This is a genomic window from Chryseobacterium sp. BLS98, assembly GCF_001045445.1.
Lineage (GTDB): Bacteria > Bacteroidota > Bacteroidia > Flavobacteriales > Weeksellaceae > Chryseobacterium.
In genome coordinates, this window is the sequence record NZ_LFNF01000002.1 from 1,153,433 (window position 1) to 1,211,103 (window position 57,671).

A 57,671-nucleotide genomic window follows, 5' to 3' on the forward strand; every position below is an offset into this window, starting at 1 on the left:
CACTTCAGGAAAGTACAGTGAAATAAAATGAGGTCTCTTATCCATCGGTAATTTCAGCCAATCGATGACTTTATCAACCTTTTCGGAAGGTGTGAATTTTTCATGATAAGGATAATAATAGGTCGGTCTTTTCCCCCCCGCATCACTGGCAGAGCCTACCCACATCATAGAAGCCGAGATCATTCCCTGTTTTTCAGCCAGTCCCCATAAAGGTGTTCCGCCATACCAGCTTCCGTCTTCAGCATTTTTTTTGTCGCTCATGGCATAAAACTCTTTTCTTTTGTAATCGTAGAAAAAATTATCGATCAGGCCATGATGTGAAGGATATAAACCGGTAGCCAGGCTCCAGTGGTTAGGAAATGTTATACTTGGATAGCTGGGAATCATTGCTTTTGCCTGAACTCCTTCATTGGAAAGCTTTAAGAGGTTTTCTGCGTTGTATTTTTTAGCATAATCATAGCGGAAGCCATCCGTTGAGATCATGATCACATAGGGTTTCGTCTGGGCATCAACACTGTTGTACCGGTTAGGAATAACGATCTGGGCGGTATCCACCGGTGCTTTCTGGGCAAAAAGTGTTAAAGAAAAAATAAGCAGTAAAAAATGCAGTCCTCGCTTCATTATAAAAATTTTAGCAAAGTTACGGTCTAAATTTCTCCCGGAAAAGCTTATAAGATTAAAAGTATATTAAAACAGATGAAAAGTTTAAAATCAGGTTCTTTTAATTCTTTTTTAACAAAAAAACACCTCCGGTTATCGGAGGTATTAATAAGCAATATTTTACATTTGATTATTCTTTAATCAGCTTTTCATAAGTCAGGTTTCCATCTTTCAGGGTGATCTCAAAATAATAAATTCCCGGTTTCAGGTCTCCTACATTGATGGTTTCTCCGTCAGGTTTTACAGATTTTATTTTTCTTCCTGCAGATTCATAAATGTCAACAGATTTTATTTTATCTGCATTTTTAATGGTTACGGTTTCTCTGGCCGGATTTGGATAAAGAACGACTTTATTGTTTACCGCTTCCACATCATTGGTTCCCAACACGGCAAAAGATCCGCTGGTAACTGATGTATTAGCAGCTCCTCCATGCGGGGTTATTGTTAAACCTGCCGTTCCTGTAATTACACATTTGGCACTGATACTGGTTGCAGTAGCGTAATTAAACTGATTGTCGTCTGCACCGTCTGCTGTTGTCATATTCCGTTCATAAGCCATTGAAACTGTGGATCCTGATATTGTTGGCGCATTGATTACCGTCCAATCCTGAGTATCAGCATCATAGACTCCGATTCCTCCCAGATGTCTGTCGACAAAGCCTTCACTACTGTACGTCAAAGCATCCGTGGGAGCTCCGGACATCCCGGAATTGGCAGCGCTTCTGAATGTAAACCCAAACCATCGGTCGGAAGGTCCCGTAAGATCCAGTCGAACTTTATTTGTTGTATTATTCAGGGTAATTTTGCCCGTTACTGTTCTTGTACCCACCGTACATGTCATAACTCCTGTGGACTTTTGCTGTGAAAAGGCTAAAAATCCTACGATTAATAGTAAAGAAGATAGTACTTTTTTCATGCCTAATTTTTTAATAAGTTAATGATTTCGTGATTTTTAGAAAATATAGCATATTCAAATGCCGTTTTGCCTTTTTTATCGGCTAATTCTTTATTAGCTTTACTTTTCAAAAGGCTTTCTACCAGATCTTTATCTTGAAGCTGAACGGCATATATCAACGGGGTAGTTCCGTTCGCATCTGCAAGGTTGGGATCGGCTCCACTCGCCAGGAGTTTTTGGGTGAGAACCTTATTTCCTTTAAAAACAGCAGCGGTAAGTGCGGAGCCCTGAGCACTGCCATAATTAATATCTTTTACTTTATCCATTAAAAAATCGGCCACCTGGTCGTTGCCTCTGTAACACGCAAGAATAAGCGGGGAAAAACCATTTTCATTCGGTTTGTTGATGATATCCGGATCTTTTTTCATGAGTTCTTTCACCTCAGCTACTGTTCCGCTTCTGGCAATATCAAATATTGATTTCACTTTTTCCTGGGCAGACGTAAGAGAAAAGCCCAGGAGAAGACTTATGATGAAGATGATGTTTCTCATTGTTTTATCATTACATAATTGTATTCTACATTAACGCTTTCAGCAATCTTTTTGGTCACCATTTTCGGGATCGTCACCTTGTAATCGACCGGTCTTGCCACAAAGCTTCCCTGCATATATATTTTCCCGTCTTTAGCGTAAATGGAGGCTGAAGAAGAAACTGCCTTATCTACTCCATGAAAATTCAGGGTTCCCTGAACGGTATATTTCTGTGGTGAAGCGGTAAGTTTTGTTTTATCAAAATTCACCACTTTGCCTTTGAAGGTCGCTTTAGGGTATTTTGCTGTTTCTGCATAGCTTTCGTTGAAGTGCTCTTCCATTAATTTGGTTTTAAAATGGAAGTTTTTCACTGCAGAAACTGATGCCATTTCACCGTTATCCGCATTGAGAACAACAACGTTATTGTCATCTTTAGCGTAAACATCTTCGAACAGGGGCACGGATGCCTCAAAGGTTACACTGCCTGTTTTGGAGCTGTATTTCTGGGCTGAAACAAAGCCTGTAAAGAACAGCATACCGCTTATTAATACTAATGTTTTCATATCAAATATTTTTAATTTTCAGCAAGCCCGTCGGCTTTCCATTTTATGAAGGTGTTAATCTGGGTCTGGGATAAAGATCCGCCCTGGGGCATTTTTCCCGGATCTCCGTTAGGTCTCTGTATCCTGTCGAGAATACCGTCAATATTGTTTTTTACATCGGTATAGGTTGTAAGGGGTTTAAAGCTTCCCGCGGAATGGCACCCGATACAGTTGTTGTCAACAATTGATTTTACCTCGGAATTGTATTTAACAGTCACGGTGATCGGTGTCTGATCCGAAATTTCCTCATAGGTTCTGCTGTCACAAGCAGTAAACAGGGCAGCTGATGATAGTAGGTATAGTATCTTTTTCATCTTAAAAAACTCTGTAAAGGTTAAACCCAAAGAAAATCTGTCCTTTTCCCCATTTTCCTACCGCATTGGTAAGGTATCCGATATCCGAATTGATCTGGGAATTGGTGAATAAAAGCTGGAAAACATGTCCTCCGGTTTCTATGTCCATACCCAGTGAGAGTGGATTTTTATAGAAACTATGGTTATCAAAATTCACAAAATATTCTGCATTAATAGAGATTCTTTTTGAAATTTTATAGCGCCCGCCCAAACCGGTCAGGAACTGATTTTTGTCTTCAATAGCCGGATCGTAAAGGTTTTTATGAACGTATGAAGGGGACAGCTGCAATGAGAACTTATCATTGAATCTTCTTGAGATTAAGGCCTGCGTAAGATAGGAAAGCCTGTCACTGAACCTGAGATGGGGATAGTTATCTTTATCCAGGTCTGTATTCAGGGCCATCACATTATAACCTACAATATCTGCCGGAAAATTTTCAGTCTGCTTTGCAAGTTTATATTTTACGGTACCTTCAAATGTTTTCATATTGGTTTCCCTGGAAAGACTGACTGAAACATTGTCCGTAATGCCATAAATGACCCCTAATTTGGTGGAAGCATCATCCAGACCGAAAAAGTTTTTAAATCCGGTGCTGATGTCTCCGAAGCGGTGGGCTACAACGATGTACCATTCATTTTTGGCAGAGAGTTTTGTGGACTGACCTGTAACAATCTGTAAAGCTTTAAAGGCCGGCTGGGAAGTTTCTGAAGTTGTTTTAAGGGTGTCAATATCTTTTAACAGGTCTTCTTGTGCTGAGACAAAACCTGAAGCCAATACCGACAAAAATAAGAGAGTTTTTGTCATATACAATTTGAATTAAATTATGATATGACAAACTTATCGAGTTATCCATTCAAAAGTAGGTGATAAAAGTCACCATAGAAATTGTTTTTATCAATGATAAAGACAAAATAATTAAAACATCATATATTAGACGGGTCTAACATTTTCATTTACAGTTATTTTGATTCCTTCTTTGGTCTGAATAATTTCACCATCGCTTTCAATCTTTTTTAAAACTCTGCTTACCACTTCCCTTGAAGTGCCAAGATTGTTGGCTATTTCACGGTGTGTAATCTTTAGTGGATGGTTTCCGGTAACCGCAATTTGTTGTTTGATATAATTCAGTACCCGTTTATCAAGTCTGTGAAATACGGCATCATTCACCATATTCATGACATCTGAAAAACGTTTATCGTATTCATGATAAAATATTCTGTTAATTTCCGGAAAGCGGATGAGCCAGCCATGGATGACAGAAACAGGAATCAGGATCACCTCAGATTCTTCTTCAGCAACGGCATATACCCTGCTGGTGTAATCTGTAAATATAGAAGAAAAAGTCATGAGACAGCTGTCATTAGGCCTTATATAATAATAGATAAGTTCCCGGCCGTCGTTGAGCGTGAAAACTTTTATAGAGCCTTTAACAAGAAAGGGAACATATTTGTTTTTCTGCCCTTCCCTGATTATCTCTGTTTTTGATTTTATTTCAGTAATAATTGCATTAGCATGCAATTCATTTAAAAAATCTTCCCCTAAAAAACCAAATTTTTCAAGAATGAATTGATTATTTACCATATCTGCTATTTTTCCCAAACAAATATATAAAATTGGGCTATTGATTTCTCTATTCTTTAAGTCTTTCTACAAAAACTTAACAATCCCTTCATTCTTAATCAAGTTGTTTACTTCTTCCTATTGAATTTCGGGCAATAAAAAATGCCCCAAATTGATTTGGGGCATTGTGATTTATTTTGAAAAAAATCTTAAGCTTGTACGTTGTTTCCTCCTAATACGAAAGGCTCAACTTCTTTGATTTCTCCAAATTGCTGCTCATAGTTAGTGATGTTCTGTTGAAGAGCAGAAAGTACTCTCTTAGCGTGAAGAGGAGCAAGAATAATTCTTGATCTTACTTTAGCCTGTTGTACACCTGGCATTAATTGGATGAAATCTACAACGAATTCAGATGGAGAGTGGTTTACTAAAGCTAAGTTAGCATATACTCCAGCAGCTACCATTTCGTTTAATTCGATGTTGATGTTTCCGTCTTGTGGATTTTGATTGTTGTCCATTGTTATAAATTATGTTTTTTAAATTCGAAATTTGAGATTGTGAAAATATAAAAATAAATTCAAACCTCAAATTTCAAATCATTAATTTTAGTTAAGGTCTTCAAATTCTTTTTTAGAACCTACAATTACATTCTGATATTCTTTAAGACCTGTACCTGCAGGGATTCTGTGTCCTACAATTACATTTTCTTTAAGACCACTCAAGAAGTCTATCTTACCAGCAACCGCTGCTTCGTTAAGAACTTTAGTGGTTTCCTGGAATGATGCTGCAGACATGAATGACTTCGTCTGAAGAGCTGCTCTTGTAATACCCTGAAGTACAGGCGTTGCTGTAGCAGGTAAAGCTTCTCTTACTTCAACTAAAGCCTGATCTTCACGCTTAAGCTTAGAATTTTCGTCTCTTAATTCTCTTGCAGTAATCATCTGACCTGGCTTGAACTCTTTCGAATCACCAGCGTCAACTACTACTTTAAGACCAAATACTCTATTGTTTTCTTCCAAGAAGTCAAATTTATGTTCTAATGCACCTTCAAGGAACTGAGTATCACCTCCATCCACGATAGATACTTTCGTCATCATCTGTCTAACGATGATTTCAAAGTGCTTATCGTCGATTTTTACCCCCTGAAGACGGTAAACTTCCTGAATTTCATTTACCAGATATTCCTGAACTGCAGTTGGACCTTTGATTCTTAAGATATCATCCGGTGTAATGGAACCATCAGAAAGTGGAGAACCAGCTCTTACGAAGTCATTCTCCTGAACAAGGATCTGGTTGGAAAGTTTTACAAGGTAAATCTTTCTTTCACCAGTTTTTGCTTCTACGATCAATTCTCGGTTACCTCTCTTGATTTTTCCGTAAGAAACTACCCCGTCGATTTCAGTAACAACCGCTGGGTTTGAAGGGTTTCTTGCTTCGAATAATTCGGTAACTCTCGGAAGACCTCCGGTGATATCCCCTGCTTTTGCAGATTTTCTCGGGATTTTGATCAGGACTTTACCAGCCTTGATTTTTTCACCATCGTTTACCATCAAGTGGGCTCCTACCGGTAAGTTGTATGCTTTTTGCTCAACTCCTTTAGAATCTACCACTTTCAATGTAGGTACGGCTTTCTTATTTCTGGATTCAGAGATTACTTTCTCTTCGAATCCTGTCTGTTCGTCAATTTCCAGTTGGAATGAAATACCCTGGATAATGTCTTCATACTCTACCTTACCGGCAGTTTCTGCAATAATTACCGCGTTATACGGATCCCATCTACAGATCACATCTCCTTTTTTCACTTTATCACCTGGTTTCACAGCTAATATAGATCCGTAAGGTACGTTGGCAATCATTAATGGAGTTCTGGTTTCGTTATCTGCCACCAATCTGAATTCCGTTGAACGGGAAACCACAACTTCAGCTGTGTTACCGTTTTCATCTTCAGAAGTAATGGTTCTTACATCATCCATTTCAACGATACCGTCTCTTCTTGCAACGATAGATGGGTTTTCGGAAACGTTACCTGCAGTACCCCCCTGGTGGAAGGTTCTCAACGTAAGCTGAGTACCTGGTTCCCCAATGGACTGTGCTGCAATTACTCCTACTGCCTCACCCATATGGATCATCTTACCTGTTGCTAGGTTTCTACCGTAACATTTTGCACAGATTCCTTTCTTGGTTTCACAAGTTAATGGTGAACGAACCTCCACAGCTTCTAATCCTGCTTCTTCGATTCTCTTCGCCAAAGATTCAATGATCACCTGATCTGCACTTGCAATAAGCTCGTCAGTTTCAGGATCGTAAATATTATGAAGAGATACTCTACCTAAGATTCTTTCAGAGATTCTTTCAACGATCTCATCATTTTTCTTAAGTGCAGTAACTTCTGTACCTCTTAATGTTCCACAGTCGTCTTCTGTAACGATAACGTCTTGTGCAACGTCTACCAATCTTCTCGTTAAGTAACCAGCATCGGCAGTTTTAAGAGCGGTATCCGCAAGACCTTTACGGGCACCGTGAGTAGAGATAAAGTACTCAAGGATGGAAAGACCTTCTTTAAAGTTGGCAAGGATCGGGTTTTCGATGATCTCCGCTCCGGTAGAACCAGCTTTTTGCGGTTTTGCCATCAAACCTCTCATCCCTGATAACTGACGGATCTGTTCTTTAGAACCCCTCGCCCCTGAATCAAGCATCATGTATACAGAGTTGAATCCACCTTGATCAGATTTCATTCTGCTCATGATCATTTCAGTTAATCCCGCATTGGTATTGGTCCAAACGTCAATTACCTGGTTATAACGTTCTGTATCTGTAATAAGACCCATGTTATAGTTGGCTCTAATTTCATCTACAGTTTCAATTGATTGTGCAATCATCTGTTTTTTCTCAACAGGAACCACAATATCTCCTAGTGAGAAGGAAAGACCTCCTTTGAATGCGTTTGAATATCCTAAATCTTTCATCGCATCAAGGAACTTCACCGTTGTAGGGAAGTCTGTATCGGCAAGGATCTTACCAATAACGTTTCTTAATGATTTCTTAGTAAGAAGTTCATTAATATATCCTACCTGCTTAGGTACAATCTGGTTGAACAGGATTCTACCTACAGAAGTTTCGATTAATCTTGTAACGATTTCTCCATCTTCTTTAACCGGAAGTCTACATCTTACTTTAGCATTTAAAGATACTCTGCCTTCAGCATAAGCGATTTCCGCTTCTTCAGGAGAATAGAATGCAAGACCTTCCCCTTTTACTTTCATATCTTCTGTAGAGCTCAGTTCTTTAGTCATGAAATAAAGACCAAGAACCATGTCCTGAGAAGGTACGGTAATAGGAGAACCGTTTGCAGGGTTCAAGATGTTCTGAGAACCTAGCATTAGTAACTGAGCTTCAAGGATCGCCTCAGGGCCTAACGGTAAGTGTACCGCCATCTGGTCACCATCGAAATCGGCGTTGAATGCTGTTGTTACCAACGGGTGAAGCTGGATTGCTTTACCTTCGATCATCTTAGGCTGGAATGCCTGGATACCCAGTCTGTGAAGGGTAGGTGCCCTGTTCAGTAGAACCGGGTGACCTTTCATCACGTTTTCAAGGATATCATATACTACAGGCTCTTTTCTGTCGATGATTCTCTTTGCAGATTTCACAGTTTTTACAATTCCTCTTTCAATCAGTTTTCTGATGATGAACGGTTTGTAAAGTTCTGCTGCCATATCTTTAGGAATACCACATTCGTGAAGCTGTAAGTTCGGACCTACAACAATTACGGAACGTGCAGAGTAATCTACCCTTTTCCCTAGTAAGTTCTGACGGAAACGACCCTGCTTACCTTTCAATGAATCTGAAAGTGATTTCAATGGTCTGTTTGATTCAGATTTTACAGCAGAAGATTTTCTTGTATTATCGAATAATGAATCTACTGATTCCTGAAGCATACGCTTCTCGTTTCTCAAGATTACTTCAGGAGCTTTGATCTCCAATAGTCTTTTCAGACGGTTGTTTCTGATAATAACTCTTCTGTAAAGGTCATTCAAATCGGAAGTTGCAAAACGTCCTCCATCCAATGGAACCAATGGTCTTAGTTCTGGTGGGATAACTGGAAGTACACGCATAATCATCCACTCCGGTCTGTTGATCATTCTTGTATTGGCACCTCTCAATGCTTCTACAACGTTCAATCTTTTCAGAGCTTCAGTTCTTCTTTGTTTTGAACCTTCATTGTGAGCTTTATGTCTTAAATCGAAAGACAATGCATCAAGATCGATTCTTTTTAAAAGATCTTCCACAGCTTCAGCACCCATTCTGGCGATGAATTTGTTCGGATCGGAATCATCAAGATACTGGTTTTCCACAGGAAGAGTCTCCATGATGTCCAGGTATTCTTCTTCTGTTAAGAATTCCATAGCATCAAAGTCGGAACCGTCTAATTTTTTAGCAATACCCTGCTGGATCACTACATATCTTTCGTAGTAGATGATCATGTCTAATTTCTTAGAAGGAATTCCTAAAAGGTAACCGATCTTATTTGGTAATGAACGGAAATACCAGATGTGCGCAATTGGAACGACAAGGTTAATGTGCCCGATTCTCTCTCTTCTTACTTTTTTCTCAGTAACTTCTACTCCACAACGGTCACACACAATTCCTTTGTAACGAATTCTCTTGTATTTACCACAAGCACATTCGTAATCCTTTACGGGACCAAAGATTTTTTCACAGAACAAACCGTCTCTTTCAGGCTTATGCGTTCTGTAGTTAATAGTTTCCGGTTTTAAAACTTCCCCTCTTGATTCCTGAAGAATCGATTCCGGTGAAGCTAAACCGATGGTTATTTTATTAAATCTACTTGATTTATTTTTATTTGACATTTGTTAGATTTTAAATTTTAGATTTTAGATTTTAGATTAATTTTTGAATGTTACCATTCAACATTTATAATTTAAAATTTAAAATTATTCCTCTAGTCTTACGTCTAATCCAAGACCCTGTAGCTCGTGAAGTAATACATTGAATGATTCCGGAATACCTGGTTCAGGCATAGATTCACCTTTTGCAATGGCTTCATAAGTTTTCGCTCTACCAATCACGTCATCCGACTTCACAGTCAAGATTTCTCTTAAGATGTTGGACGCTCCGAATGCTTCAAGAGCCCAAACCTCCATCTCTCCGAATCTCTGACCTCCGAACTGAGCTTTACCTCCTAACGGTTGCTGAGTAATCAATGAGTAAGGTCCGATAGAACGTGCGTGCATCTTATCATCAACCATGTGTCCCAGTTTCAGCATGTAGATTACCCCAACCGTAGCCGGCTGTGTAAATCTTTCCCCGGTACCTCCATCATAAAGGTGGGTGTTACCGAATTTAGGAAGACCTGCTTTTTCTGTGTACTCAGTGATCTGATCAAGAGTTGCTCCATCGAAGATTGGTGTAGCGAACTTCATCCCTAATTTCTGACCAGCCCATCCAAGAACTGTTTCATAAATCTGTCCGATGTTCATACGGGAAGGTACCCCAAGTGGATTCAATACGATATCTACCGGTGTTCCGTCTTCAAGGAATGGCATATCTTCTTCACGAACGATTCTTGAAACGATACCTTTGTTACCGTGACGTCCTGCCATTTTATCCCCTACATTCAGCTTACGTTTTTTAGCGATATAAACTTTAGCCAACTTCATGATACCCGCTGGAAGCTCATCTCCGATTGAAATAGCAAATTTCTCACGGTTTTTAACTCCCTGGATATCGTTGTACTTGATTTTATAGTTGTGAATCAATTGTTTAACCAATTCATTCTTATCGTGATCTACAGTCCAGTCTGCACCGCTTACGTTTACGTAATCTTCAACTGAAGTCAGTAATTTATGAGTGAATTTTACACCTTTTCCGATGATTTCCTCATCAAGGTCGTTGGTAACTCCCTGAGAAGTTTTACCACCTACCAGTGTATTTAATTTTTCAATTAAAGTGTTTCTCAACTCATCAAACTTAGCCTTGTAAGTGTTTTCAATTTCTTCAAGTTTAAGTTTTTCTTCAGTTCTCTTCTTTTTATCTTTAATGTTTCTTGAGAACAATTTTTTGTTGATCACAACACCTCTTAGTGAAGAGTCTGCTTTTAATGAAGCATCCTTGACATCACCGGCCTTGTCACCGAAGATAGCTCTAAGAAGTTTTTCTTCAGGAGTCGGGTCAGATTCACCTTTTGGAGTGATCTTACCGATCATAATATCTCCAGGCTTCACTTCAGCACCGATTCTGATCATACCGTTCTCGTCAAGATCTTTGGTAGCTTCTTCAGAAACGTTAGGAATATCTGCTGTAAGCTCTTCCATACCTAATTTGGTATCACGAACCTCAAGAGAATATTCATCTACGTGAATTGAAGTAAACCAGTCTTCACGAACCACTTTTTCGTTGATTACGATTGCATCCTCGAAGTTGTATCCTTTCCAAGGCATGAACGCAACCACTAAGTTTCTACCAAGAGCCAATTCTCCGTTTTCAGTTGCATAACCGTCGCAAAGTACTTGTCCTTTCTGTACCGTTTCACCGACTCTTACGTTTGGTCTCAGGGTAATAGTAGTACTCTGGTTGGTTTTTCTGAACTTGGTAAGGTTGTATGTTTTCGTAGCGGACTCAAACTGTACTAAGTCTTCGTCTTCGCTTCTTTCGTATTTAATAGTGATCTTATCAGCATCTACATATTCTACGACACCTGTCCCTTCAGCATTGATAAGGATTCTTGAATCTTTAGCCACCTGCTGTTCCAGACCTGTACCCACGATTGGAGCTTGTGGCTTCAATAGAGGAACGGCCTGACGCATCATGTTGGATCCCATCAATGCACGGTTCGCATCATCATGCTCCAGGAATGGAATCAATGAAGCTGAGATACCGGAAATCTGGTTTGGTGCCACGTCGATAAGGTTAACCTGAGAAGGTTCAACTACCGGATAGTCACCATCCAATCTTGCAATAATCCTGTCTGTTAAGAATTCTCCGTTATCGTTCAGTTCTACGTTAGCCTGAGCAATTACTTTGTCTTCTTCATCTTCTGCATTCAGATAGATAGGATCAGCAGAAAGGTCTATCTTACTGTTTTCTACTTTTCTGTATGGAGTTTCGATGAAACCAAGGTTATTGATTTTAGCATAAATACCTAAAGAGGAGATCAAACCGATGTTTGGTCCTTCCGGAGTTTCAATCGGACAGATTCTTCCGTAGTGGGTATGGTGAACGTCACGAACCTCGAAACCTGCTCTTTCTCTTGATAAACCTCCAGGCCCTAGTGCAGAAAGTCTACGCTTGTGCGTGATCTCTGAAAGCGGGTTGGTCTGGTCCATGAACTGAGAAAGCTGGTTGGTACCGAAGAACGAGTTGATTACTGATGTTAACGTTTTAGCATTAACAAGATCAAGAGGAGTAAAAATTTCGTTATCTCTAACGTTCATTCTTTCCTTGATGGTTCTTGCAATTCTTGAAAGACCTACTCCAAACTGTCCTGCTAACTGCTCTCCAACAGTTTTGATTCTTCTGTTAGATAAGTGGTCGATATCATCAACCTCTGCTTTAGAGTTTACAAGTTCAATAAGGTGTCTTACGATAGCAATGATATCTTCTTTTGTAAGAACTTCAGTAGTGGTAGGGATATTAAGACCTAACTTTTTGTTTAGTCTGTAACGTCCTACTTCACCTAATGAATATCTCTGCTCGGAGAAGAATAATTTTTCAATGATTCCTCTTGCAGTTTCCTCATCTGGCGGATCTGCATTTCTTAACTGACGGTAGATGTACTCTACTGCTTCTTTCTCAGAGTTTGTAGGGTCTTTCTGTAATGTATTCTGGATGATAGAGAATTCATTGCTGTTTTCTTTGTGAATCAGGATCGATTTCACACCCGCATCAAGAATAAGATCTAAATGTTCTTTTTCAAGAATTGTTTCTCTGTCCAGGATGATTTCGTTTCTTTCGATAGAAACTACTTCTCCTGTATCTTCGTCTACGAAATCCTCAAACCAAGTGTTCAATACTCTCGCAGCCAATGTTCTTCCTTCTACTTTTTTAAGGGCAGCTTTAGAAACTTTCACTTCTTCAGCAAGGTCGAAGATCTGAAGGATATCTTTATCAGATTCATAACCGATAGCTCTTAAAAGGGTAGTTAATGGTAACTTTTTCTTACGGTCGATATAAGCGTACATTACGCTGTTGATATCGGTTGTAAATTCCATCCAAGATCCTTTGAAAGGGATAATTCTTGAATAGTACAGTTTGGTTCCGTTTGCGTGGTAAGTCTGTCCGAAGAATACACCAGGTGAACGGTGAAGCTGCGTAACAATAACTCTCTCTGCACCATTGATGATGAAAGACCCACTAGGCGTCATATAAGGAACCGGACCTAAGTATACATCCTGAACCACAGTCTGGAAATCCTCGTGCTCAGGGTCTGTACAATACAATTTAAGTCTTGCTTTAAGAGGTACGGAATACGTCAGTCCTCTTTCCACACACTCGTCAATTGAATAACGTGGAGAATCTACCAGATAATCAAGAAATTCCAATACGAACTGATTTCTGGAATCGGTGATTGGGAAGTTTTCCTGGAAGGTTCTGTATAAACCTTCGTCTGTTCTGTCTTCTGGAAGGGTATCAAGCTGGAAAAAATCTCTGAATGACTCAAGCTGGATGTCCAGGAAGTCAGGAGTGATGATTTTTCCTTTAGCTGATGAGAAGTTAATTCTCTGATTCCCCCTTGTTGTTGCTGTTGTTTTACTCATAAAACTTTTAAGAAAGGGTTAAAAAATATTTTGATTTATTCAAAAATATCAGAAGAAGACGAAAAGAGAAAAGATGAAAGAGAAAAGAATATGTGGGAAAATTTTGGCGCAATTATCGGTCTTTATTCTTTGTTCTTTATTCTAAAAAGTCTTTGATCTAACTTCTAACTGCAACGCTGGTATATCTTTTCACAGCGTAATGCAAAATATTTTTATTTACTTTTGAGGCAGAATTCGCCGCAGTATCTATATACAAGAAACCTCTTTCATTACATTTCATGAAAGAGCTGATTTTCAATATTTTATAGATTTACAAACAATTATTCGCGCCAAAAGAGGGACAAAGATACAAAATTCCCATCATATAGACAAATAAAACTTATTCATTTTGAGACCGTTAAAAGTTTTTAAATAAAAAAGGCCGTCCCTAGGGACGGCCAGTAGTTATATAGAGTTTGAAATTATTTTACAATGATCTTATAAGATTTCATTGTTGATTTGGTTTCTATTTTCACAATATAAATACCTGCAGGCAGTGAAGCTGTGCTAATTTCGGCATTTCCTGAGAATTTACCTGACTTAACAAGCTGCCCCTGAGCAGAGAATAGCGCGTAAGTTCCCTCTTCTCTAGATTTAACATTTAAGTTTTCACCAGATTTTACCGGGTTAGGATATACATTGATATCGCTTGCAGTTGAAGTAACATCAGAACCGGTAATTCCTTTCGCAGCAGATGCCATTCCGTTTTTAGCGAATGCAGCATAAGGTGAAAGTGGAGAATCAGGAGCTCCTCTTTTTACAAGATCCGTATCTACTACAGCCTGGATACCGTCTTTATCAGCATCATTGATTCTGGAAATAAATCCTACTCCAAAGTCATCCAGGTTATCTTTACCGATAGCCCACAAGTCATAATCGGTTCCGTTTGAATTTAAGTCAACGAAGTCCGGCTTGTCGTCTCCATCTGTATTTTTAAGAGGATATTTTAATACTCCAGAATCCGGAGAAGTTTCCAAAATATCTGCAATACCATTAGTTCCTACAGCTACACCAGCATCAATAACACCATTGTGATCTGTATCTATCTGGTTGATTACTGATGTTGGGATACCGGATTCAAATAAATCTAAAATACCGTCGTTATCAGAATCCAAATCCAAATAGCTGGAAATTCCATCTCCTAATACCTGAACAGGACCAAATACTCCTTCCGAGTCATCATCTTCAAATTTACCATTGTTATCAAGATCTTCTAAGGCATCTGGAATACCATCGTTATCAGAGTCAAGGTCACATGCATCCACAATTCCATCACCATCTGTATCAATAGTAGGAGATTTGTCATTTACTGCTGTACATCCTTCTGCACAATCAGGAATACCGTTACCGTTATTATCAATACTGTCATTACCGTTAGGACACTGATCAAAGCAGTTTGGCACTCCATCGTTATCATCATCTCTGCTGGCAAATGCATTATAGATGTAGTAGTTTTGAGGAATACGTACCCCTGTACCACTATAGAAAGTCACTTTAATACGGTTGAAAGGCTTGGTTGCTTTACCCCCTACATAGAATTTATTGGAATCTGTAGTAAAAAAGTTTCCGCTGATCAAGCTTCCTGTACTGGTGAATGTATCTGTCTGTGTATTATTATTGTAAAGTGTTACTGTAATATTTTCAAGAACACTTACTCCAATTAAGTTTGCAGCTTTCTCTATTGTAAATCCGGCATATGTATTGGCAGGAAGCAGGCTGTTCGTGCTCACTGTAGCATAAGCTGAGAAAATACTTAGTATTGAAGCAGCAGGAATAGTGGCCGTAGCATAGTTGGAAGTATTGGTATCTACAATATTTCCAGGATCAACCATTTTCGCTAAAATAAGACCAAAAAGCCCAGGACCTGAAGTCCAGCTGGAGCCTGATACTATGTTTCCAGGAATTGCAGAACCGCTTGTCTGAATTTTATCATTACAGTCGCAAGATGCTGGCTCTTCAAATGCATAATACACTTTTAAAGATCCGATGTTAACTCCTAAAGTCTGAGTCACTTTTAAACGCACTTCGTTAAAAGGCTTCGTTGTAGTAACAGACACTTTTTGTTTTCCACTACCAAAACCTAAAACTTTAATATTAATTAAGCCACCGCCATCAGATAATGTCTTAGAATCCTGAAGCTGGCCATATAAATAAGTTTCTACAGTAATATTTTTTAAGAATTCTGCACTTAAAAGTTTTCCTTCATCATCAGGAGAGATCACAAAACCAGCTCTGTTTCCTGCAGGATACACCTGGTTTTTATCTAAAACTCCCACCGAATAAGACCCAAGAAGTCCAGCCGGCAATACAATTGATCCGTAAGAATTCTTATCTCCATCTCCAATTCTCTCTCTGTTTTGAACAAAAGAAAGTGGAGCAATGAAGCTGCTGCTTCCTGAAACGTTTCCATCCACACCGCTTCCTGCGATAATGTCATCACAGATTCCATTGTTATCTACAGGAACTTTAGTAGGGTCGAACGCAAAAGCATAATATACATTCATTGCACTGAAAATAGACAGTACATTGGTTTGGTATAATCTTACTTCGTTAAATTCCTTTGTTGTTTTAAAATGAAGGAAGATTCTGTTTTTGCTTCCCCCGAATGCAGGAACTGAAAGTAAAGTACTGCTTGTAGTAGATTCCTGAAGCACTCCGTTTTTGTAGGTGCTGATTCTTAATGAGCTTAATAGGTCTACCGTAATAAAGCTAGTCCCTAAATCCACGTTAAAACCTGTAATATAGCCAGCAGGATACGTTGTATTTGTGTTTTTCACAGAAATACCGTTTCCGCTTACCAATGAAGCAAAGTTACCCATGCTCACACTGTTATCCAGGTTCGCATCTATTACGGGATTCATACTTCCGTTGTAGCATGCCAGACAAATACCTGAATTGTTTACAGGCTTTGCTTCCACACCCATCCCTCGGATAGGCTCATAACCTTTTTGAGCAGATAATGCCGCTGACATCATAAATATCATCAGCATGACCGCCAATTTCTCGAATAATTTTTTTGCCATTTTTTTGTTTTGTTTTTGTTTTTATTTTCGTTAAAAGTTTGTGTTCTATTATAATGTCTGCCATCCAAACACAGCATTACCAGTCTGTTTGCAGCCAACAAAATTACCCGTCGTTACTCCCAGGTTGGTCGTTACTTCATATATTATTGTTCCTGCATTGGATGCATCACATGTCGGTCTCGGACCTGTAGCTTTTATCTGAACAGCCTTACTTACTTCTAAATCGGCAAAGTTTGTCAAATTAGGAGTTACATTAATTCCTACATCAGAAATAGCCGTACCTACAGCTCCCTGCCCAGAAAAAACATGGCTGGTATTGGCATAAGTGGACTGATTGGCCTGTGAAGTCCCACTAATTCCGATCGCAATAGACCCTGATGTTCCTCCAACTGTATTATTGCTTCCGAAAGCAAAGTTATTTAAGGTAACAACATTGTTAGCTCCAAAAGCAAATCCTCCATTGGTAGCATTGTTGGTATGTCCTACTGCTACAGCAATTGAATTACCTGTGGTGTTAAAGGCACCAAAAGCAAAATTGGCATTTGATAAAGTTGAATTATTATTACCAAAAACCTTACCTCCTCCTACTGCACTGTTATTGGAACCAATAGCTACCGCCGGGAAATTGACACCTGAAGTGGTTGCTGTATTTCCCTTACCAAGAGCTATATTATTTGAAGTATTGTTAACAACATTTGAACTTCCCCAGGAAAGGCTTGAAGCATTTTCTCCTCCTCCTGACATTCCTCCTGCGGCATCAAGAACGGCATGCACTTTATTAGCACTTATCATTACCAGATCAGCTGCTCCTTTAGGCCCCAGATAATTAGCTGAAGCCGGCGCAGCACCTAAAACCTCTGTTGTAGTAGAAATTTCCCCTACTGCATTACCTTTAATCTGCCATTCTGTGCCGGTTTGTTTCTGCCATAAAGCTCCATCGAAGTAATAATATCCCGGAGTCGTTACATTAATCGTAACAGAGGCAGGAGTAGCATTAATTGAGGTAACATATACTAAAGCACCTGTCTGGGCAGCAGCATACGTTTTAGCCGCTAGCTGGCTTAATGAAAGCCTTGGGGCAATAATTCCGTCAGCCTTACTGGTATTTGTCGGAAATCCTACTACGTCAAGAGTTGCCTGCCCCTGATTAGTATTTATTCCAACCTGTGCGTTTATACCAAAACATACTGACATAGCTGCAATCGTAAATAATCTGTTTTTCATTTTTAGTGATATTTGTCTTTTTTTTGTGTGTTTTATTTTTTGTGTGTGTTTCTAGAAAAGAGCCAGTGCTACTTTCAGGCAAAGGGGGAATTGTATGAAGATATTAATCTTCAAACATGTATTAATTCCTAATTGGGCGTTATGCTGAATTTTATATAGGTAATGCCATCATAAATAATCTGTTTTTCATCCTTATTAATATGTTTTTTTGTGTGTTTATTTTATGGAATCATTCTTCTAAGAATTGGAAAATATGTTTTCCGTCAGCGAATGAATAGCTGTTTATTCAATATATTTAAGATAGCTTATCCGGAAATTCGGTTATACTACTAAAACCTTCTACATTTTTCGAATCTTTACTGTAATGTGTGCCGGAAATATGTGGCTGTGCCGTTTCTGTAATGCCACAAAGTGATTTTTGCCATGTGACACCTACGTAAAGCCTGCTCATCTTTGTAATAGCCTTACTGAAAAGAGGAGTTCTATCTTTTTCTGAATATTTTCTGAAATTGTCAGCTTTGTAGTTAAAGCCTGAGGAATAAAAGCACCACGATGAACCAGTAGAGCTCTTTACTGCTAAATGCGTCTTGTCAGAATTTTCTATCTGCCATGCGAACAACATATTGATACAACATGCTATAGCATAACCATAGAAGAAAAAGTAACTTCTTTCCAAATTATGTATGTGTGTGTTTTTTTCGAGTACAAATATAGTAATTTTACAATCAAAACAAATTTTTTATATTAAATATTTATGAAAAATAAACAATCCTATGAATAATAAATATTTTAAAGAGTAAAAAATTAAATTATTAGCAATAATAATCAAATATTAAATTATTAAAAACAAATATATTCAAATACATTTATGAATTATTGACAATTTTTAATGCTGATAACAACAAAAAAAGCCCGGACATTACTGTCCGGGCTTCTTATTTTATGGGTAAATTGAATTATTTCAATTCTACTTCAGCACCAGCTTCTTCTAATTGCTTCTTAAGAGCTTCAGCCTCGTCTTTAGATACGCCTTGCTTGATTGGAGCAGGAGCACCGTCTACGATATCTTTAGCTTCTTTAAGACCAGCACCAGTTAAATCTTTTACTAATTTAACGATAGCCAATTTAGAAGCACCTGCAGACTTAAGAATTACGTCGAATTCAGTTTTTTCTTCAGCAGCTTCACCTGCACCACCTGCAGCAACTACTACAGCAGCAGCAGCTGGCTCAATTCCGTACTCATCCTTAAGGATAGTAGCTAATTCATTTACGTCTTTTACTGTTAAGTTTACTAGCGTTTCAGCTAAATTTTTTAAATCTGACATTGTTGTAATGTTTTTGTTGATTATTTATTTAATTTTTTGAGTGTAATTATTCAGCAGCTGGCGTTTCGTCAGTGCTTTCTGCAGCAGGAGCTTCAGGAGCCTCAGCAGCAGGAGTTTCTTCTACAGCAGGTGCAGCAGCTTCTTCAGCTTTAGCTTCTACTGTTTCAGGTTTGTTTTGAAGAGCGGAAACAACTCTTTGAATTGGAGACTGAAGTAATCCGATGATTTCACCGATCATTTCTTCTCTAGACTTAATGCTTACTAAAGCATCAAGGTTATTGTCACCAACATAGAAAGTTTCCTGTACAAAAGCAGACTTCAAAGCCGGCTTCTCATCTTTTTTTCTAAAGTCTTTGATTAATTTTGCAGGAGCGTTAGCTGTTTCAGCAACCATTAAAGCAGAGTTACCTTTGAAAGTATTAAACATTTCAGAGTAATCTACTCCTTCAATCTGCTCCATTGCTTTTTGTAAAAGTGTATTTTTTACTACTTTCACTTTGATATTTTGTTTGAAAGCTTGTCTTCTGAAATCAGATGATTTAGCAGCGTTCAAACCTTCTAGATCTGCTACATAAACTACTTTAGCATCCTGAAGCAAATCTTTGATCTCTTGTATTGCTACAACTTTTTGGTCTTTTGTCATTGTCTTAAGGATTATTATTAGTTAACAGATTTAGTATCAATTGCAATACCCGGGCTCATTGTAGAAGACAAGTAAATGCTTTTTACATAAGTCCCTTTAGCAGCAGTAGGCTTCATTTTGATCAAAGTCTGGATCAATTCCTGAGCATTTTCCTTGATTTTAGCAGCATCGAAAGATACTTTACCAATACCAGCGTGGATAATACCATATTTGTCAACTTTGAAATCAATTTTACCTGCTTTCACTTCAGTTACCGCTTTACCAATTTCCATAGTTACAGTACCTGATTTAGGGTTTGGCATAAGACCTCTTGGACCTAATACTCTACCTAATGGACCTAATTTACCCATAACAGCCGGCATAGTAACGATAACGTCAACATCTGTCCAGCCTTCTTTTATTTTTTGTAAATATTCGTCAAGACCTACATAATCAGCTCCAGCTTCTTTTGCTTCAGCTTCTTTATCTGGTGTAACCAATGCTAAAACTTTAACATCTTTACCAGTACCATGAGGAAGAGATACTACCCCTCTTACCATTTGGTTTGCTTTTCTTGGATCTACACCCAATCTTACAGCGATATCTACAGAAGCATCAAATTTTGTAGTGTTTACTTCCTTTACAAGAGCAGAACCTTCTTCAAGGTTATAGATTCTTCCTTTTTCTACTTTGCTTAAAGCTTCCTTTTGCTTTTTAGTCAATTTTGCCATTTCTAATAGTTTTAAGCGTTAAAAGTTGGTTTAGTTCCTGTTACTCTTAATCCCATAGATCTAGCAGTACCTGCAACCATAGAAACTGCAGAATCCATTGTAAAGCAGTTAAGGTCAGTCATTTTATCCTCAGCGATTTTCTTCACCTGATCCCAAGATACAGAACCTACTTTGTTTCTGTTTGGTTCTCCGGAACCCCCTTTGATTTTAGCTGCATCCATTAACTGAATTGCTGCAGGTGGAGTTTTGATAACGAATTCAAAAGATTTGTCTTCGTATACTGTAATTACTACAGGTAAAACTTGCCCTGGCTTATCTTGGGTTCTCCCGTTAAATTGCTTACAAAACTCCATGATGTTCACACCTGCAGAACCCAATGCTGGACCTACCGGTGGAGAAGGGTTAGCTGCGCCACCTTTCACCTGAAGCTTTACCATTTTAAAGACTTTCTTAGCCATTTTTAATTTTTTTAGTTTGAATAATTAATGAGTTTGGAAGCATTTATTATTCAGCAGATTACCGACTCACATACAGTAAATCTACTTTTCGGACTGCAAAATTATGAAATATTTTTGAAATAGCAAATGGAATGTGCTGATTTTTAGAAAGAATTCATAATATTTTTCAATAGCATTTATATTAATGCCAGAATTTGCTCCTACAATCTAATACTTCAAAAATTATATATAACCATCCTTGCTGCCATGTTGAAGTTGGTTAATAATAAAATTTGAGCATAAAAAAGACTGCTTTTCAGCAGTCTTTATATATTTCAAAAAGTAATAATTATACTTTTTCTACTTGCATATAGCTAAGTTCCATTGGGGTTTTTCTACCGAAGATCAGTACAGAAACTTCAATTTTCTTTTTGTCTTCAAGAATCTTCTCAACAGTTCCGTTGAATCCATTGAAAGGTCCGTCAATTACTTTAACGTTTTCACCTACAATGTATGGGATCTCAACATCTGTTGCAAATTCTGAAAGTTCATCCATTCTTCCCAACATTCTGTTTACTTCAGATTTTCTCATTGGAACAGGATCTCCTCCTTTGGTCAAACTTAAGAAAGATATTACTCCCGGAATATTTTTAATTACGTGAGGAATCTCACCCATCAGATCAGCTTCTATCATTAAGTATCCAGGATAGTAAGGCTTCTCTTTAGGAACTTTTTTTCCGTTTCTGATCTGAATAACCTTTTCCATAGGAATAACCACCTGAGTAACGTACTGCTCAAACCCTAAACGTTTGATTTCTGTCTCAATGTAGTTTTTCACTTTATTTTCCTGTCCGCTGATTGCTTTCAGCACATACCATTTCAATTCGCTCATTATGGGAAAACACTTTTATTAGTTGAACACGTTAATTAGCATTCCTATTATGTTGCTGATTGCTTTTGAAAACAATTCATCAACTCCAAAGGTAAATAATGCCAAAATCACTGTAGCAATAGTTACTACAATAGTAGAAGACTGAAGATCAGCCCACTTTGGCCATTCAACTTTATGTCTGAATTCGTTATAAGAACCTTTTAAAAAATCGACAAATGAACTCATAATTAATATTTGCACGGGCACAAGGATTCGAACCCTGATCAACGGTTTTGGAGACCGGTATCCTACCATTGGACGATGCCCGTAGATAAAAAGCTTCCGAGAGTTTCCTTCCGGAAGCTTTATTTATTTTAAGATGATTAGTCTAGGATTTCAGTAACCTGACCAGAACCTACTGTTCTACCTCCTTCTCTGATCGCGAATCTAAGACCCTCGTTAAGAGCGATTGGTTGTAGTAATTCTACAGTAATTTCTAAGTTATCACCAGGCATTACCATTTCTACACCTTCTGGTAAGAAGATCTCACCTGTAACGTCAGTAGTTCTTACGTAGAACTGAGGACGGTACTTGTTGTGGAATGGAGTGTGACGTCCACCTTCTTCTTTAGAAAGGATATAAACAGAAGCTTTGAATTTTTTGTGTGGCTTCACAGAGTCTTTCTTAGCGATAACCATACCTCTCTTGATGTCAGTTTTTTCAATACCTCTCAACAATAGACCTACGTTATCACCAGCTTCACCTCTGTCTAGGATTTTTCTGAACATCTCAACTCCTGTAATAGTAGAAGTTAATTTTTCATCACCCATACCTACGATATCAACTGGGTCACCAGTGTTGATAATACCAGCTTCGATTCTACCTGTAGCAACAGTACCTCTACCTGTAATAGAGAATACGTCTTCGATAGGCATCAAGAATGGCTTATCAGTATCTCTTACCGGCTCGTCGATCCACTCATCAACTGCATCCATTAGAGCTTCAACAGTTTTGAACCACTTATCTTCAGAGTTACCTTCAGTAGCAGCAGTAAGCGCACCAAGAGCAGAACCTTGAATTACTGGAGAGTTATCTCCGTCGAAATCATAAGTAGCTAATAGATCTCTAAGTTCCATTTCAACAAGCTCTAACAATTCTGGATCATCCACCATGTCAACTTTGTTCATGAAAACAACGATCTTAGGTACGTTTACCTGACGGCAAAGTAGGATATGTTCTCTTGTCTGAGGCATTGGACCGTCAGTTGCAGCACATACTACGATAGCTCCATCCATCTGAGCAGCACCAGTTACCATGTTCTTAACATAGTCGGCGTGACCTGGACAGTCAACGTGAGCGTAGTGTCTTTTTACAGTTTCGTATTCAATGTGAGCAGTATTGATAGTAATACCTCTTTCTTTTTCTTCTGGAGCAGAGTCAATCGCAGAGAAGTCTTTTTTCTCAGCAAGACCTTTGCTAGCTAATACAGCAGAAATAGCAGCTGTAAGTGTAGTTTTACCATGGTCAACGTGACCAATAGTACCAATGTTCAAGTGTGGTTTGTTACGATTAAACGTTTCCTTTGCCATGATTTAAAATTATTTATTTTATTATTTTTCAATTTTTCGGTGTGCAAATATAATGATTTTTTAAATACCAAAACCTTTTTATTTAAAAAAGTTTCAATATTCAATCAAAGAAGCACAAACCTTATATTTCGATGTATTGAGACTGCAAATTTACACAAATTTCCGGATTGAAAAAAATGAATATTAACGTTTTTGTGATGCTACATAAAGTATCTGGCTAATTATGAATGGTATAGGACATAAAAATATTTCATCTGGTCTAAAATCTATTGGACAAAACCGCAACACCTATTTTCCCGTATATATCATAAATGCTATATAATAAATCTCCTTTTTTTTTGATATACTCTTGTATTCTGTCCTTGCAGAGACATCTAGAAAATAATATCCGGATATAAGGAAGCTTTAAGGCAGAGAATTTAAGAAAATACATTATTTCGATGCAGGAAGCGCGGCAAACATAGTTTGCCGCGCTTCACTTATAAAATATAGAATAGAAGAAATATTAAATCTGCTGGGACTTCCTGGTCCTGTTGAAAATCCAAAATATAATCGGGAAAATAAGCAGCGTCAATACAGTTGCTGTAATTAACCCTCCGATAATTACAATCGCCAAAGGTTTTTGGGATTCGGAGCCGATTCCTGTGGACAATGCGGCGGGCATTAATCCTATTGAGGCCATTAAAGCGGTCATAATCACCGGACGCGTCCTTGATTTTACCCCGTTGAGTATGGCATCATCTAAACTGAGCCCGCTCTTGACGTTCTGGTGGAACTCCGTAATAAGGATTACCCCGTTTTGAATACAGATTCCCAGTAAGGCGATCATTCCCACTCCTGCCGAGATTCCAAAATTCATTCGGGTAAGATGCAGGGCAATAATCCCTCCGATCAGGGCAAAAGGCACGTTCGCCAATACGAGCAATGAATCTTTCATGTTTCCAAAAAGGATAAACAATAAGAAGAAAATTCCCAGAATACTGATCGGCACTACCTGTGCCAACCTGTGTGAGGCTCTCTGCTGATTTTCAAACTGACCTGTCCAACCGATGGAATAACCGTCCGGAAGGTCAATATTGGCTACTTTTTTCTGTGCGTCAGCAATGGTGCTTCCCAGATCCCTGTCGCGGATAGAGAATTTAACACCGATATACCTTTTAATATCATCTCTGTAAATAAAGGCTGCTCCATTATCTTTTACAATACTACTGATCTCTTTCAGAGGAATTTTTGTTCCGTCCTGAGTAGGAACCATCAGGGAAGCAATATCATTTTCGTCTTTCCTGTACTCCTGGGAATATCTTAGGCGGATCGGGAATTTCCTTTCACCATCAAACATTTCCGAAGCAGTTTTACCTCCGAAGGCCATTTCCAGTACAGACTGTGCATCATCGGGCATAACCCCGTAAGCCGCCATTTTATCCCTGTCCAGTACTACGCTTACTTCCGGCTGACCGATATTTTTAATAATTCCCGGATCTTTTACCCCGTCTACATCTTTGATCTGTTTTAAAACCTCATCAGCCAGTTTATCCAGCGTTTCAAGGTTATCTCCATAGATCTTGATCCCGTTTTCCGCTTTGAAGCCGGCTACAGCTTCCGCTACATTATCCGAAATCGGCTGGGAATAATTGAAGGTAATCCCCTGGTAGCTTCTGAGTTTTTTATCAATCTCTTCGATGAGCTCTTCATAGCTGATGCTGCGCTTCCATTCTTCTTTTGGCTTGAGGTTAACGGCAAACTGTACAAATCCGAAACCGTTCGGGTCTGTTCCGTCATTGCTTCGCCCTGTCTGGGCAAGAACATCAGTAACTTCAGGAAAGCTCATAATGTCTTTCTTTAAGAGATCTGCTGTTTTCAGGGATTCCTTCAGGGATGAGCTCATCGGCATTTCTGCGGTGATCCAAAGAGAACCTTCATTCAGTTGAGGCAGGAATTCCGTTCCCAGGAATTTTCCTGAGAATAAGGTAACAACCATGAACGAAACAGCAACCACTAAACTCATTCTTTTATGTTTAAAAGTATAGTTGAAACCTTTCAGTACAATCCTGTCCCAGAAATTCACAAACGGGTTGTTTTTTTCTTTTACATTCTTGTTTAATAAAATATGAGATAGAACAGGAACCAGAGTCAGGGTAAATATCAATGCTCCTATCAGCGCAAATCCTAAGGTGAATGCCAAAGGTGAAAACATTTTCCCTTCTACTTTCTGAAACGAGAAGATAGGAATCAGGGAGGTGATGATGATGAGTTTTGAAAAGAAGATCGCCTTTCCCAAACCTGTACCGGTCTGCTTGATCCAGCCTCCTTTGGCCAACTTGTTAAATTTTTCTGTCCCGTATTTGTGTGCTTTATGGTCGAGCATCACAAAGAGCCCTTCCACCATGACGACGGCTCCGTCAATAATGATCCCGAAATCCACTGCTCCCAATGAAAGCAGGTTGGCACTCATTCCCGCCAGTTTTAAACATAAAAAGGCAAACAATAAGGACAATGGAATAATAATAGAAACGATCAGAGTCGTTCTCCAGTCTGCCATAAAGATCAGAACGATTACGGTAACCAGGATGATTCCTTCAATAAGGTTGTGCATTACAGTGTGGGTAGTGAAATCCATCAGGTTATCACGGTCGTAGAAGGTTACCATTTTCACATCCTTTGGAAGGATTTTTTCGTTAAGCTCTTTAATTTTTGCTTTTACGCCTACCAGAACTTCTCTCGGGTTTTCCCCTTTTCTCATCACAACAATTCCTTCTACCGTATCTTCATGATTATTGAGACCGGCCTGCCCTACCCTTGGCATTGAACTTTCGTGAACATCCGCTACATTCTTTACCAGTACTGGATTTCCGCTGTCATTCTGAATCGTAATGTTTCCGATATCATTGATGGATTTCACCAACCCTATTCCACGGACTACATAGGCCTGACCATTTTTTTCGATCACATCGCCTCCTACATTTAAATTGCTTTTGGTAACGGCATCATATACCTGAAGTGGTGTAAGGTTGTATTTGTCCAGAGCCCTCGGGTCAATGCTCAATTCGAAAACTTTATCCTGCCCGCCAAAAACATTGATATCTGCAACTCCCGGAACCCCTCTCAGCGCACGGTCGATCACCCAGTTCTGAAGGGTAAGTAATTCTCTCGAATCTTTTGTTTTACTTTCCAGGGTATATCTGAAAATCTCCCCGGTAGGCCCGTAGGGTGGCTGAACTTCCGGATCCACCTCATCAGGAAGGCTTACGGTTCTTAATTGGTTATTGACCTGATTTCTGGCGAAAGTGTCATCCACCCCGTCGTCGAAAAGAATTTTAACAATAGAGAGACCGAACATGGTAGTACTTCTCACACTGGTTTTCTTCTGGACCGGGCTCATGGCCAATTCGATGGGGGTAGTTACAAAACGTTCCACTTCTTCTGCGCTCCGTCCATTCCATTGGGTGATAATAACGATCTGGGTATTGGTTACATCGGGGAAAGCTTCAATAGGCATATTTTTGAAGCTTATAAAACCGGCAATGGCCAGGATAGCTACCCAGATAAAGGTAAATGCTTTATTTTTTAAGGAAAAAGCAATTATATTTTTAATGAATTTATTCATGATCGATTAAATTGATGACCTAAAAAAGCCGTTGAAAGAAATTTTTATAAAATTTATTTTGAACATTTAAATTTTAATAGTTTCCAAACCATTAAGCAGATTTAAGGGTTTATGAATTATAAAGCCATCACAAGCAGGATCAGATAATCCTGAAAATCTTAATGGTTTACAATAAGAATTTAACTGTTCAGGGAACGGTAGATCAGCAGCTGGTTGTTGGTGATCACTTCTTCCCCTTCAGACAGGCCTCTGTCTACATAGGTAATATCCCCCACCTGTTTTAATATTTTTATTTCTTTGACTTTTATCTCTGTTCTGGATTTGAAAACCACTACAAAACTTCTGTTGTCATCAAATATCACTGCTTTTGAAGGCACAGTGAGAGCAGTATTGTTCTCTGAACTTGAAACCTTGATGGTGGCTTTGCTTTCCGGAATTAAAAGGCCGTTGGCGTTATCCAGTACCACTCTTGCCTGCATAGCATTCGTTTCGGGATCAATAATCTTGAATATTTTATCTATTCTGCCATCAAAAACCTTATCCGGATAAGACAGGGTGGAAACCTGTGCCTTCATTCCCAGGCTTATTTTTTCAATATCCGATTCATTGACGTTCATGATTGCCCATACGTTTGTTGTATTTGCTACATCAAAAATATTTTCGCTTCTGTCGCTTCTCAGCTGCATATCTTTGTTGATGTTTTTCTGAACAATGTATCCACTGATGGGAGCAACAACACTATAGATGTTTCCTTTCTTAACATTGTAAACCGTACTTACGGCGGTAGCTCTCTGCATCTGGTCCTGAGCTTTCTGAAGTACGCTTTTCGCTTCAAGAACTTCTCTTTCCGTATTCAGTTTCCCTTCATACATTTCTTTGGCTACACGAAGGTTATTTTGAGCAACCACTAAATCGGTTTTTGCATCACTTACATCTTTTTGGACTTCCGCCAACTCGGTACTTCTGATCGTGGCCAGCACCTGACCTTTTTTTACATAATCACCAAGCTCGGCATTAACGCTTAGAACATTTCCACCTACCAAAGGATATACATCAATGTAGCTGTTTTTATCGGCAGATATTTTTCCGTAAAAGCTGTATTGGTCTTCTACATTTTTCCTTTCAACTTTAGCCAGAGAAATGGAATTGAGCATCGTATTACTCAGCTCAAAGCCTTTTTTAGCCTGTGGTGCTTTTTCTTCTTCTTTTTTTGCACATGATAATAAAGACAAGACTATCAGTACAGGTATTATATATTTTTTCATTGCTTAATAGAAGATTTTCGTTTGTATAAGTTGATTCAGTTGTTCTGCCGACTGCATAATCTCGTTCTTCATATCATAGATCTGGAGCGCCGTTTGCCTATAGCTGTCCATGAAATCTGTAAATTCTATAAGGTTAATGTTTCCTTTTCTGAAGTTTTTCAGCATTCCGTCGTAGACCAGTTCCATGTTGGTGAGATCTGTTGTTTTGATCCCTGCCAGTTGATCATACTGACTTTTCCATGTTTTGTAAGCAGCCTGGACCTTGGTTTCAAGTGACAGCTTTTGGTAATCTGCATTTTTCTGGTTTTGCTGAATGGCATAATTGGCCTTTTCTACGTTTCCCTGATTGGATTTCCATAAGGGTAAAGGGATTCCAACCATAAGATTGACCTCATTTTTAAAGGTTCCTCCATTTTGGTCCCATCCCGCTCCTACATTCAGATCCGGCACATTGAGGGATTTCTGCCATTGGGCATACAGCTTACTATTGTCAATCAGTTTTAGAAAATATTGGTAATCGGAATTATTTTCCAGCGCTTTTCTTTTTAGTTCATCTTCGTCTCCGAATGGCTGTGCAGCAAGAATTTCTTTTGCATCCGCATCAGAAAGCTGGGGTTCTATATCCTCTGAAATTCCCGTCAGTACTTTCAGATTCTGTTCAAATTCAAGGATATTTTTATTAATGCCCAGCTTATCATTGTTAAGCTGAATAACCAGGCTCTGTAATCTCACTTCATCTTTAAGGGAAACGTTTCCTTTTGCCGACTGTACGCGGTAAGCATCCAGCAGATCATTCATGTATCCCAGTTGCTTATTGGTATTGTCCAGTTTCTGCTTTTCGTAATATAAATTGAAATAAGCAGCCCTGAGCTGTGCTCTCAAATCCACCAACAGCTGTGAAAACTGAAGCTGGGCCAGTTCTTTGTTTGATTTTGCAAAGGCAATCTCATTTTTCTTTTTACCACCCATATAAATCAGCTGGGTAATCTCTGCTCCTTTGGCATGCCCTATATCAAAAGCTTTTCTACCTTCCGGATTGTATGCATTGATCTGTCCGCTCAGCTGTGGTAGTTCCCAAATCTTAGCCTGCAGAATGTCTGCATCGGCCATATTGATGTTATATTGTTCTGCAAGAAGCTGAAGATTGTTTTTCTGAAAGGCCTCTTCACAGTCCAAAAGTGACATCTGCTGTTGTCCGGCCATGAATGAGGAGATGGCAATAAACAGCCCCGCAATTTTGTTCATTCTATCTTTTTTTATGATACAAAATTGCCTTTATACGATTAAAATGACCTTAAAGGAGCCTTAAAAAAAAATTAAATTTGTTTCGGGAATGCTGATAAATGCTGTATTTATTAGAAAATTGATTAAAAATATACACTTATTAACCTATTCAATGAAATAGCAAAAATGATAATCAATCAAAAATGTTTATTAAAAATAATGCTGAAATTATTGGTATGTTCGGCCGGAGCAGAATAGCTGATCTTTGCGTTGTGATATTCAAGGATTCTCTTGACAATCCGAAGGCCAAGCCCTGAACCGGAGATATTCTGGGAATTATGCCCTCTCATAAAAGCTTCAAACAGTTTTCCTTGTTCCTCTTCAGGAATGGTATTTCCATGGGAAGTTACGTCAACCTTCAGCTGATCGTTGGTTTCTGTTATTAAAACATCCACTTCTGCATCATCTGAATAGACTGCCGCATTTTTAAAGAGGTTGATAAAGACAATCACCAGCAGAGACTGAATGCCGCTTATTGTGAGAAGTCCATTCTCCGAAGTATCTTCTGAGATCAGGAAATCAAGCTTAAGAGCCGGGTAACTTTTTTCTACAGCTTCAAAAGCTTCAAATATTACTTCATCAATTCTCACTTCTTCATAAATACTCTGGATATTTTCTTTATCGAATTTGGTAAGCAGCAAAAGAGAATTGGTAAGATCAGAAAGTTGATAGACGTCTGTTTGAATCTGTTTCAGGGAAACAAGTGTTTCAGGAGAATGTTTTTCAAATTTGATAAGGTTTTCCAGCTGGAATGCCATTCTTGTGATGGGCGTCCTGATCTCATGCGATGCACTTGCCGTGAAATCTTTCTGAGACTGAAATACATCATCCAGTCTTGCAATCATCGTATTAAAGGATTTTGCCAGAACGTTGATCTCGTCATCAGACTCCTGAACAGGAATCTGTGTGGTTAGTTTATGAGCCGTAACCTCTGAAATCTCTTTATTTAAATCTTCTAACGGCCGCAGGAACTGGCCCATAAAATAGTAACTGAAAAAACCTATCAGAAGGGTACTCATCACATAGGCCGTAATCAGAAGGTATTTCAGATATTCAAGCTTGGATTTTCCGTTGGAATCAAAAGCACTGGTAAGGATATAATAATTTTTACCATTAATGTTCCGGAGTGCCGCATAAATCTCAGGGACCGTTTTTTCGGTGTATATAATCTTCTTTTCGTCCAGATCTTTGAGAAGATTACTGTCCCAGGTAACATTCCGGTCTTTAATCGTGCTATAGATCAACTCTTTATCACTATTGAAGATTAAGATCGTTTCATTAAGAAGGATGTTGTCTGAATTTTCATTAAAAAAGATAGGAGCCTCCTCTTCAAAATTCCTGGATTTTGAAATGAAGTGTGAAGTAAATTCAAGACGCTGCCTGAACCGCTCTTTGAACTCATCTCTCCTGAAATCATTAAAGGACATATAAATAACTGCCATTACCATTGCAAAAAGCAGGGAAAAGGCAACACTTATTGTTAATGCGATCCTCCTTTTTAATGACATTTACAAAGGGCTTAAGTAATATCCGAAACCTGAGCGGGTATGAATAAGTTTAAGTTTAAAATCTTTATCGATCTTTTTCCTTAAAAAATTGATGTAGACTTCTACGGTATTGGTGTTGGTATTGAAATTATGTTCCCATACATGTTCTGTAATCTGCTGCTTGGAAACCGTTCTTCCCTGCGCTTCGGCAAGGTAAACCAACAGCTGAAATTCTTTAAGGGTAAGAGCAATTTCGTTGCCTGCTCTATATACTTTCTGTTCAGTTTTGTTGATGATAAGATCATCTACTCTGATAATGTCCTGATCTGCAGTATCAGACGTAGTTTTTCTCCGTAACAGCGAATTCATCCTCAACAGAAGCTCCTCAAACTGGAAAGGTTTTACCAGGTAATCATCGGCAAGTCTGGTAAACGCATCTTTTTTATCCGAAATGTCTCCATAAGCCGAAATAATGATGATAGGGGTATTTTTATCGAAAGAACGAATCGTCTGGCAGACATCCAATCCGTTTATTTTAGGAACATTAATATCAAGCAAGTACAGGTCATACGTATTGTTCTTGATCTGGCGGAGAAAAGTTTCGCCGTCATAGATTTTATCACAGGTAAAGCTGTTTGATTCCAGAAACCTGCAGAGTTCCGCGGAAAGAATGAGGTCGTCTTCCAATAAAAGAATATTCATCAAAATCTTATTTTATACGAATTTAACACTTTTTTTATGTTCCTGCCTCATCCATTAAAAGCGGATCAACAGTTTTAATTAAATTTTAAGCCGATTTTTATGCGAAAAACAGCCTTATGATAAGGCAAAGTATTTTTTAAGGCAAAGTTTTAAATCATCTATATTGAAAGTGCAGAGGAATAATCAATCTTTGATTGATTTGATGAAGCAGGCGTATCTTTCTGGTGATATTTCTTCGCTGAATTTCAAAAGAATGATATTTTGAATTCAGGACAAAAAAAATCCCGAAGAAATTCGGGAAATTGTGAGAGCCAACTACGGGACTTGAACCCGTGACCTCTTCCTTACCAAGGAAGCACTCTACCGCTGAGCTAAGTCGGCATTGAAGCAAAAAAATCACACTAACCAGCATGATTTTCTTTGAGCGGAAGACGGGGGTCGAACCCGCGACATTCAGCTTGGAAGGCTGACGCTCTACCAACTGAGCTACTTCCGCAATTTTGTTTCCAAAATTATTGGTAACGCTGTGCAAACTTAGGAAAATCCTTTTAAATCTGCAAGACTTTTTCTTAATATAAAATGTGGGGAGAGCAGGATTCGAACCTACGAAGCCGAAGCAACTGAGTTACAGTCAGTCCCATTTAGCCACTCTGGAATCTCCCCTCATGTTTATATTAAAATTGAGCCTCCAGAGGGATTCGAACCCACGACCCCGAGATTACAAATCACGTGCTCTGGCCAACTGAGCTATGGAGGCAATTTTAAAATTTAGTCTGAATGCTTTAGAGAACATCTACTCTACGCTTTTTCAGCAGTGAAAAAAAAATCACCCTCTAAAAGAGTGATCAATTCTGAGCGGAAGACGGGGGTCGAACCCGCGACATTCAGCTTGGAAGGCTGACGCTCTACCAACTGAGCTACTTCCGCAATTTTGTTTCCAAAATTATTGGTAACGCTGTGCAAACTTAGGAAAAATCCTTTAGATACACAAGTTTTTATATAATATAAAATGTGGGGAGAGCAGGATTCGAACCTACGAAGCCGAAGCAACTGAGTTACAGTCAGTCCCATTTAGCCACTCTGGAATCTCCCCTCATGTTTATATTAAAAAGAGCCTCCAGAGGGATTCGAACCCACGACCCCGAGATTACAAATCACGTGCTCTGGCCAACTGAGCTATGGAGGCAAATATAAAAAAGAATTCAAAAGATCGCTGTTCCCTTTTTGCGAGTGCAAATATAGAACGGATTTTTTGAATTCTCAAACTTTTCTATAATTTTTTTTAACTTTTTTTACTATGCCATTTCTTTTTTCTTGATTAATAGCTTTTTAGCAGTATCAACACACAGGTCCAAACTTTCTTCAAAACTTTCAGATGTCTTTTTCACTACAATATCGTCTCCTGGAACGGCTAAAATAAGTTCAGCGGTTTTGTTACTTTTGTCCGAGTTATTTTCAACTTTTAAGAACACCTTACATTCATGAATTTTATCATAAAAGGTTTCCAGTTTACTTACTTTTTTGTCAATGTGTGATTCCAATGGTTCGTGTGGAGTTAAACCAATTGATTGAACTGTGATCTTCATAATTCTTCTTTTTTAGATGCTCGAGGGTGAGCCTGATTAAACACTTTTTTCAATTGTTCAATATTGGCATTCGTATAGACTTGAGTACTTGCAAGACTGGAATGCCCTAATATTTTTTTTACTTTGGAGATCTCCGCCCCATTATCCAAAACGTGTGTAGCAAAGCTATGCCGGAGGATGTGAGGACTTCTTTTTTCTTTCGTTGTTACCAGACTAAGGTACTTATTAACTACCACATAAACAAATTTTTCATTGAGTTTTTTGCCCTTCTGGTTGACAAAAAAATATGATTGATGTTGGCTATCAGGTTTCCTTACTTCCATGTAACTTCTTAACAGATCCGACAGGTTATGGGAGACGGGAATAAAACGTTCCTTATTCCCTTTTCCTATTACCTTCAGCTCGTTTCCGTTCAGGTTAACATCCTCAAACATCAGGCCACAAAGCTCGGCTTTACGCATTCCGGTCTGATACAGGACTTCAATAATACACTTTTCAAGGAGTTCAGGCTGGTCTGCCAGAACACGATCACTCAGCGTCTGCATTTCTTCCTGCGAGATAGGAATCTGTTTTTCAGCATAAAACTTAAGTGAAGATATGCTTTCGGTGGGAGAAACTTTAATTTCGCCTACTTTTAAAAGAAATAAATAAAAACTGCGAAGCGAGGAAAGTTTTCTGTTGATGCTTCTCTTAGAAATATGGTTTTCGCTCAATTCGACAATAAAATTTCTGATTGTTTTTTTGTCTGCTTTGGAAATATCTTCGGAACCTTCTGTTTTAAGGTAGAAATGGGAAAAATCTTCAAGATCTTTCCTGTAGCTTGTAATGGTGTGAGGTGAATACCTCTTTTCGAGCTGTAAATATTGTAAATACTTTTCTAACATTACTTAAGGTATAAAAACAAAAATTCACCTCTCAAATATACGTATTTAAGAAGTGAATTTAGTATGTGGTTAAGAAAAATCTTAAGCCTGCTCTTCCTTGCTAAGACCTCTTTGCTTATAAGCGGCCTTTAGTCTAGCTTGTCTTAAAGTTACAGAAGGCTTAATAAACTGCTGTCTAGCTCTTAATTGACGAACTGTACCCGTTTTATCAAATTTTCTTTTATATTTTTTTAAAGCTCTGTCGATGGATTCACCATCTTTTACTGGAATTATTAACATATTTTACATCTCATTTTGGATTGCAAAACTAGGCAATTTTTCTTACAACACAAAATATATTACCACAAACAATCATTTACCCTAGCAGAATTTTTATAAAAAACTAGTATTCAAGGCTATTAACGCCCGATAATATTTTATCCACAATAACTAAATATTCAGATCCTGACCGCTTTAAAATCGTTCATTTCCTTTATTAAAATACCCCATATTAATAAAATGTAAACAAAAAGTATTATCTTTGTATCTACATTATTCAGGGGTTGACTGGTTTCGACAGCAAGATCAATGGGTAAGTAAGCATGCAGAGAACCGTAGCGCGATCTCTTTAATCCCTTGCTACACAACTTTAACTGGCAACGAAGAGTTCGCTCTTGCAGCTTAATATCGAAGTATAGTAGATCAAGCGTTTTCCCGAAGATAGTAAGGAAGCAAGATATCTCACAAATGCTCTGTTCTGCGGCGTTTGATTCTGGGATATAGGAATGCAGGAATAAGGTTTCAGATGCTTTGGCTGAAACTCGAAAATTTCAGAAGATAAGCTGGAAGTTGGGTGTCTGCCCTCTGCCTCCAGTCGAAAACCAATGGTAGAATAAGCATGTAGAAAGCTTATGTATTGCTTGTTTGGACGAGGGTTCGAATCCCTCCAACTCCACTAAAAACCGTCTATATTAGGCGGTTTTTTCTTTTCAAGTTGAATAAATAATTAAATTAGAACGGTAATGAACATTAAATGCTTTATATATAATTTAGCACATGGTAATAATTATTCAAGCAAAAAAGCAGATAACATAAATGCTATCTGCTACTTTTATTAAAGAAAGAGTTTAACCCTTTTTTAAATTATGCTACTCGCACGTTAACCGCGTTAACGCCTTTTTTTCCGTTTTCTAAATCGAATGTTACGACATCGTTTTCACGAATATCATTAATTAAACCTGATGTATGTACGAAAACATCCTGACCACCATTTGATGGTGTAATAAAACCAAATCCTTTAGCATCGTTAAAGAATTTTACTGTTCCTTGTTGCATTGTAATGTATTAAAAATTATTGTATTATTATTTGGCTTTTGCCATTACTGCATTGATACTTATCAAGCAATAATAAATCGATTTGTGAACAAAAAATGATGTTGATATTTTTTAGAAGCTGAAAGATTCAGATTTAAAAGGTACTTCACCGGTTATGTTGATGACAAAAATTAGCGGCTGTAAAAGCGAAGACTGAGAAGAAAGAGTTAACTCAAAAGTTTCAGAAGAAGCGTCGGCAGGAGCCTGATTATTTTACAAATATACACATAATTTATTGAAAACAAGCACTTTTTATTTTATCGTGTATTAATCAAGATAAATTAGCATTAGTTTGACAGGTTTAAAATTACATTAAAGAGTACATTTATTAACCCTCCAAGCAAAAACTCGATAAGACAGCAATAGTATGCTGCTGACATTAAAAAGAAACTCTGCTCGGTGGTAGCCCATATTGCTTTTTAAAAGCAAATGAAAAATGGGAAAGGTCTTCAAAACCAAGATCCAGATAAATATCAGAAGCTTTACTTCCTCTTTCTAAAAGATAACGGGCTTCCTGAAGTCTTTTTTCAAGCAGCCATTTTCTTGGAGCCGTTCCGAATATTTTCTCAAAATCGCGTTTAAAAGTGGCCAGGCTTCTTCCCGTGAGATAAGCAAAACGATCCAGTTTTACATTAAAATGATAGTTTTTAAGCATAAAAACCTCGAGATCAACTTTATACGGATTGGAAACATCGTAAAGAATATTTTTCAATGACTGATCATGTTCAAATAAAAGAATTAAAGCTTCTTTCTGTTTCAATAAAGCAAGCTCGGGAGATTTGTTTTCCAACAAATCCTGATATTGAAGAAGGGATTCCATAAAATATTTCAGATGCTTTGCCACTGATACCTCAATAAAAGCAGGAGTTTTTAGCTTTTCGGGGACAACAAAATGCTCTTCCTCGCTCATTTGTTTGAGCATTTCATCATCAAATCTGATAGATAAAGATTTAAACTCTGCTTCTTCACCCGGCTTTTTCAGGAATTTCAGCAATTGATTTTTACGGACAAAGTATATCTCTCCGCTTCGGAATATTTTCTTATTGACACCATCATTAAGTTCCATTTCTCCTGAAATAACCATCGATAGAGCATTATAAGAAGTAAATTGCTCTCCTTCCCGGAAAACCGTAAAATAGCAGGAATAATTTATGTAATCAATATTTCCGGACATTTTCTTTGTATTAAAGTCAAGCTAAAAATTTTTAACTTGACTGTTCAATATAATATTTTTTATGCTTTCTTAAATCAAAATAGATTTCGGCTCCAAATATTCTTCCAGGCCATATGCTCCAAACTCTCTTCCAATACCGGATTGCTTAAATCCACCGAACGGCGCCAGCGGATCATGTTTGAACCCGTTAATACAAACTCTTCCCGCTTCAATCTGAGAAGCCATTTTCAAAGCCCTATACTCATCCGAAGAAGTTACATAAGCAGCCAATCCGTATTGAGTGTCATTGGCAATAGCAATGGCATCTTCTTCATCTTCATAAGAAATAATGGACAGTACGGGCCCGAAAATCTCTTCCTGTGCAATCCGCATATTGTTTCGGACATTGGTAAAAATAGTAGCCTTAACAAAATTTCCATCTTCAAGACCTTCAGGCTTTCCCTTTCCACCCACTAATAACTCTGCCCCTTCATCCAATCCTAACTGAATATAATGCTGCACCCGCTCATATTGTTTTTCAGAAACCATAGGACCTACATTTGTATTTTCATTGGCAGGATTACCTACAACAACCTGAAGAGCAGCCTCTTTTGCCAACTGATTAACCTCTGTCAGTCTCGATTGAGGCACCAACAAACGTGTTGGGGCAATACAGGCTTGTCCGCTGTTCATATAAGCACCAAAAACAGCCTGGCGAATGGCTTGTGTAAAATCAGCATCATCAAGAATAATATTTGGTGATTTTCCGCCAAGTTCCAATGTCACCCTTTTCATACTATCTATGGCCCCTTTCGCAATCATCTTTCCCGTTTGGGTAGAACCTGTGAAAGATATTTTAGCAATATCCGGATGATTTACAATTTCACTTCCTACGATACTTCCAAGTCCGTTTACCACATTGAAGATTCCATCCGCAAGTCCCGCCTCGTGGAAACACTCTATAATAAGTTGTGTCTGAAGCGCACTCATTTCGCTTGGCTTTACTACTACTGTACAGCCGGCAGCCACCGCTGTCGCAAATTTATTACAAATAAAACTGTTACTTGAATTCCACGGTGTAATAATACCCACAACTCCTACAGGAACCATCTGAACAAGAGTATTCCCTACTTTTCTTTCAAATTCGAAATGATTCAGTGTTTCTATCATATGCTCAAAAGAGCCAACCATATTATGAAAACTCATTGCGCAGAATTGTCGGGTTCCGCCATATTCCAGGATCATGGTTTCAATAAGTTCCTTTTCTTTTCTTTCTACAGATCTCTTTAATTTTTCAAGGATTTCAATGCGCTCCTGTATACTCGTTTTAGAAAATGTTTTAAAAGCTGTCTTGGCCGCAAGAATAGCCCTTATTGTGTCCCTTTCGTCACCCAGCACCACTTCTCCAATTTTCTCATGGTTAACAGGGCTAATAAGACTAAACACTTCCGTGCCGTGCAATTCGGCAAATTTTCCATTGATGTAGGCTTTATCTATACGTCTCATATTGTTTGTTTTAATTGTATAGGACAAAGTTCCCACAATTTTAAAGGAATTGTTTTGTCGTATGGCTCAATTAAACTTTGTTAGAAAGCTCAGACATCTATAAAACTATCCCCTTATATTATTGATTAAACATCTAATCGATCTTTCATCATATATAATATGTCAAATATAAACGACTTTCAGAATGATCTTTTTGAATATGATTTACACGTCAAACATAAATACCTGAAAACGAAAACACTAAAACTTCCTGCTGTAAAATAAGTATAGTCTACCCACAAAAAAGACTAAAAAAATGTTTTATCGTAAAGAATTTTATATATTTGCACCATCTAACAATTAAAAAAATAATTTACTATGTCAGACATTGCATCAAGAGTAAAAGCTATCATCGCTGATAAGCTTGACGTTGAAGAAACAGAAGTAACTCCTGAAGCTAGCTTCACTAACGATTTAGGAGCTGACTCATTGGATACAGTTGAGTTAATCATGGAATTTGAAAAAGAATTCAATATTCAAATCCCTGATGATCAGGCTGAAAAAATTACTACTGTAGGACACGCTATCGCTTACATCGAAGAAGTAGTAAATAAATAATATTCTTCAACAAAAAAGAAAATTTTAAAAATTTATGGAATTAAAAAGAGTAGTTGTAACCGGTTTTGGCGCAATAACACCGATTGGAAATAATGCAAAAGAATACTGGGAAAATCTTGTTAAAGGTGAGAGCGGTGCTGCTCCGATTACTCTTTTTGATGCCACAAACTTTAAAACTAAATTCGCTTGTGAAGTAAAAGGTTTCGATCCGTTGCAGCATTTCGATAAGAAAGAAGCAAAAAAAATGGACCGGAATACTCAGCTTGGGCTTGTAGCCGCAAGAGAAGCGGTAGCACACTCCAGAATTATGGAAGACAATGTTGACAAAAACAGAGTCGGTGTAATCTGGGGTTCAGGAATCGGAGGTTTGGAAACTTTCGAAACTGAGGTTTTAGGATGGGCAAATACGGAAATTCCAAGATTCAACCCTTTCTTTATTCCTAAAATGATCGCGGATATCACTCCTGGACACATTTCAATTGAGTATGGCTTTCACGGGCCCAATTATACTACGGTATCTGCCTGTGCATCTTCAGCCAATGCTTTGATTGACTCCAAGATGATCATCCAGCTTGGAAAAGCAGACGTTATTGTATGCGGAGGCTCTGAAGCAGCCGTAACAGCAAGTGGTGTCGGTGGATTCAATGCGATGATGGCACTTTCTACAAGAAATGATGATCCTAAAACAGCTTCAAGACCTTTTGACAAAGACAGAGATGGCTTTGTATTGGGCGAAGGAGCAGGATGCATTATCCTTGAAGAGTATGAGCACGCTGTAAAACGCGGTGCGACAATTTATGCAGAATTGCAAGGTGGTGGTATGAGTGCGGACGCACATCACATGACTGCCCCACATCCTGAAGGACTAGGCGCTTATCTGGTAATGAAAAACTGTCTGGAAGATGCAGGCTTAACTGCTGATGAAGTAGACCATATCAACATGCATGGTACGTCTACTCCATTAGGAGATATTGCAGAATCCAACGCAATTTCAAAGTTATTGGGCGAGCATGCTTATGATATTCAGATTAATTCTACAAAATCAATGACCGGCCACCTTCTGGGAGCTGCCGGAGTTATTGAAGCTATCGCTGCATTGGGAACTATTATTCATGGTATAGTTCCTCCTACCATCAACCATTTTACTGATGATGAAAATATTGACAGCAGACTGAATTTCACATTCAACACCGCTGTTAAGAAAGATGTAAAAGTAGCCATGAGCAATACTTTTGGATTTGGCGGGCACAATGCCTGCGTTCTATTTAAGAAAATCTAAATTCAATGAATGGAGTTACAGAAATACTTTTCTAAATTCCTTCTCAGACAAAGAAAAAGAAAATTAACGGAGAGAGACTATTTTCTCAGTACCGAACTGAAAAAAATGTTAGGTGCAGAGATTCAGAATATTGCTCTTTACCGTGAAGCTTTCTCTTTAAAAAGCTCTTCTAAAAATCAAGACAGCAATTACGAAAGACTTGAATTTTTGGGAGATTCTGTTTTGGGTACAATTATTTCCTGTCATCTGTTCCAGACCTATCCTCAGGCCAATGAAGGATATCTGACACAGATGAAATCTAAAATTGTTAATAGGAAGAATCTTAATAAATTGGGTGAAGACCTGAGGCTTATCGATCTTTTGCAGAAGCAGGGATCTGCAGCATTGGGCGAAAACATTTCCGGAAATTTATTCGAGGCACTTATTGGTGCTGTTTATCTGGACTTCCACTATGATGCCTGCAAAAGGATTATTCTGGAAAGATTGCTGACGCCTACAGAAATTAACAAGCTTGAGAATAAAATTGTAAGCTACAAAGGTCTTCTGCTTGAATGGAGCCAGAAGAAAAAAGTAAATATAAAATACGAAACCTGTGAAGAGCTCCAGGCCAATAAAGCAGTCGTATTCAGGTGCCATGTCTGGCTGGGAGAAGAGAAGATCGCCAATGCGACAGAAACTTCCAAGAAGAAAGCAGAAGAAAAAGCAGCACAGAGAGCATTTTATATTTTAAACAAAAAAGAAAACATACTTGGAAATTCAAAAACTTTATGATCTTGATGATATAGAATTTGAAGATATTGCCATAGGATTGGTAAGATTAGCAAAAGATATACCTGCTCATGAGTTTTTCTACAAAATAAATCAAATCAACGGTCTTAGCTTTTCAAGAAAGAAAGATATGATTATTCATGGGGCTTACTATGATTATTATTTCCCGAGATTTGAGGCTTACGATAAGTTTACCAAGACATGTTTTACATTCATTTCGAACCGGTCTTCGGAAAGTAAGCAAAAAAAACTGCAGACTGAGCTCTTCACAGAAGAAGAAAACATTAAATTTTTATTAAATAATCAGGCAGATGTGGAATATATTCTGCATACATCGGAACAAATTCCTGATTTTTCCGTAATTTTGCTCCCTGAAAATCTTGTATTTCCGATACAAGACTATACATTAGGTTCTGAAGAAGAACTTTATCAAATTATCCAGTATTATGAATAAGTATTTAAAGAAGACAAAAATTATTGCAACACTAGGACCAGCTTCATCGTCGAAGGAGGTAATGTTAGGGCTTATGAAAGCAGGTGTTGATATTTTCAGAATAAATTTTTCACACGCAGATTACGAATTAGTTCGAAGTAATATAGAAATTATCAGAGAGCTTAATCAGGAATACGGTTTTTCTGTAGGTATTTTAGGAGACCTTCAGGGCCCGAAACTGAGAGTAGGTGTCGTAAAGGAAGGTTCTTACCTGAATCCTGGTGATATCCTTACCTTTACGAATGAGAAAATGGAAGGAGATTCTACCAAGGTTTACATGACGTACCAACAGTTTCCTCAGGACGTAAAAGTCGGGGAAAAAATCCTTATTGATGACGGAAAACTAATGTTGGAGGTTATTGAAACCAACGAAATAGATACGGTAAAAGCAAAAACGATCCAAGGGGGACCTTTAAGTTCCAAGAAAGGGGTCAACCTTCCGAATACCAATGTATCTCTTCCTGCCCTTACGGAAAAAGACGTTCAGGATGCCAATTTCATGCTTGATATGGAAGTAGACTGGATCGCACTTTCTTTCGTTCGTCATGCACAGGATATTATCGACCTTAAAAAGCTGATCGACAGCCATCCAAACGGAAAATTCAAAACGCCTATTATTGCTAAGATTGAAAAGCCGGAAGGTGTTAAAAATATTGACGAAATCCTATTGGAATGTGACGGACTGATGGTTGCCCGTGGTGACCTTGGTGTGGAAGTTCCGATGGAGGAAGTTCCTGCTATCCAGAAAAACCTGGTAGAAAAAGCAAGATTCTATTCCAAACCGGTCATTATCGCCACGCAGATGATGGAAACAATGATCAACAGCCTTACGCCTACAAGAGCAGAGGTAAATGACGTTGCCAACTCTGTACTTGATGGTGCTGATGCAGTAATGCTTTCCGGAGAAACTTCTGTAGGAAGATATCCGGTACAGGTAGTTGAAAACATGGCTAAAATCGTACAGAATATCGAAAAGACCCATTTTTATCAGCATAAGAATGAGCCGATCGAAAAAGATTATAACTGCATCGATGAAAGATTCATTACGAACAGGGTATGTCTTGCAGCTGTAAGAATTGCTAAAACCACCAATGTTTCCGCAATCGTTACTTTAACCCATTCAGGATATACTGCATTCCAGCTTGCTGCCCATAGACCGAATTCCCATATCATCGTATACAGTGGAAACAGAAGAGTGATCACCATGCTGAACCTTCTTTGGGGAGTTCATGCCTTTTATTATGACATGAAAAAATCTACCGACGAAACTATCATCCAGGTGAATATGCTGACCCATAACCACGGCTATATCGAAAGTGGTGATTTTGTAATCAACATTAATGCAACTCCATCTTATGAAGGAGGAAAAACAAATACGCTGAGACTGACAACAGTTTAGGGCGATAAGCGATAAGCGATAAGCGATAAGCGATAAGCGAAATTACTCTTTGACTATCATACAAAAAATCCCGGAAATAGATCTTTCCGGGATTTTTTATATTTAATGACTGTAAATTACATTAATATATTAATACTTTTACAATTATACTTTTTCATTGTACATCATACAACTAGTTCCCCACAATTGTTCTTGCCGTTACAAACTCTTTTAAAGCCAATAAAGACAGCTCAGTTCCATATCCTGAAGCCTTGCTCCCTCCGAATGGAAAACGGGGATCTGAACTCGTCATTCTGTTGATGTTTACCGTTCCTGACTCAAGGTTTTCGATAAAGAATAACTGACGCTCTGTTTTTTTTGTCCAGACGGAATTTGAAAGTCCAAAAGGAATATCGTTCGCCATCTGTAAAGCTTCTTCATCACTTTTAGCGATCATGATCATCCCAAGAGGTCCGAAAAGTTCTTCTTTTAAAATAGGGTTTCCTTCCTGAACGCGAATTAAACCGGGCTTAAATTCATTCGCAGAAACTCTTTCCAAAGGAATGATGATCTCAGCACCATTTTCCAACGCTCTATTGAATTGGGCTTCCAGCTCATCCGCCAGGTCCGGTCTTGCCATTCCCGCTAATTTGGTTTCCTTGTTTAAAGGATCTCCAATTTCATATGTTTTATATTCTTCAATGAATTTTGGCAGAAATTCATCTTCAATTTTTTCATCGATAATAAACCTTTTGGCTGCAGTACAGGTTTGTCCGCAATTCTGAAGTCTGGATTTCGCTCCTGCTTTTGCTGCTTCATCCAGATCGGCATCATCGAAAATGATGAAAGCATCACTTCCTCCTAATTCCAATAAAGATTTTTTGATATTTAAACCTGCAATTGAAGCCACTTCCCCACCAGCTTTTCCACTACCGGTAAGACTCACGCCTTTTACAGCATCATGCTCGAGGATTTCCTTTACCACCGTATGTCCCACTTCCAGATTCTGGAAAACACCTTCCGGAAAGCCTGCCTCCAAAAGAACATCTTCGATTGCATTCCCACTTCCGAAACAAATGGAAGCATGTTTTAAAACTACTGTATTTCCAGCCAAAATCGCGGGAACAGCAAATCTCAATACCTGCCAGAAAGGAAAATTCCAAGGCATTACACCTAAAATCACACCTTTCGGAACGTAATGAACTTCAGAATAAGAAAATTCAGATTCAACCTTTTCGGGTTTTAAAATATTTTCAACATCTGCATAATAATTCATCATTAAAGCACACTTCTCTACCTCAGCAACCGACTCCGAAATAGGTTTATTCATCTCCGTAGTAATGATCCTGCCGAACTTTTCCGAATTGTTCTTTAAAATTTCTGCCGCTTTTGCAATCAGCTTTTGTCTTTCTTCAAACGGCACTTTTCTCCACGCTGAAAATGTCTTATCTGCTTTAATAAGCTTATTTTCAATTAACTGTTCCATAATATAATTTCTGTTTTAAATTCATAAAATGAATTTATGAATGCTTCTATTCTAAAAGCACGGTGAAAGTAACAAATTTTATTCCTTAAGGCTAATTAAAGCAATGATTTTTCTCTATTGAAATAATATAATTTCTTCTTAAATCATAAACCATTCATTCACAAGACATGCGGCAAGCCTCGCTGTTCTGTCCTGGATATCAAGGGACGGATTGACTTCTGCCGCATCAAGAGCGACCAGCTTTTTATTTTTCAGAATATGCCTGTAAAAGTGCATAAAAGGAGTATCTGCAAAAATCCCGTTATAGGCAGAAGCTGAAACTCCCGGAGCAATGGAAGCATTAAAAACATCCATACAGATCGTAAGATAAAGGAAATCTACACTATCTGCCAATTCATCGATACGCTGATAAATTGAAGGTAGATTTTCAAAAAAAAGTTCGTCTGCAAGGATATATTTCATTCCATATTGATGAGCTGTATCAAATAATTTCAGGGTATTGGAATTTCTCTGGATCCCGATATGCAATGAATTGATCTGCCCTTCCTGTGCAATCTGCCAGAATCCTGTTCCGGAGCTTGCTCCTACTCCTTTTTCCGGCTGTCTGTTATCAAAATGGGCATCTATATTGATGATTCCTATTTTCTGCTCTGGAAAAGCTGTTTTTACTCCTAAGTAATGGGCATAGGTTACTTCATGGCCTCCACCTAAAACAATTGATCTTCCTCCTTTCAACAAGACTTTTGAAACATTTTTTGCGAGGCTGTTCTGTGTACTTTCCAGGTCGCCGTCGTCACAGGTGATATTTCCGAAATCCAGAAGGGAGAAATCCGGACGGATCACCGGGAAATTGGACATATTTTTTCGAATCACATCGGGAGCATCCTTCGCACCCTGACGTCCCTTATTTCGTCTCACTCCTTCATCTACAGCAAAACCATGCAATACAAAATCATCTGCTTTAATATGGTCGTAATTACGTTCTTCTTTAACTCTTTGAAATATTCTGTGGAAAAGGAGCTCTTCTCCGTCTAATCTTCCTTGCCAAATCATAAATCCAGTTTTTTAATTTACATTATAGCGTTCAAAACTCTGCCAGTATTTATCTTTATAAATTTCGAGTGAAATTTTATATTCTTTGTTTTCTTTTATAAGCCCATCCAAAACTATGGAAGGCTGCCTGAAATCCTTGCTTGCAAAATAAATGCTTTTTGAACTGTCCGCTGTTTCCCTTCCGATGTACAAATGACCATCTGCCGGGCTAAGAAGCTCTACAGCCTTATCTTCAATGAGATTCATGGCATTGTAATCTTTTTCCAAAGGAAGTCCCTGATAATCTCCTTCATAATGAATTTTCAGAAGTGAAATCCATGGATATGATGCTTTTGCACTGTATTTTAATAGGGATACATTGACTACCCCCATAAGCGGCATTCCATTGTCCAGAGTTCCTTCAAAAAGAGAAAACTGATCGTCACCTGCTGAAATCTCAACATCTTTATATTTTTCTGTAAATTCTCTTTCGCGCCAAAGGAGAAATTCTTTTAATTTTTCTATTGGCACCAGCTCTTTCTGTGCATCATTTTTACCTATAATACTGAAGGTGTCAATCTGAGTAGCAAAATTCAGTTCTCCTAGGAAATTATCAAGGAAGATGCAAACTCCCGTTGTGACGGAACTTTTATTTTCCTCAGTGAAATCATCGTAAACAAATACCAGATCAATTTCATCCGGATAATTTTCAATTTCATTGGAATAGAAACAAATGTTATCTTTCGTGAATTCAAAGCCGTTTAATCTGACTCCTACATTTTCTATATCTGTTTCAGGCTTAAGGGCAGTAAATTTCCAGTGATCAATCTCCGGGGCGGCGGCAATAAGTTCCTCTGCAAATGCTATTTTTCTGATATCCCCTTCTACCGTAACGATAAGTTCTGCCGTATTTTCATCACACATTCCAGACAGGAAATAGTATCCACTGTTTATTTTGGCGAGCTCAGGGCCAATGACATCAAAAAATTGTTGCTCTATATTTACCCTGCTTTTAACGACTTCAAAAAATATTTTTTCTTTTGTTAAAAACCAGTCCCAAAAGGCTTTGTATGTACCCTTTTCCTTCATTCTTTCCCTAATGTTTTATCAGAATCAGCATTTAATGAATCTGGTTTCCATTAATGTATACATTCTCTGCACTCAGACTTCCCTGATTGTAAAGAACATTCTGAAAATTATCAGTTTTAAAGGTTACAAAATCTGCTTTTTTACCGGGCTCCAGTTTTCCAATATTTTCAAGACTTAATGCGTAAGCAGCGCGGAAGGTCATGCCAGCCAATACCTCAGCTGTGGTCAGTTTTTCAAAAGTTGCCAAAATAGAGGCCTGGGTAATTAAATTACCCATTGGTGCCGAGCCTGGATTCCAGTCACTGGCAATAGCTACAATAGCCCCGGCATCCAATAGCTTTCTGGCTGGAGTAAACTTTTCGCCAAGTCCTAAGCTTGCCCCCGGAAGAGCAGTGGCCACCGTATCTGATTTTGCGATAAACTCAATATCTTCATCAATAGTTGCTTCCAAGTGGTCTGCAGATTTTGCTCCCACCTCTACTGCAATTCTTGAACTTCCCGGTGTAAACTGATCCGCATGAACGGTAATATCAAAACCTAAATCTTTAGTTTCAAGAAGAAAATTTTTACTTTCTTCGGGTTGGAATGCAGATTTCTCAATAAATATATCTACACGCTCAGCCAGGTTTTCTTCTTTTACTTTAGGTAAAATTTCGGTAAGAATATATTCCAGATATTCCTGATTATTTCCTTCAAAATCTCTTGGTTTAAGGTGAGCAGAAAGACATGTTGGAACAAGCTTAGCTGATGTCTGAGCCTGTGCCTTTTTGATTATTCTAAGCATTTTAAGCTCGTTTTCCACATCCAATCCGTAACCGCTTTTTATTTCAATGGTCGTAATCCCTAATGAAATCAGGAATTGGATTCTCTCCAACAAAGTCCTTAACAGTTCTTCTTCCGAGGCATTTCTTGTATGCTGCACTGAACTCCAGATTCCACCTCCGCTTTCTGCAATTTCAAGGTATGTTTTCCCTGCATTCCGCATAGCAAAATCATTCGCCCGGTTTCCTCCAAAACAAATATGGGTATGGGAATCCACAAATCCGGGAAGAGCTATCTGCTCACCTTCGATCATTATTGTTTCAGCATCCGGATTTTCATTCTTTAATTTCTTAAAGTCTCCAACATTATTAATCAGGCCATGATGATCTATTAAAATTCCACCATCTGATATGATATCAATCTGGTCATCGGATATTTTTCCTCTTAATGGAAGATCTGCCAACGTCACGATCTGCTTGAAAGGGCCTATCAATTTCATTTATCTAAGATTAAAGCTAAAGCTTGTTAATAATTAATTTTTCCTCTCAAAAATACTTAAAAATATTCTAATCTGCTAACCAAAAAATAGTTTAAACCGCCACCATTACCTATACCTTTACCTTGCAACCCTTATTTTTACAATCTCTGAATTTTATCGTTCCAAGTTTTACCCTTAGTCTAAATTTGCTATCTTTGAGGTAAATGAAATGAATTAATGCCAGATTTTTTACATCCAGATAAGGAAAACTACTCGCATGAAGAGCTTATGCAGGAGGAGCAGATCCGGCCCCAGAGTTTTAAGGACTTTGCGGGGCAGAGAAAAACTTTGGAAAACCTTGAAGTTTTTGTCAGCGCTGCCAAAAGACGTGGTGGTGCCCTCGATCATGTTCTTCTGCACGGTCCGCCTGGTCTGGGTAAAACCACTTTAGCCAACATTATCGCCAATGAACTTGGGGTAAACTGCAAGATCACTTCCGGTCCTGTATTAGATAAGCCGGGAAGCTTAGCCGGCCTGCTGACGAATCTGGAAGAGAATGATGTTCTTTTTATTGATGAGATCCACCGTTTGTCTCCCGTTGTGGAAGAATATCTGTATTCTGCCATGGAGGATTATAAAATAGATATTATGCTGGAAACCGGTCCGAATGCCAGAAGTGTGCAAATCGGCCTGAATCCTTTTACTCTGGTAGGTGCCACTACAAGAAGCGGGATGTTGACGAAGCCGATGCTGGCAAGATTCGGTATCCAAAGCAGGCTTGAATATTATTCGGTTGAACTTTTATCGATGATTATCCAGAGAAGCTCAAGGGTTTTGGGAAGTAAAATTTATGAAGATGCCGCAATAGAAATCGCCAGAAGAAGCCGTGGAACTCCAAGGATTGCCAATGCTTTGCTAAGAAGGGTGCGTGATTTTGCAGAGATCAAAGGAAACGGAGAAATTGAGATCAATATTACAAAATATGCTTTGAATTCCCTTAATGTGGATGAGTTTGGTTTGGATGAAATGGATAATAAGATCATGCGTGTCATGATTGAAAATTTTAAAGGAAAACCTGTCGGAATTTCAGCTCTCGCTACTTCAATTGCCGAGAACCCTGAAACACTTGAAGAGGTTTACGAACCGTTCCTGATCCAGGAAGGATTTATCATCAGAACGCCAAGAGGAAGAGAAGTTACTGATAAAGCTTATCAACATTTAAAGATATCCCGTCCGAAAAATCCGGGAGAATTATTTTAAGAGTCTATGTTTATTCCAAAATTATACAGAAGCGAAGATTACGATCTAATGAGAGAAATCATCAGAGAGAATGCTTTTGCCTTACTTATTTCTTCGAATGAAAAAATAAGAGCAACCCACTCCATGATGATGCTCAATGAGGATGACCCTGAAAATATGCATGTGGAAACCCATATTTCCAGAGCAAATCCTCAGGCAAAAACCTTAAAAGACGGTGATGAAGTATTGTGTGACTTCCTGGGAGCCCACACTTATATTTCAAGCAGCTGGTATGATCATATGAATGTTTCAACATGGAACTATGAAGCAGTTCAGATTCATGGAAAGGTACAGCTTATGAGCCACGATGAACTTTACCGACATCTGGAGAAGTTAACTTCCAAATATGAAAAATTCCAGAAATGTCCTGTCATGGTAAAAGATATGGGAAGAGAATTTGTGGAAAAGGAAATGAAGGGAGCTTTCGGGCTGAAAATAATTCCAACAGAAATATTTATCAAGCAGAAGCTTTCCCAGAACAGAAAAGAAAATGATTATCAGAACATTATCTCAGAACTTGAACATTCGGATGAAAATGGAAGAAAAATTGCTGAGAAAATGAAATTAATAAAGAAATAATAATCAAAATATATATGAAGTTATATCCAATACAATGTGGAAAATTTAAACTGGACGGCGGAGCCATGTTTGGAGTCGTCCCAAAGAGTCTGTGGGAAAAAACCAATCCTGCAGACGAAAAAAACCTGATTGAACTGGGAACGCGTTCCCTGCTTATAGAAGACGGCAAAAAACTGATCCTTGTAGACTGCGGTCTCGGTAATAAACAAGATGACAAATTCTTCGGACATTATTCGCTTTGGGGGGATGACAGTCTTGATAAAAATTTAAAGAAGTTCGGTTTCGTAAGAGAGGATATCACAGATGTTTTCCTTACCCACCTTCATTTCGACCACTGCGGAGGTGCTATTGAATGGAATGATGACAGGACGGGATACAGACCTGCTTTTAAAAATGCACAGTTCTGGACCAATGAGAACCACTGGCAATGGGCTACAGAACCTAATGCCAGGGAAAAAGCCAGCTTTTTGAAAGAAAATATTCTTCCAATGCAGGAAAGTGGGCAATTAAACTTTTTACCTCTTCCTACTACAGGAAATTATGGTTTTGCCCCTGATCTGAAAATGGATGTGATCTTTGTAGACGGACATACGGAAAAGCAAATGCTCCCGGTAATCCAATACCAGGAAAAAACAATTGTTTTTGCGGCGGATCTTATTCCTACTGCAGGACATATTAACCCTGTTTATGTAATGGGATATGATACAAGGCCCCTGCTGACAATGGAGGAAAAAGCAAAGTTCCTGAAACAGTGTGTAGATAATGAATATCTGCTCTTTTTTGAGCATGATGCCCATAATGAACTGGCAAGCCTTAAGATGACTGAAAAAGGAGTGAGATTGGACGAAATTCACAGTTTTAATGATGTTTTTGGATATTAATTTTTGATTATGGAAGAGTTACATTCAGAAACACAGAAAGCAGAACCGGAACCAGCACCCAAGGTTATTGGACTTACCGGCGGTATAGGCTCGGGAAAAACCACAGTAGCCCGATTTATTGAGGAGTTCGGGTTTCCTGTTTATTATTCCGATGACAGGGCTAAAGCAATTGTCAACGAGAGTGAAGATTTGAAGATAAAGATTAAAGAATTACTGGGCGATGAAGCTTATGATTCCAATGGTCTTTATGACCGGAAATTTGTTGCGGAAAAGGTTTTCAATAATAAAGAGCAGCTGCATGAATTAAATGAGATCATTCATCCTGCCGTACGGGTTGATTTTGAAGAATGGCTGAAAAAACAGACTAAATATTTAGTCTTTAAAGAAACAGCCCTCTTGTTTGAATTAAAACTGAACAGACAGTGTTATAAATCACTTCTGGTGACAGCCGAGGATAACATCAGAGCGAAAAGGGTGATGGACAGGGACGGAAAGACTTACCGTGAAGTAGAAGCCGTCATGGAAAAGCAAATGCCCGAAAAGGACAAGATCAAACTGGCTGACTGTATTATCTATAACAATACCAACCTGGAGGATCTTAAGGAACAAACCGAACAGGTAATTTTCGATATTGAATAAAATAAACCTCGTTAGAGAAATTCTAACGAGGTTTTTATTTTATATTATTAATCCATCCTTATTCATTTGGTAAACAGAGGTTTTGTAGTGTCTCAATAAATAATCATAGATAATCATTTCAAAGAATCTTTGATTGGAAACAAAAAGCCTGTTGATATTCATATGAAAAATACTCTGGAAAAAATGCTGTAAAGACATTCCTAACGATTTACTTTCATTATGATGCATAATATTCTGATAAACAATACCATTTTCTTCAATATTAGAAAGGATGACATTTCTCTCTTCTGAAAATTCTTCAGACACGACAAATTCTGTAAATTTTGGCTTAAATTCTCTATATTTTTTATCCAATTGGCTGTTTAGTTTTTTATCCGCGTTAAATTCTGTTTTAAATGCATTATTAAAATTTTTTATCCAATCCAGTTTTTCATGAACATTGATTTTAAGTTGATTTAGTATTTCATCAATATAGAAAAGAGTGATAATAATTTTCTCCTCATCATCATAATCTAAGCACTGAAGTGTAAATTCACTGTTTTTACAGAATAACTGTTCGGCATCCTCGATCGTATTTTCTCCGTATCTTTCAATTTCCCTGCTATAGGTATCGATTAAAATATTCGAAATTTCACCGCTATTAAGGTATTCCAGCAAAGTCTGGTTTATTCTGTCAAGCACTGGTCCGTAATATTCAATATTCTTTAATCTGAATCTAATCCTGATATGAGGTTTCGGATCAAGGTAACGTATGAAAAACCATTGTGAAATATAATTGTTCTTTTGAAAATTTTCTACTAAAGGTTGGATAGCCTCTTCCAAAATTCCATCTGCCGTTTTGATACCTGTATAAATTTTCAGATAAAGCCATTCGGTTCCAGGACTAAATTTTCTTTTTACCATAGCCTATTTCCTGTTTTTATACATTGGGAAGATAAATTCATGTTTATAATCGTCATTTCTGTTAAATAGAAACTCCTCAATAATGATTGATTTTTTTAGTTTTATGGTTTCGATAAAAAGCTTTGCCATATCATAATTTTCCAGATTCATTGTTAAGGTATTATCAAAACTTACCCATTGAATCCATGATGGAATTTTCCTCTTAATTCTCCAGTCTTCAAGCTGGATCAGAAAATATTCTCTATCCTGTAAATCAAAAGAAGGAATATCTTTTTCCGCTATTTTCCATTGGGCTTTTGACAGTATAATATTCCCATACTCTACTCTGGGTAGAAATTTATAAATATCTTCTAATCCTCCCCATGTAAAATATAATCCTTTCCGTATATCCTGGGAGTAAAGATCTGAGAGGAAGTGATACACAGGTAAGGTATTACCGGAATAATTATGGGCACTTGTTAAACAAGGTCTTATTTCTTTATTCAGCTTTTTGGAACGTAAAACAATTCTCTCATTTTTCAAAGAAATATATAAATCATCTACCAGTATTTGTTTTTCCTTTGGTAATACAGATTGAGACAAATAAGGGATTTCATATTGTCTTAAGGTTGGCCTTCTGATCACATTGCCAATTCTCGCTTCGGGTAAATGAACGATTTCTGCCAAAATATAATCAGGATTTAATTCCTCTTCTTTTTTTGCAATTGATTTTGAGAGGACTTGCATCTCTGATCTTTCCGAACAAAATCTTCCCAGCAGATTTGCTGCACTGCTCCCTGTACTGGTATTTAAGAATAGTTTTTCCTGATCATTATCTGAAATAATCTCTGCTAAAAAAGAAATTGTATCAGGTAAATCATCCCGATTTTCTTCAAAATCTTTGAAATCGTCGTCTGACAATTCTATTTTATACCCATCTTCCAATAAAGCATTTTGTAATTTTTCATTAAGAATTGTATGAACCGGACTAAGTTTAATATACAAATCCTGATCTTTTTTGGAAGTTGATAGCTGCAAATCTTCCAAATAGGGATGAAGCCCTTTTGCTGCATTATCTTGGTTATAGCCAATTCCAACTTCTGCATCTAGAACATACACTAAGGACACTTCTTGTGTTTGAAATCTTTCGTTAAATGCTTTTTTGAATTTTTCTAAGTAATTATTTTTTTGTACCCGGTTGAGTTTATTTAAAAAGATAACTCCTTTTTTTACCTCTTTTTTCCAATGATTGGGTAAAACAAATGGGCTTTCCGAATACAAATCGGTCTGAAAAAGATATTTTTTTTCATATTCAGCACCAAAAGATTTAATTAATTCTTCTGTTTGAGTATATTTTAAGATTGGATTTCCAATGTTTTGATCCAATTTAGTTAATTGATTCTTTACAGAAATTAGAATATTCAACTCTTTATCTGCCTCTATTTTTTCCAGAATAAAAATAAGGATGTCTAAAAAATCTTTTCCAGATACATTAGGTTCTAATTCACTTACAAGAACTTGATTATCTATTAGCTCATTGATAAATTCCAGAGATTCTTCCCGGGTTATTTCATGATTAATGAGGGTTTCTGCAAGCTGTTGTAGTGTTTTACCTTCTTTTGACAGTTCAAGTATTTGCTGTAATTCTGATGAAAGGGGTGCTGATGAAATAATATAATCTCTTTTCTCTCCGTTATACTGATATTCTACATAACGGATTTTGTTTCCTATCCTGTAAATACTATTGTTTGGAAATAAGAACAATTTATTTCTTATTTCAGGCGATTGCACAAAATACTGAGCCAGACAAACAAGAAAATACATGTCTAATTTGGTATCTCTAACTAACTGTCCATCTTTTGTCTGATCCTGATGACTTGCATATCCCCTATTTATCATCTCTTCACCAAATTCCCCTAAACCAACACAAGAAAATAAGCCGAATGGTGTACAACGGGTACTCATTCGACTATAGTATTTTAATATCGTGTTCTTTAGTTTTTGATCGTCTTTTGATAAAAATTGTTTTTCTGAATTCATCCATTTAGCCACTTCCTCATATAAGTATGGTGAAGCTAAATATATGGCTTCCTTAAAAATAGAATTCCCTGTAATTTCTTTTAATTCGCTATCTGAAATTTCTTTTTTATTAAATTTTTCTATAAAATTTTTGCAAGAAAATAAGGGAGTACGCACAATATACTCATTAAAAAACTGGTAAGGAAAACGAGACATCTATTTTTTTGTGTTTTCTTTTGGCTGGTAATCAGGATGTCCCAATTGCCAGAAGGCAAATGCAAAAATATCTCCTATGCCGGCATATTGTTGGGCCACAGGAATGTTAGCACCATGCCCTCCTTCAAAATCTATTTTTAGTAATATATCATTGTCCGAGGCATCATCTGCCATCAATTTTGCTGCAAATTTTGTAGGCATCCATGGGGAAACTCTCTGATCGTTTATCCCTGCAGTGATCAAAGTCGCAGGATATTTCACCCCTTTTTTAATGTGATGGTAAGCATCCATTTCTAATAAATCTTTAAATCCTTTTGGATCTTTTACACTTCCAAATTCTTGCGGCTGCCCATTAGAAGTTACCTCTTCTCTAAGCATATTCAGAGATCCTACTTCTGCAATAACAGCCTTAAAAAGATCTGGTCTTTCGGTCATTGCTCTACCTACCGCAATTCCTCCTGCACTACCTCCCCAAATCGCTATCTTCTCTTTTGAAGTATATTTTTCTTCTATCAGGTATTCCGAACAGTCTATTAAATCTCTCCAAGTATTAGGTTTTGTTTCTTTATACCCTCCCAAACGCCATTTTTCTCCTTTTTCTCCACCACCTCTAACATGGGCAATTGCCATTACACCTCCTTGATTTACCCATAATAAATAACTTTTAGCAAAAGCAGGGCTGTCAACTATTCCATAAGAGCCATAAGCTTCCATTAACAACGGAGATGTACCATTTTTAACCAAGTTTTTATTATAAATCAAAGATAATGGAATTTCTTCTCCATCTCTGGCTTTTACGGTTATCTCTTTTGCTATTATATCTTTGAATTCAGGGTATTCCACAATTGGTACAAGATTTTCCGGTATGAAAGTGCTGGTTTTAGCATCATATCTAAAACGTTGCTCATCATTTGCCCATCCTGAACATGTTACCCAGATATCCGGGTAGCTTTGTCCTTTAGATTCCAAGTCAATATTTCCCGATGGAAACGGAAGTGGGATAGGAATATCTTTTCCGCTTCTGTATAAATATAATTTAGCCTCTACTCCATTTTTAGTAGTTGTATAATAGATACCATCTTTCGTAATTTTATACCCTTTTATAATTTCATCTTCTCTTTCTGGAATTAGTACTTCAGCATTTTTAAAATCTGGATGATCAATACTGGTTTTACATAATTTATTAAGAGATGAATTATAGGAAGATTGAAAAATAACTTTATCATTCCAAAAATCTAAATTTTTAGCTTTGTCATTTGATTCAGAAAATGGCTTCCAATTTTTCTTGCCGGCTAACAGATCTTTTTTACTTATTATAAATGTTTTTCTGAACGATTGATAGTCCACCAACATCCCTTTATAATACTGATCCTCAATGTTAGATCCTAAGATCATCGGAAACTGGTCTTCAGTAATTTTTAAATCAGGATTATTTTTTGCAGAAAAAACGTCAATTATTTTTTTCGGATCTGTTCCTAATTTATATAAAACAGTTTTGGTATTTTTATAAAAATTTATAGATTTTGGATCAATTGTTGAAAAAGCAACATAAAAAAAACCACTATTATCATCTAACCATTTTATCCCATCCAAAGTAGCAGGTGCTGTATTGGCAATAAATTCAGGATAAACCTGTTTTTTTTTCACATCGATGATAATTACATCTGAAAGTTCTACTCCTTTCTCTACTATTGAAACAGCAATTTTACTACCATCCCAGCTAGGACTAATATAATTGATTATAAATTCATGATCCGCTTCTGAATTTTTATAATTGGCAGGATCATAAAGTAATTCTTCTTTTCCTGAGTCTCTTTCTCTATAATATAGTTTTGCTATTTTTTCATTAGCATTTCTTTTTAGATAAAAATATTTATCATTATTAGTTATTTTCAATTCAGATACAGAATAGCCTCGCCTTTTATCAAACTCTAACCTTTTTTCTATATAATAGTTCCTTTTAGGAATTAGATTAAGAACAGAATTTGCATAAGCTGTCTGTGACTTCATCCAATTGATCGTTTGAGGATTTTCTAAATCTTCCAGATTTCTATACTCATCCACTATCTTAGTATCAAAATATAGATCTGTTGTAGGCTTTGATACAGCTTTATTTATTTTTTGGGCACTTATATTGAGTATACAAAATTTACTAATAATGATAAATATTAATCTTTTCATTCTTGCTTAGAGCCTGTTTAAATTTCTTAATTTATTTCTTGTACAGTATATAAATCTCTTTTCAAATTTATATTTTAGATATTTATTTGTAAAAAGGATAAATTCATATACGATTTATTAATGTCCAATATAGTTGAAAATCATATATAAAATAGAGGCCCCTATCCATTACATTTAGCGCTTGGCATCTGCTGTATTGGAGGTGTTGTTGGATCCTGATCATCATAAAGATCCAGCTGAAATCCAGAACCGCCATTTATTTTTTTCATATTACTAAGTTTCATCACCTGTACTTTCTTCAATGACAATTTTTTGTCTTGATTTTGCTTTTTCATTTATTTGATAATTTTTTGATTAATTACGACAAAGAAAGTGATTTTTCATAAAATTAGGTATAATTGTATCTATAGATTTATAAATCCATGTTTAATATACAAATATAAATCATTGATATTGATCAATTTAAACTCTATCGATTCATTTCAATTATATATGAAGTTTTAATTATGAAAATCATATTTTTGTAGTTTATTTACAAAATGAAGAAAGCTGCTTACCTTTTTTTAATTATACTATTTAGTAATTTACTTTACTCACAGGAAAAATCTATTGACAGTTTAAAGACATTTAGTTTTAAGGATCTAAAAGATAAATTTTATACTTATTATGATAATGGCAAAACTATTGAATCCAAAAGTATTGCGAAATATTACATGCAAAAAGCAAAAAAAGAAAAAAATAATGGAGAAATAGCCGAGGGCTATATCCTTATTCATCTTAATGAAAATTTTCCAAATGCTTTAAAATATTTAGACAGTTTATCAGTACTTTCAAAAAACAAACAAACAAGTATTTCAGCGGCTAAGATATATACGCTAAAAGGAAATCTTTATTATAAGTATGATAATCTTAAAGCTTCTTTAAATAATTATATTTTAGGATTAAAATATGCCAAAATCCAAAATAATCAAGCGCTGATTGATGCTACTAATATTAATATTGCCTACCTCAATTGCTATATGGGCAAAAATGAAGACGCAGCAAAAACATTCAGACACTATCTATATAATGTAAAAAATTCTGAATTAGACCATAATCAAATGCGCGTAAGCCTTATAAACTGCTATATTGAAATTAATAAGCTTGATTCTGCTGACGTTTTAATTCAAGAAGGACTAAATTCTCAGTTTGTACACAAGAATAAATATGGCATTAACCAATACTTATATCTATCCGGGAGAGCAAAGCTTAAACAGAAAAAATATAAAGATGCCATAGCTGAGCTATCAAAAGCATACCATTATTTTTCCAGCGTCAATGATAACACGGCGAACTATACATTATTCTATATCGGTAAATCTTATGCAGGATTGAAAAATAAGGAAAAAGCGGTACAAAATTTCATCACATTAGATGCTAATTTACAGAAAACAAACTTCACTTCCTTCCCTGAAATCCGGGAAGCATATACCTATCTCATAGATTATTATAAAGAGAAAAATGATAAAGAGAAGCAGCTTTATTATATTGAAAGATTTTTAAAAGTAGATAAA

49 protein-coding genes, 8 tRNA genes and 1 other RNA gene (2 of these 58 running past the window's edge) are annotated in these 57,671 nt (G+C 37.4%); 11 read left to right on the forward strand and 47 right to left on the reverse strand.

The features are described 5' to 3' along the window. From ACM40_RS10240 to rpsU, 36 genes are all read right to left on the reverse strand, one after another. Window positions 1-621, reverse strand: partial view of an ectonucleotide pyrophosphatase/phosphodiesterase gene (locus ACM40_RS10240; protein ID WP_048502687.1) — the start only. Its footprint begins 663 nt before the window's first position; 621 of the gene's 1,284 nt are visible here — the first part of the coding sequence; the start codon lies at window positions 619-621; its stop codon lies off the left edge, out of view. 169 nt (window positions 622-790) lie between these two features. After that, a complete protein-coding gene (locus ACM40_RS10245; protein ID WP_083996825.1) occupies window positions 791-1,576 on the reverse strand; it encodes a T9SS type A sorting domain-containing protein in 786 nt (261 codons plus the stop codon). Window positions 1,577-1,578: 2 nt separating this feature from the next. Next, entirely contained in the window at window positions 1,579-2,106 is a 528-nt protein-coding gene (locus ACM40_RS10250; RefSeq protein ID WP_048502689.1) for an ankyrin repeat domain-containing protein, read from the reverse strand. After that, complete coding sequence (locus ACM40_RS10255) at window positions 2,103-2,648, reverse strand: YceI family protein (protein WP_048502690.1); 546 nt, start codon at window positions 2,646-2,648, stop codon at window positions 2,103-2,105. Before ACM40_RS10255 ends, ACM40_RS10250 begins: the two co-directional genes overlap by 4 nt. An 11-nt stretch (window positions 2,649-2,659) precedes the next feature. After that, complete coding sequence (locus ACM40_RS10260; RefSeq protein WP_165579300.1) at window positions 2,660-3,001, reverse strand: c-type cytochrome; 342 nt, start codon at window positions 2,999-3,001, stop codon at window positions 2,660-2,662. Between the two features lies 1 nt (window position 3,002). Further along, window positions 3,003-3,845 carry a DUF5777 family beta-barrel protein gene (locus ACM40_RS10265; protein WP_048502692.1) on the reverse strand — a complete coding sequence of 281 codons (843 nt, stop codon included), beginning with the start codon at window positions 3,843-3,845 and terminating at the stop codon, window positions 3,003-3,005. 126 nt (window positions 3,846-3,971) lie between these two features. Then, window positions 3,972-4,622, reverse strand: a complete 651-nt coding sequence (locus ACM40_RS10270; RefSeq protein ID WP_048502693.1) for a Crp/Fnr family transcriptional regulator — start codon at window positions 4,620-4,622, stop codon at window positions 3,972-3,974. 188 nt (window positions 4,623-4,810) lie between these two features. Then, entirely contained in the window at window positions 4,811-5,116 is a 306-nt protein-coding gene (locus ACM40_RS10275) for a DUF3467 domain-containing protein (RefSeq protein WP_034702050.1), read from the reverse strand. An 87-nt stretch (window positions 5,117-5,203) separates the two neighbouring features. Further along, window positions 5,204-9,469 carry a DNA-directed RNA polymerase subunit beta' gene (gene rpoC / locus ACM40_RS10280; protein WP_048502694.1) on the reverse strand — a complete coding sequence of 1,422 codons (4,266 nt, stop codon included), beginning with the start codon at window positions 9,467-9,469 and terminating at the stop codon, window positions 5,204-5,206. 84 nt (window positions 9,470-9,553) lie between these two features. After that, the gene (rpoB, locus tag ACM40_RS10285) at window positions 9,554-13,375 is read right to left on the reverse strand and encodes a DNA-directed RNA polymerase subunit beta (protein ID WP_048502695.1); all 3,822 of its coding nucleotides are present in this window, start codon (window positions 13,373-13,375) and stop codon (window positions 9,554-9,556) included. A gap of 461 nt (window positions 13,376-13,836) precedes the next feature. After that, window positions 13,837-16,437 carry a T9SS type A sorting domain-containing protein gene (locus ACM40_RS10290; protein WP_083996826.1) on the reverse strand — a complete coding sequence of 867 codons (2,601 nt, stop codon included), beginning with the start codon at window positions 16,435-16,437 and terminating at the stop codon, window positions 13,837-13,839. A gap of 48 nt (window positions 16,438-16,485) precedes the next feature. After that, a complete protein-coding gene (locus tag ACM40_RS10295) occupies window positions 16,486-17,661 on the reverse strand; it encodes a hypothetical protein (protein WP_131705355.1) in 1,176 nt (391 codons plus the stop codon). 295 nt (window positions 17,662-17,956) lie between these two features. Continuing rightward, the gene (locus ACM40_RS10300) at window positions 17,957-18,283 is read right to left on the reverse strand and encodes a hypothetical protein (protein ID WP_048502698.1); all 327 of its coding nucleotides are present in this window, start codon (window positions 18,281-18,283) and stop codon (window positions 17,957-17,959) included. Between the two features lie 334 nt (window positions 18,284-18,617). Continuing rightward, a complete protein-coding gene (gene rplL / locus ACM40_RS10305) occupies window positions 18,618-18,986 on the reverse strand; it encodes a 50S ribosomal protein L7/L12 (protein WP_027375534.1) in 369 nt (122 codons plus the stop codon). A 46-nt stretch (window positions 18,987-19,032) separates the two neighbouring features. Beyond that, complete coding sequence (gene rplJ, locus ACM40_RS10310; protein ID WP_048502699.1) at window positions 19,033-19,629, reverse strand: 50S ribosomal protein L10; 597 nt, start codon at window positions 19,627-19,629, stop codon at window positions 19,033-19,035. Between the two features lie 17 nt (window positions 19,630-19,646). Beyond that, complete coding sequence (gene rplA / locus ACM40_RS10315; protein WP_040997412.1) at window positions 19,647-20,339, reverse strand: 50S ribosomal protein L1; 693 nt, start codon at window positions 20,337-20,339, stop codon at window positions 19,647-19,649. Between the two features lie 11 nt (window positions 20,340-20,350). Then, on the reverse strand, window positions 20,351-20,797 hold the full coding sequence (gene rplK, locus ACM40_RS10320; protein ID WP_034702033.1) for a 50S ribosomal protein L11: 447 nt from the start codon (window positions 20,795-20,797) through the stop codon (window positions 20,351-20,353). 328 nt (window positions 20,798-21,125) lie between these two features. Continuing rightward, complete coding sequence (gene nusG, locus ACM40_RS10325; RefSeq protein WP_040997417.1) at window positions 21,126-21,668, reverse strand: transcription termination/antitermination protein NusG; 543 nt, start codon at window positions 21,666-21,668, stop codon at window positions 21,126-21,128. An 18-nt stretch (window positions 21,669-21,686) separates the two neighbouring features. Continuing rightward, the gene (secE, locus tag ACM40_RS10330; RefSeq protein WP_034702507.1) at window positions 21,687-21,893 is read right to left on the reverse strand and encodes a preprotein translocase subunit SecE; all 207 of its coding nucleotides are present in this window, start codon (window positions 21,891-21,893) and stop codon (window positions 21,687-21,689) included. A 12-nt stretch (window positions 21,894-21,905) separates the two neighbouring features. Beyond that, a tRNA-Trp gene (locus ACM40_RS10335) sits at window positions 21,906-21,976 on the reverse strand. A 54-nt stretch (window positions 21,977-22,030) separates the two neighbouring features. Then, the gene (gene tuf, locus ACM40_RS10340; protein ID WP_040997418.1) at window positions 22,031-23,236 is read right to left on the reverse strand and encodes an elongation factor Tu; all 1,206 of its coding nucleotides are present in this window, start codon (window positions 23,234-23,236) and stop codon (window positions 22,031-22,033) included. Window positions 23,237-23,741: 505 nt separating this feature from the next. Further along, the gene (locus tag ACM40_RS10345; RefSeq protein ID WP_048502700.1) at window positions 23,742-26,840 is read right to left on the reverse strand and encodes an efflux RND transporter permease subunit; all 3,099 of its coding nucleotides are present in this window, start codon (window positions 26,838-26,840) and stop codon (window positions 23,742-23,744) included. A 179-nt stretch (window positions 26,841-27,019) separates the two neighbouring features. Continuing rightward, the gene (locus ACM40_RS10350) at window positions 27,020-28,105 is read right to left on the reverse strand and encodes an efflux RND transporter periplasmic adaptor subunit (RefSeq protein ID WP_048502701.1); all 1,086 of its coding nucleotides are present in this window, start codon (window positions 28,103-28,105) and stop codon (window positions 27,020-27,022) included. A 3-nt stretch (window positions 28,106-28,108) separates the two neighbouring features. Continuing rightward, window positions 28,109-29,350 carry a TolC family protein gene (locus ACM40_RS10355; RefSeq protein WP_083996827.1) on the reverse strand — a complete coding sequence of 414 codons (1,242 nt, stop codon included), beginning with the start codon at window positions 29,348-29,350 and terminating at the stop codon, window positions 28,109-28,111. A gap of 176 nt (window positions 29,351-29,526) precedes the next feature. Continuing rightward, window positions 29,527-30,897, reverse strand: coding sequence for an ATP-binding protein (locus tag ACM40_RS10360; RefSeq protein WP_048502702.1), 1,371 nt, complete (start codon window positions 30,895-30,897; stop codon window positions 29,527-29,529). Then, window positions 30,898-31,578: a response regulator transcription factor gene (locus tag ACM40_RS10365; RefSeq protein ID WP_048502703.1), complete on the reverse strand. Its 681-nt coding sequence runs from the start codon at window positions 31,576-31,578 to the stop codon at window positions 30,898-30,900. A gap of 309 nt (window positions 31,579-31,887) precedes the next feature. Further along, a tRNA-Thr gene (locus ACM40_RS10370) sits at window positions 31,888-31,959 on the reverse strand. Between the two features lie 42 nt (window positions 31,960-32,001). Then, window positions 32,002-32,074 (reverse strand) — tRNA-Gly (locus ACM40_RS10375). Between the two features lie 86 nt (window positions 32,075-32,160). Next, window positions 32,161-32,241 (reverse strand) — tRNA-Tyr (locus ACM40_RS10380). Between the two features lie 20 nt (window positions 32,242-32,261). Beyond that, a tRNA-Thr gene (locus ACM40_RS10385) sits at window positions 32,262-32,335 on the reverse strand. 97 nt (window positions 32,336-32,432) lie between these two features. Then, a tRNA-Gly gene (locus tag ACM40_RS10390) sits at window positions 32,433-32,505 on the reverse strand. Window positions 32,506-32,590: 85 nt separating this feature from the next. Next, window positions 32,591-32,671: transfer RNA gene (locus ACM40_RS10395), tRNA-Tyr, on the reverse strand. A gap of 19 nt (window positions 32,672-32,690) precedes the next feature. After that, a tRNA-Thr gene (locus tag ACM40_RS10400) sits at window positions 32,691-32,764 on the reverse strand. Window positions 32,765-32,873: 109 nt separating this feature from the next. Next, complete coding sequence (locus tag ACM40_RS10405; RefSeq protein WP_040997429.1) at window positions 32,874-33,164, reverse strand: HPF/RaiA family ribosome-associated protein; 291 nt, start codon at window positions 33,162-33,164, stop codon at window positions 32,874-32,876. Continuing rightward, a complete protein-coding gene (locus ACM40_RS10410; RefSeq protein ID WP_048502704.1) occupies window positions 33,161-34,048 on the reverse strand; it encodes a tyrosine-type recombinase/integrase in 888 nt (295 codons plus the stop codon). The genes ACM40_RS10405 and ACM40_RS10410 overlap by 4 nt, the downstream gene beginning before the upstream one ends. A gap of 81 nt (window positions 34,049-34,129) precedes the next feature. Next, window positions 34,130-34,327, reverse strand: coding sequence for a 30S ribosomal protein S21 (gene rpsU / locus ACM40_RS10415; protein ID WP_034679125.1), 198 nt, complete (start codon window positions 34,325-34,327; stop codon window positions 34,130-34,132). A gap of 259 nt (window positions 34,328-34,586) precedes the next feature. Here rpsU and ssrA point away from each other — a divergent pair. Beyond that, window positions 34,587-34,985, forward strand: a transfer-messenger RNA (tmRNA) gene (ssrA, locus tag ACM40_RS20260). A gap of 185 nt (window positions 34,986-35,170) precedes the next feature. On the opposite strand, the gene ACM40_RS10420 is transcribed toward ssrA, so the two are convergent. From ACM40_RS10420 to ACM40_RS10430, 3 genes are all read right to left on the reverse strand, one after another. After that, window positions 35,171-35,362 (reverse strand): cold-shock protein, encoded by a 192-nt coding sequence (locus tag ACM40_RS10420; RefSeq protein ID WP_048502705.1) that lies wholly within the window; start codon window positions 35,360-35,362, stop codon window positions 35,171-35,173. Window positions 35,363-35,780: 418 nt separating this feature from the next. Further along, window positions 35,781-36,575 (reverse strand): helix-turn-helix domain-containing protein, encoded by a 795-nt coding sequence (locus tag ACM40_RS10425; RefSeq protein ID WP_048502706.1) that lies wholly within the window; start codon window positions 36,573-36,575, stop codon window positions 35,781-35,783. Window positions 36,576-36,644: 69 nt separating this feature from the next. Then, entirely contained in the window at window positions 36,645-38,060 is a 1,416-nt protein-coding gene (locus ACM40_RS10430) for an aldehyde dehydrogenase family protein (protein ID WP_048502707.1), read from the reverse strand. A gap of 357 nt (window positions 38,061-38,417) precedes the next feature. Here ACM40_RS10430 and ACM40_RS10435 point away from each other — a divergent pair, with 357 nt between their 5' ends. The 5 genes from ACM40_RS10435 to pyk are packed head-to-tail and all read left to right on the forward strand — an operon-like array spanning window position 38,418 to window position 42,596. Further along, window positions 38,418-38,657 carry an acyl carrier protein gene (locus tag ACM40_RS10435; protein ID WP_002976354.1) on the forward strand — a complete coding sequence of 80 codons (240 nt, stop codon included), beginning with the start codon at window positions 38,418-38,420 and terminating at the stop codon, window positions 38,655-38,657. A gap of 34 nt (window positions 38,658-38,691) precedes the next feature. Next, window positions 38,692-39,936, forward strand: coding sequence for a beta-ketoacyl-ACP synthase II (fabF, locus tag ACM40_RS10440; protein ID WP_048502708.1), 1,245 nt, complete (start codon window positions 38,692-38,694; stop codon window positions 39,934-39,936). 9 nt (window positions 39,937-39,945) lie between these two features. Next, window positions 39,946-40,707, forward strand: coding sequence for a ribonuclease III (rnc, locus tag ACM40_RS10445; protein WP_048502709.1), 762 nt, complete (start codon window positions 39,946-39,948; stop codon window positions 40,705-40,707). Further along, complete coding sequence (locus tag ACM40_RS10450; protein WP_048502710.1) at window positions 40,685-41,158, forward strand: IPExxxVDY family protein; 474 nt, start codon at window positions 40,685-40,687, stop codon at window positions 41,156-41,158. The genes rnc and ACM40_RS10450 overlap by 23 nt, the downstream gene beginning before the upstream one ends. Further along, window positions 41,151-42,596, forward strand: coding sequence for a pyruvate kinase (pyk, locus tag ACM40_RS10455; protein ID WP_048502711.1), 1,446 nt, complete (start codon window positions 41,151-41,153; stop codon window positions 42,594-42,596). Before ACM40_RS10450 ends, pyk begins: the two co-directional genes overlap by 8 nt. 172 nt (window positions 42,597-42,768) lie before the next feature. Here the strand turns inward: pyk and ACM40_RS10460 are convergent, their stop codons facing one another. From ACM40_RS10460 to hutI, 4 genes are all read right to left on the reverse strand, one after another. Then, a complete protein-coding gene (locus ACM40_RS10460; protein WP_048502712.1) occupies window positions 42,769-44,061 on the reverse strand; it encodes an aldehyde dehydrogenase family protein in 1,293 nt (430 codons plus the stop codon). Window positions 44,062-44,199: 138 nt separating this feature from the next. Further along, a complete protein-coding gene (hutG, locus tag ACM40_RS10465) occupies window positions 44,200-45,114 on the reverse strand; it encodes a formimidoylglutamase (RefSeq protein ID WP_048502713.1) in 915 nt (304 codons plus the stop codon). 12 nt (window positions 45,115-45,126) lie between these two features. After that, entirely contained in the window at window positions 45,127-46,182 is a 1,056-nt protein-coding gene (locus ACM40_RS10470; protein ID WP_048502714.1) for a DUF695 domain-containing protein, read from the reverse strand. Between the two features lie 31 nt (window positions 46,183-46,213). After that, window positions 46,214-47,443: an imidazolonepropionase gene (hutI, locus tag ACM40_RS10475; protein ID WP_048502715.1), complete on the reverse strand. Its 1,230-nt coding sequence runs from the start codon at window positions 47,441-47,443 to the stop codon at window positions 46,214-46,216. A gap of 216 nt (window positions 47,444-47,659) precedes the next feature. On the opposite strand from hutI, the gene ruvB reads away from it, so the two are divergent. The 4 genes from ruvB to coaE are packed head-to-tail and all read left to right on the forward strand — an operon-like array spanning window position 47,660 to window position 50,820. Continuing rightward, window positions 47,660-48,682, forward strand: a complete 1,023-nt coding sequence (ruvB, locus tag ACM40_RS10480) for a Holliday junction branch migration DNA helicase RuvB (RefSeq protein ID WP_048502716.1) — start codon at window positions 47,660-47,662, stop codon at window positions 48,680-48,682. A 6-nt stretch (window positions 48,683-48,688) separates the two neighbouring features. After that, a complete protein-coding gene (locus ACM40_RS10485) occupies window positions 48,689-49,300 on the forward strand; it encodes an FMN-binding negative transcriptional regulator (RefSeq protein ID WP_048502717.1) in 612 nt (203 codons plus the stop codon). 14 nt (window positions 49,301-49,314) lie between these two features. Next, window positions 49,315-50,181, forward strand: a complete 867-nt coding sequence (locus ACM40_RS10490) for an MBL fold metallo-hydrolase (protein WP_048502718.1) — start codon at window positions 49,315-49,317, stop codon at window positions 50,179-50,181. A 9-nt stretch (window positions 50,182-50,190) separates the two neighbouring features. Next, window positions 50,191-50,820, forward strand: a complete 630-nt coding sequence (gene coaE / locus ACM40_RS10495; RefSeq protein ID WP_048502719.1) for a dephospho-CoA kinase — start codon at window positions 50,191-50,193, stop codon at window positions 50,818-50,820. A gap of 39 nt (window positions 50,821-50,859) precedes the next feature. Here coaE and ACM40_RS10500 read toward each other — a convergent pair whose 3' ends face one another. From ACM40_RS10500 to ACM40_RS20570, 4 genes are all read right to left on the reverse strand, one after another. Then, a complete protein-coding gene (locus tag ACM40_RS10500; RefSeq protein ID WP_048502720.1) occupies window positions 50,860-51,723 on the reverse strand; it encodes a thiopeptide-type bacteriocin biosynthesis protein in 864 nt (287 codons plus the stop codon). A gap of 3 nt (window positions 51,724-51,726) precedes the next feature. Next, window positions 51,727-53,937, reverse strand: coding sequence for a lantibiotic dehydratase family protein (locus ACM40_RS10505; RefSeq protein ID WP_048502721.1), 2,211 nt, complete (start codon window positions 53,935-53,937; stop codon window positions 51,727-51,729). Next, a complete protein-coding gene (locus tag ACM40_RS10510) occupies window positions 53,938-56,118 on the reverse strand; it encodes a prolyl oligopeptidase family serine peptidase (protein ID WP_048502722.1) in 2,181 nt (726 codons plus the stop codon). A 161-nt stretch (window positions 56,119-56,279) separates the two neighbouring features. Continuing rightward, on the reverse strand, window positions 56,280-56,453 hold the full coding sequence (locus ACM40_RS20570; protein ID WP_165579301.1) for a hypothetical protein: 174 nt from the start codon (window positions 56,451-56,453) through the stop codon (window positions 56,280-56,282). A 378-nt stretch (window positions 56,454-56,831) separates the two neighbouring features. Between ACM40_RS20570 and ACM40_RS10515 the strand changes: the two genes are divergently transcribed. Further along, window positions 56,832-57,671 carry the 5' portion of a helix-turn-helix domain-containing protein gene (locus ACM40_RS10515; protein ID WP_165579302.1) on the forward strand. 714 nt of this gene lie beyond the right edge of the window, so the window shows 840 of its 1,554 coding nt (coding positions 1-840); it begins with the start codon at window positions 56,832-56,834; its stop codon lies off the right edge, out of view.

Coding starts and splice junctions, on each gene's coding strand:
- ACM40_RS10250 (WP_048502689.1), bottom strand. CDS start 2,106: ATGAGAAACATCATCTTCATCATAAGTCTTCTCCTGGGCTTTTCTCTT.
- ACM40_RS10345 (WP_048502700.1), bottom strand. CDS start 26,840: ATGAATAAATTCATTAAAAATATAATTGCTTTTTCCTTAAAAAATAAA.
- rpoB (WP_048502695.1), bottom strand. CDS start 13,375: ATGAGTAAAACAACAGCAACAACAAGGGGGAATCAGAGAATTAACTTC.
- ACM40_RS10490 (WP_048502718.1), top strand. CDS start 49,315: ATGAAGTTATATCCAATACAATGTGGAAAATTTAAACTGGACGGCGGA.
- rnc (WP_048502709.1), top strand. CDS start 39,946: ATGGAGTTACAGAAATACTTTTCTAAATTCCTTCTCAGACAAAGAAAA.
- ACM40_RS10505 (WP_048502721.1), bottom strand. CDS start 53,937: ATGTCTCGTTTTCCTTACCAGTTTTTTAATGAGTATATTGTGCGTACT.
- ACM40_RS10355 (WP_083996827.1), bottom strand. CDS start 29,350: ATGAACAAAATTGCGGGGCTGTTTATTGCCATCTCCTCATTCATGGCC.
- fabF (WP_048502708.1), top strand. CDS start 38,692: ATGGAATTAAAAAGAGTAGTTGTAACCGGTTTTGGCGCAATAACACCG.
- ACM40_RS10410 (WP_048502704.1), bottom strand. CDS start 34,048: ATGTTAGAAAAGTATTTACAATATTTACAGCTCGAAAAGAGGTATTCA.
- rpoC (WP_048502694.1), bottom strand. CDS start 9,469: ATGTCAAATAAAAATAAATCAAGTAGATTTAATAAAATAACCATCGGT.
- coaE (WP_048502719.1), top strand. CDS start 50,191: ATGGAAGAGTTACATTCAGAAACACAGAAAGCAGAACCGGAACCAGCA.
- ACM40_RS10360 (WP_048502702.1), bottom strand. CDS start 30,897: ATGTCATTAAAAAGGAGGATCGCATTAACAATAAGTGTTGCCTTTTCC.
- rplL (WP_027375534.1), bottom strand. CDS start 18,986: ATGTCAGATTTAAAAAATTTAGCTGAAACGCTAGTAAACTTAACAGTA.
- rpsU (WP_034679125.1), bottom strand. CDS start 34,327: ATGTTAATAATTCCAGTAAAAGATGGTGAATCCATCGACAGAGCTTTA.
- ACM40_RS10290 (WP_083996826.1), bottom strand. CDS start 16,437: ATGGCAAAAAAATTATTCGAGAAATTGGCGGTCATGCTGATGATATTT.
- ACM40_RS10350 (WP_048502701.1), bottom strand. CDS start 28,105: ATGAAAAAATATATAATACCTGTACTGATAGTCTTGTCTTTATTATCA.
- ACM40_RS10485 (WP_048502717.1), top strand. CDS start 48,689: ATGTTTATTCCAAAATTATACAGAAGCGAAGATTACGATCTAATGAGA.
- rplJ (WP_048502699.1), bottom strand. CDS start 19,629: ATGACAAAAGACCAAAAAGTTGTAGCAATACAAGAGATCAAAGATTTG.
- ACM40_RS10275 (WP_034702050.1), bottom strand. CDS start 5,116: ATGGACAACAATCAAAATCCACAAGACGGAAACATCAACATCGAATTA.
- ACM40_RS10245 (WP_083996825.1), bottom strand. CDS start 1,576: ATGAAAAAAGTACTATCTTCTTTACTATTAATCGTAGGATTTTTAGCC.
- ACM40_RS10430 (WP_048502707.1), bottom strand. CDS start 38,060: ATGAGACGTATAGATAAAGCCTACATCAATGGAAAATTTGCCGAATTG.
- ACM40_RS10500 (WP_048502720.1), bottom strand. CDS start 51,723: ATGGTAAAAAGAAAATTTAGTCCTGGAACCGAATGGCTTTATCTGAAA.
- ACM40_RS10255 (WP_048502690.1), bottom strand. CDS start 2,648: ATGAAAACATTAGTATTAATAAGCGGTATGCTGTTCTTTACAGGCTTT.
- pyk (WP_048502711.1), top strand. CDS start 41,151: ATGAATAAGTATTTAAAGAAGACAAAAATTATTGCAACACTAGGACCA.
- nusG (WP_040997417.1), bottom strand. CDS start 21,668: ATGAGCGAATTGAAATGGTATGTGCTGAAAGCAATCAGCGGACAGGAA.
- ACM40_RS10270 (WP_048502693.1), bottom strand. CDS start 4,622: ATGGTAAATAATCAATTCATTCTTGAAAAATTTGGTTTTTTAGGGGAA.
- tuf (WP_040997418.1), bottom strand. CDS start 23,236: ATGGCAAAGGAAACGTTTAATCGTAACAAACCACACTTGAACATTGGT.
- ACM40_RS10420 (WP_048502705.1), bottom strand. CDS start 35,362: ATGCAACAAGGAACAGTAAAATTCTTTAACGATGCTAAAGGATTTGGT.
- rplK (WP_034702033.1), bottom strand. CDS start 20,797: ATGGCTAAGAAAGTCTTTAAAATGGTAAAGCTTCAGGTGAAAGGTGGC.
- ACM40_RS10435 (WP_002976354.1), top strand. CDS start 38,418: ATGTCAGACATTGCATCAAGAGTAAAAGCTATCATCGCTGATAAGCTT.
- ACM40_RS10405 (WP_040997429.1), bottom strand. CDS start 33,164: ATGAAGATCACAGTTCAATCAATTGGTTTAACTCCACACGAACCATTG.
- ruvB (WP_048502716.1), top strand. CDS start 47,660: ATGCCAGATTTTTTACATCCAGATAAGGAAAACTACTCGCATGAAGAG.
- rplA (WP_040997412.1), bottom strand. CDS start 20,339: ATGGCAAAATTGACTAAAAAGCAAAAGGAAGCTTTAAGCAAAGTAGAA.
- ACM40_RS20570 (WP_165579301.1), bottom strand. CDS start 56,453: ATGAAAAAGCAAAATCAAGACAAAAAATTGTCATTGAAGAAAGTACAG.
- ACM40_RS10425 (WP_048502706.1), bottom strand. CDS start 36,575: ATGTCCGGAAATATTGATTACATAAATTATTCCTGCTATTTTACGGTT.
- ACM40_RS10460 (WP_048502712.1), bottom strand. CDS start 44,061: ATGGAACAGTTAATTGAAAATAAGCTTATTAAAGCAGATAAGACATTT.
- ACM40_RS10510 (WP_048502722.1), bottom strand. CDS start 56,118: ATGAAAAGATTAATATTTATCATTATTAGTAAATTTTGTATACTCAAT.
- hutI (WP_048502715.1), bottom strand. CDS start 47,443: ATGAAATTGATAGGCCCTTTCAAGCAGATCGTGACGTTGGCAGATCTT.
- secE (WP_034702507.1), bottom strand. CDS start 21,893: ATGAGTTCATTTGTCGATTTTTTAAAAGGTTCTTATAACGAATTCAGA.
- ACM40_RS10265 (WP_048502692.1), bottom strand. CDS start 3,845: ATGACAAAAACTCTCTTATTTTTGTCGGTATTGGCTTCAGGTTTTGTC.
- ACM40_RS10365 (WP_048502703.1), bottom strand. CDS start 31,578: ATGAATATTCTTTTATTGGAAGACGACCTCATTCTTTCCGCGGAACTC.
- ACM40_RS10260 (WP_165579300.1), bottom strand. CDS start 3,001: ATGAAAAAGATACTATACCTACTATCATCAGCTGCCCTGTTTACTGCT.
- hutG (WP_048502713.1), bottom strand. CDS start 45,114: ATGATTTGGCAAGGAAGATTAGACGGAGAAGAGCTCCTTTTCCACAGA.
- ACM40_RS10295 (WP_131705355.1), bottom strand. CDS start 17,661: ATGAAAAACAGATTATTTACGATTGCAGCTATGTCAGTATGTTTTGGT.
- ACM40_RS10300 (WP_048502698.1), bottom strand. CDS start 18,283: ATGTTGTTCGCATGGCAGATAGAAAATTCTGACAAGACGCATTTAGCA.
- ACM40_RS10470 (WP_048502714.1), bottom strand. CDS start 46,182: ATGAAGGAAAAGGGTACATACAAAGCCTTTTGGGACTGGTTTTTAACA.